Origin of the sequence: Pedobacter sp. UBA5917 (assembly GCF_002432345.1) — a bacterium.
Taxonomy (GTDB): Bacteria; Bacteroidota; Bacteroidia; order Sphingobacteriales; family Sphingobacteriaceae; genus Pedobacter.
The window spans coordinates 1-47,192 of record NZ_DJDT01000276.1; the positions used below are offsets into that span (position 1 = coordinate 1).

Sequence of the window (47,192 nt, forward strand, 5' to 3'; positions counted from 1 at the left end):
TATATATACAATTAATATGGGATGTGGAAGTTGTTCTACAGGTGGTGGTTGCACCCCTAACGGATGCAAAAGTAATGGCTCATGTGGCACCGGTGGTTGCCAAACAATGGAAGTTCACGATTGGCTGTCCAATTTGGATATGCCTTCTAATTATAAACCTTTTCAGGTTACAGAAATCAAATTTAAAGGTTCGCGCAAGGAGTTTTTCCTTAATAACGATAACATTTACCTCGAAATTGGTGAACTTGTTGCTGTTGAAGGGCCAACCGGAGGTTTTGATGTAGGCCATGTTTCGCTTACGGGCGAGCTGGTAAGGATACAGATGAAACGGCGGAAAACCGCTTTGGATCAGGTAACCAAAAAAATCTACCGTAAAGCCACAGAAGCCGATGTAGAAAAATGGGATGCTGCCAAGGGAATGGAATGGGAAACCATGCACAAAGCCCGTAAACTGGCCCTCGATCTCCGTTTGCAGATGAAAATCAGCGATGTGGATTACCAGGCTGATAAAACCAAAGCTACTTTCTTTTATACTGCCGATGGGCGTGTGGATTTCCGCGAGCTGATCAAAAAAATGGCCGAAAGTTTCCGTATCAGGATCGAAATGCGCCAGATCGGGATGCGCCAGGAAGCTGGCCGTTTGGGTGGAATTGGTTCATGCGGTCGCGAATTATGCTGTTCTACCTGGTTAACCAATTTTAAAACCGTTTCTACAGCTGCGGCCCGTTATCAAAATTTATCATTAAATACCTTAAAGCTTGCAGGCCAGTGCGGTAAATTAAAATGCTGCCTAAACTACGAGCTGGATACCTATTTGGATGCTTTGAAAGACATTCCAGATCGCATCGAAAACCTTGATACAGAAGCAGGCTACGCCCGTCATCAAAAAACCGATATTTTCAAAAAAATTATGTGGTTTAGTTACCAGGGTGATGAAAACTGGATCCCGGTTAAGGCAGCCCGTGTAAAAGAGATTATGGCGATGAATAAGGCAGGCAAAAAAGCGCCAAACCTTAAAGAAGAAGCTGTTCAGATTGCTGCACCAGTGGTGGTCGAAAAATCTTTCGACTACGAAAATGTAGTTGGTCAGGATAGTTTAACCCGTTTGGATGAGCGTTCGCGTAATAAAAATAAGAATAATAACCAGAAAAACAACCGCAACAACAACCAGAACAGACGTGACAGGGTGCCTGCAGGAGATAAAAATGCTGCACCGAATAATAGGCCGCAACAACCTCAGCAAGGTAATCAGAAGCAACAGCAGGGAGGAAAAACTCAATCGCAGGGGCAGAAACCGCAGCAAAATACAGGTCAGAAACAGCTAGTGCCCAAGCCACAGCATGTTAATGGTCCAAAACCGCAGAACAATAAGCCAAAACAACAACAGCCACAAGGACAAAAACCTGTAGCGGCAAAAGTTGAAGGTGGTGCTGCGGTTGAAGGTGTAAAACCTGAGCAAAGCAAAAACAAGAATAGAAATAACCGTAGGAAAAACAATAACCGCCGAAACAATAATAATGGCTCAGAAAATAAACCTGCTGCTGAATAAACGACAAGTATTTCTGCTTGGCCTTTTATTGATCACATCGCTATTTGTAGGCTGTACATCAAATGTAATTGATAGCAATGTAGAAATTGCCGACCGTAGGTGGACTTATCGCAACCACATTTCTACACCATTTGAAATTAAAGATAATAGTAAGGCCTATAATATTTATTTTAAGTTACGACATACTGCAGATTATAAATATGCCAATATTTATATCCTTGCCCATTTTAGGGATGGTAAAAAGATGGTAACCCGGCGTTATCAGTTCAAATTGGCCAAAAATGATGGCGAGTGGTTGGGCAGCGGTTCCGGAAACGTATTTAGCTATACTTTTCCGATGCTTACCAACTATCATTTCCCCCATAATGGCAAGTTTGAAATAGAAATTGAACAAAATATGCGCGATAATCCGCTTTTAGAAGTAAGCGATGCTGGTATTTTGGTTGATTTAGCTCAATAATCTGCCGGTTTTCTGATTTAAATCAAATCTTTGCATTTTTTTGTTATTTGTCTTTTATTATCTACAGAAAAAGCGGATTTATCTGTTATTTCGTTATGTGTCAGTTAGTTGCTGTGTGAAAATGTGTAATAAAATTGTTATTATTGTTTATAAACCTATGAACTATGATAAGAATTTTATTCAAAAACACCCTTGTTATTCTCTTTTTTCTGATGTCGGGCCAGTTATTTGCGCAAGGCTTAAAAGGTAAAGTTACCGATTCGGCCGGCATGGCCATACCAGGTGCTACTGTTCAGGTAGTTGGTTCAAAAATAGGGACATCCTCTGATGGAAACGGACTTTATACCTTAAAATTCACTTCAGCCGGGGCTTATAAAGTCCGGATTTCTTTTACCGGTTACCAGACTGCTGAAGTAGCTGTTCAGATTGATAACAGCGTAAAAACGATGGATTTTGCGTTGCAGGATGCGAAAGAACTTTTAAGCGATGTAGTGGTGATCGGATCGCGATCGGCACCGAGAACGAATATCGAAAGTGTTGTTCCGGTAGATCTGATTTCTACAAAAGATGTAAAGGTATTTGCACAAACCGATTTAACGCAGATTTTGAATTTTGTGGCGCCTTCTTTTAGCTCTAACCGGCAAACGGTTTCTGATGGAACCGATCATATCGACCCTGCATCGTTACGGGGTTTGGGCCCCGATCAGGTTTTGGTTCTGGTAAACGGAAAACGCAGGCATACCACCGCACTGGTAAACATTAACGGTACTTTTGGCCGGGGCTCGGTCGGAACGGATTTAAACTCCATCCCGGTTTCGGCAATTGAGCGCATTGAGGTATTGCGTGATGGTGCTGCGGCACAATACGGATCGGATGCCATTGCCGGCGTAATCAATATTGTGCTGAAAAAGGTAACTCCCTATAGCTTTTCAACCTCTTTTGGTCAGTCATCTTCAACAGCTTTAGGCCGCGATTTCAGTGATGGAAGAACTTTTCAGGTCGATTTCAGTAAGGGCTGGGCATTTAAGAACGATAAAGGCTTTATCAATTTTGCCGCCCAATACCTTCAGCGCGGATATACCAACCGCGGAGGTTTAGATACCCGCCCGTTATTGTATTCGGCAAGCCCAACAAAAGGACCAACAGAAACAGAAGCGGATTTTCAGGCACGTTTTGCCAGTATAAAGGCGGCTGATGATGCAAGGGCAGCCGCAAACGGTTTTGACAGGAACAACATGCGGGTAGGGAACTCCGACTCTAAAAATGGTGGCGGTTTCTTAAACGGACAGTTTAATTTTGGTAAAACTACCCAATTGTACTACGCTGCCGGCCTTACCCATAAAACCGGAAGTGCTGCAGGATTTTACCGTTTGCCTACACAAACTACGCAGATTGATTTATCCATTTATCCCAACGGATTTCTGCCTTTTATCGATACCAAAATTAACGATTATTCACTATCGGTTGGTTTGAGGGCAAAGCTATTGCACGATTGGGATTTGGACATCAGTAACACCAGTGGAGAAAATACCATCAAATTCAATATCAATAACACTGTAAATGCCTCTTTACCTACCGGAACAAGCCCCACTTCTTTTTATGCGGGGGAATTGTTGTTCCGCCAGAACACAAGTAACCTCGATTTAAACAAAAGACATACTTTTGATGGTGGTTTTTTAACTTCGTTGAATACTGCCTTTGGCGCTGAGTTCAGGATCGATAATTATCAGATTAAAGAAGGGGAATTTTTATCCTACTCAAACGGAGGAAGATTGATCGGAACATCGCCTACCGCTTCGGGTGCACAGGTTTTTCCTGGGTTTAAACCTGGCAACGCTCTGGATAAATCGCGGCATAATGTTGGTGCCTATGCCGATCTTGAAGCCGAATTTGGTAAAAGGGTAACTTTGGAAGCCGCTGGCCGTTATGAAAACTACAGCGATTTCGGTTCCAATTTTTCTTATAAGTTTACCGGTAAGGTTAAGCTTTTTGGCGATGTTGCTTTGCGTGGTGCTTATGCAACAGGTTTTAGGGCACCATCATTACATCAGCAGTATTTTAATAACGAGAGTACACAATTTGTAGGTACAAATGCAACCCAGGTTTTAACGGTAAATAATGCAAACCCTATTGTTGCCCAATTTGGCGTTGGTCCGTTAAAACCCGAAATCTCCAGATCAGGAAGTTTGGGGTTAGCGGGTAAAATTGCAAAAACCTTCACCTTTACCATTGATGCATATAATATCGATATCAGCGACCGTATTGTTTTTTCGAGTCAGTATGCCCGCGAACGGTCTGGCGGTGTTTTGGTGCCAACAGGCGTTGTAAACCAGATTCTGAATACGGTTGATCCATTGGCTCAGATTAACAGTGTACAGTTTTTTACCAATGCGATTACCACCAATACCGCAGGGATAGATGTTGTTTTAACCAACAGGTTTAATCTTGGCGCCAAAAGCAGTTTAATTTTGAGCGTTGCCGGTAATGTGAATAAAACAGTGGTAAGAAGCATTCAGGGTTCTGATAAAATTGAAAGCGACCCAACGTTAAAAGCTAAATTATTTGATAGGTTGGAACGCTCGCGTTTCGAAAGTTCTGTGCCCAAAAATAAGTTGAATATTACGGCAACCTATAATGTTGATAAATTATCATTTGTGGCCAGAACCGTGCGTTTTGGAGAGGTTACCTACCTCAATGCCATAGATCCGAACATTCCGGCAAACGGCCTGCCGGTCCAGCTGGATCAAACTTTTGCATCAAAATGGGTTACCGATTTCTCGGTAAGTTATGCAGCAGGTAAAAACTGGTCGGTTACGGTTGGTGCCAACAATATTTTTGATGTTTACCCTGATAAATTGTATATCGATCCACGCAACAATGAGCATAATTTAAGTGGTGTTTCTACCAGTAATTATTCGGGAGGATTGGATAATACATCGAACGGGAGGTTTTTATACCCAAGAGCCGTTAGTCAGTTTGGCTTTAGCGGCAGGTACGTGTATGGTAAAATTGCCTGCACCTTTTAAATAGAATCTTAAAAAAGCTGTCTTAAAAATTAATTTAAGACAGCTTTTTTTATTTAACCTGAGTTTGATTAGTATTTATACATTTTGATCAGTTTTAGGCCGCTTTTCCTAACGCGATCGTCATGCTGAATTTATTTTATTAGCTATTCTTATTGTTTTTAAAGGTCTAATAGCTACTTCGTGGTCAGCATCTTTCCTGCTAGATAGACCCTGAAATAAATTCAGGGTGACGACTATAAATTAAAAATATCGATAAGAGAACTTTAAATGATACTATAATCGAACTCAGATTGATGGACTACAAATATTGCAACAGACCTTCCAGTTTCATTCCCCTTGATCCTTTTAACAGCACCAAATGATCAAGCACCGGGTTTTCCTGTAAATAAGTGGCGGCTTCGGTCGGTGTTTCGAAAAATGTGCCTTTTACATCGTTTTTATAGTGGTAAAAGTCTTTTCCGATAAAAATGACTTCATCTAAACCGCTTACTGCTGCCTGTTTTGCAATTAACCCGTGCTGACCAGGCGATTCAGGACCTAATTCAAACATGTCGCCCAAAATCGCCATTTTTTTATCGGCCGTTAATACCGCGATATTCTTTAAAGCGGCGGCCATACTACTTGGATTTGCGTTATAGAAATCGCAGATCACCGTATTTTTTTCGGTTTTGGTTAACTGCGAACGGTTGTTTTTGGGCTGATAGTTTGATAAACCTGTGTTGATTTCTTTAGGGGCCATATCAAAAAAATCGCCGATGCAGATTGCCGCAAGTATATTTTCGAAATTGTAGCTGCCGGTTAAATTCGTTTTTACGGTTGATTCAACATCGTGATTGGTCCAGTCTACTTCGATAAAAGGATCGCTGCTTTTTAACGAACCTTTTATGGTATTGCCATTTTCTGTTCCATAATAAATCAGTTTACTTAAACCGGCAATTTCGGCCATTTCGAGTAAATTTTGATTATCTCTGTTGATAAAGGTATAACCATTGGTTGCTTTCAGGTAAGCATACAATTCTGCTTTTCCTTTTTTTACGCCCTCAAAACCTCCAAATCCATCCAAATGGGCCATACCCACGTTCGTAATTATACCATGCGTAGGTTGTGCAATGGTGCAAAGCAGTTCTATTTCCTTTTGGTGGTTGGCACCCATTTCAATTACTGCAACCTGCACATCACCGGTAATGGATAAAATCGATAGCGGAACACCGATGTGGTTATTTAAATTGCCAAAAGTGGCAAAGGTTTTATAGCGTTCGGCCAAAACAGCATTTACCAGTTCTTTACTGGTGGTTTTTCCATTGCTGCCGGTTAAGCCGATAACCGGAATATTTAATTGTTTACGGTGATGGCGTGCCAGATCCTGCAATGTAGCTAACACATCTCCTACCAATAAACATTTATCGTTGTGTGCGTGTTTTTCTTCGTCGATTACGGCATATGCGGCTCCTTTTTCTATGGCCTGGGCGGCAAATTCGTTGGCATTAAAAAGATCTCCTTTAAGCGCAAAAAAGATACAACCGGGCGTAATGTTTCTTGTATCGGTAGAAATAACAGGGTTTTCCAGGTAATAATTGTATAATTTCTCGGTTGTAATCATGCTGATCGTAAAAAATGTGATGTAAAATTAAGCTTTAGCAACAACAAAAAACAAAATTAGTACATTAGGTAAAATTATTTTAACATGAAGAGACTGTTAACGTTCTGCCTGATCTCCCTTAGCTCCGTTTTTTTTGTACAGGCCCAGCTAAAATCTCCTGATGATTTTTTGGGTTATGCGCTTGGTTCACATTTCACTCCGCACCATAAAGTGGCCGATTATTTTAGGCAAATGGCTGCGGCATCTCCTAAAAACATTAAACTGGTAGAATACGGTAAAACAAATGAGGGAAGACCGTTAATGGTTGCTTTTGTCTCTTCTGCCGAAAATATCGAAAAGCTCGAGCAGATCAGAAATAATAACCTCGCGTTAACAACAGGTAACAACACGAGTGTTGATTTAACAAAGCAGCCTACCATACTTTGGTTAAGCTATAATGTGCATGGCAACGAGGCCAATTCGACAGAAACTTCGATGAAAATGCTTTATACACTGGCATCGGGCATTAATAAGCCTGCTACCGAATGGTTAAAAAATACCGTTGTGGTAATAGATCCTTGTTTAAATCCTGATGGAAGAGACCGTTATGTAAATTATTTTAACAGTGTGGTGGGTAAAGTACCCAATTCAGACCCCTCCTCGCGTGAGCACATTGAGCCTTGGCCCGGCGGTAGACCAAACCACTACTATTTTGATTTAAACCGCGACTGGGCGTGGCAAACGCAGATCGAAAGTCAGCAGAGGCTCGCTTTATATAACCAGTGGATGCCACAGGTACATGTCGATTTTCATGAGCAGAGTTATAACGAACCTTATTATTTTGCGCCTGCGGCAGAGCCCGTGCACCAGGATATTACGCCTTGGCAAAAAAGCTTTCAGGTGGTTGTGGGTAAAAACAATGCCAAATACTTTGATGCCGAAGGCTGGCAATATTTTACCAAAGAACGTTTCGACCTGCTTTACCCCTCTTATGGCGATACCTATCCGCTGTATAACGGATCAATCGGTATGACTTACGAGCAGGGAGGCATCAGGGCCGGATTATCGGTGGTAACCAATGATGGTGATACCTTAACGCTAAAGGATCGTATTGCGCACCACTTTACAACAGGAATGTCGACGCTTGAAGTAACTTCTTTAAGCCACAATAAACTTTTGGAAGAATATAAAAAATATTTCCAGCAGGAGCTGGCCAATCCACCGGGTATTTATAAAAGTTATATCATCAAGCCTACCAATTTATCACGATTGAAGAAACTGGCAGAACTTTTAACCAAAAATAAGATCGAATTTGCCTACGGCGGCGATAAAACCGGCAGGGCTTACGATTACGACACCCAAAAAGAGGAAAACTTTACAATCGGACGCAACGATCTGATTGTAAACGTTCAGCAATCGAGGGCTGTTTTGGCAAATGTATTGCTGGAGCCGCAAACTTTCGTAACCGATTCGAATACTTACGATATCACGGCCTGGGCCCTACCTTACGTTTATGGCTTAAAAGGTTATGCCAGTAAGGAAAGCATAAAAGGCAAGTTTTCTTCGTTAGATGAACCCAAAGCCGTAAGTAATGAGGCTGATAAACCTTTGGCCTGGTTATTTAACTGGGGAACAACAGAAGATGCTCATGTTTTAATTGCGCTGCAAAAAGAAAACATCAAGGTAAGACAGGCCGATCAGCCTTTTTCGGTAAATGGTAAAGACTATCCTGCCGGAACATTGATTGTGCTGAGGGCCGAAAATGACCGGATCGTTAAAGGCGTAAAAGATAAAGTTGCTTTTATTGCCAAAATGCTCGATAAACCTATCCAGGCGGTGAGCAGTGGTTTTGTAGAAAAAGGTAAAGATTTTGGCTCAAATGTTTATCCTTTGCTTAAACAGCCAAAAATTGCCATTGTATCAGGCATAGAAGTTTCGTCTTTGGCTTTTGGCGAAGCCTGGTTTTTCCTTGAACATGATTTAAACCTTTCGCCAAGTATTATCAATGTTAAAGACATCAATAATTTAGATATCAATAAAATCAATACACTTATCCTTCCTGATGGAAGTTACTCCCCTTTTATCGGAGATGGTTTAACTGCCTGGTTAAATAAAGGAGGTAAGCTGATTTTGATGGAAGATGCCATTGAAAGTGTACTGGAGAAAAAAGGTTTCGATATTAAAAAGAAAGAAGCGGTGGTTAAGAAAGATGAAAAACCCGAAGCCAGCAAACTGCTTTTTAAGGATAAAGACAGGGATGATTTCGAAACCACCATCCCCGGAGCCATTTACAGGATTAACCTCGATGCCTCCCATCCTTTCTCTTACGGCCTGGGTAAAGCCTATTACAGTTTAAAAACCGATCGTAAAATTTACGAACCTTTTGCCAATGGCTGGAATGTTGGTTTGGTTAACGATAAAAGTTTAATTGCAGGTGTTGTAGGTAAAAAGGCACGCGAAGAATTGAAGACCGGGTTGTTGATCGGCGTTCAGGATTTTGGACGTGGAGAGGTGGTTTATCTTGCCAACGATCCCCTGTTCAGAAATTTCTGGGAAGGGGGCAAAACCCTTTTTGGGAACATTCTTTTTTGTAGTTATTAATTGCAACGTCTGTATACTGCTTTTTGCCTAATTTTTTAGTTAAAATGCTGCGATAGCAAAAAAGTTACCTGTACGAAATAGGCTCTGGCTATGATTTAAAGCCTTATTTGTTAAAAAATGTTAAAATAAATTTGTTAGAGGCGCTTACTAACTCTAATTTAGTGTATTATTTTATACATAACTAACCTATTTCTACTATGAAAAAACTTCTACAGAGTTTGTTCATTTTGCTGTTTTTTGCGGTAAATGCAATGGCACAGGATCGAACAATCACAGGAACAGTTACGTCTCAAGACGACAAATTGCCCATTCCTGGAGTAAGCGTAAAAATTCAGGGGGCCTCAGGCGGTACCTCTACCGATTCTAATGGGAGATTCTCCATTAAAATTTCATCTGATGCCAAGACCCTTGAATTTTCTTCAATCGGTTTTGCCAGTCAAACCAGATCAATCGGAAGCTCAAATGTGATCAATGTAATTCTGACTACCGATTCTAAAGCCCTGGGCGAGGTAGTTGTAACGGCATTGGGTGTTAACAAGGCTACAAAAACTTTGGGTTACTCTCAAAGCACTTTAAAATCAGCCGAGGTAAATGCTTCCGCACCAGCAAGTTTATTTGGCGGTTTGCAGGGAAAAGTAGCCGGTGTTAACATTTCTAATACTTCTGGTGCGCCGGGCGGCTCAACAAAAGTTATTTTAAGAGGGTTTTCTTCAATAACAGGCAGTAATCAGCCGCTGTACGTTGTAGATGGTGTGCCTTTAGATAACTCAACTGCAGGTTCTAGCGAAAATTACGATTTTGGTAACAATGCCAACGACATCGATCCGAACAACATCGAGAGCATCAGTATCTTAAAAGGATCTGCTGCAACTGCATTGTATGGCTCGCGCGGATCGAATGGTGTTTTAATCGTAACCACTAAAAAAGGAGCTGCCGGTAAATTAAGGGTTGATCTTTCTACATCAACTACTTTAACCAATGTGGCTTCGGTTTATAAACCGCAGGATCAGTTTGGCCAAGGTTGGGATGGAACCTATATTCCTTCAGAAAATGGTAACTGGGGGCCAAGATACGACGGGCAATTAAGAACGTGGGGAGCTGTAGTTGATAATTCTCAACTGTTAAAACCTTTCTCTTTTATTAAAAATAATGTTAGGGATGCCTTAACAACCGGTGTTGAGCTAAATAACAATATCGCTTTAAGCGGAGGAAATGAAAACAGCACGGCTTATTTCTCTTACGGTAATATTTATAGCAACGGTTATCTCCCATCTGATAACGATTCGTATAAAAGAAATAACTTTACCTTAAAAGGATCAACCAAATACGGAAAATTTTCGGCCGATGCTTCTTTAAACTATGTTGGCAAAACCACTAAGTTTATTAATCAGGGTGGTGGTGATGCAGGTATTGGTTCTTCATTTTATGAAGAGATTCTACAAATTCCGGGCGATATTCCTATTAAAGATTTACAAGACTATAAGAACAAGTTCTTTAATGTTGATAATTATTTTACTCCATATGCAGAAAACCCTTATTACGCCCTTTACGAAAATGGTAGTAGATATAAGAGCGATCGTTTGTATGGCAATATTAATTTAAACTACAAAGCAACAGATTGGTTAAGTATTCAGTTTCAGCAAGGTGCTGATGTTGATAATGCAGTTAGTAAGATCTGGCACAATAAAAATGCACCAAGTGTAGGCAGTTATAATGCCGGAGGGAATATCGAAGGATCTTCAAGAGCAGCTGATGTTGGTAACGTAATTGAGGGATCAGTTAAAACCTTCGAGTACGATACAAAATTAAATCTCCTTTTTAATAAAGAGTTAAATAACCATTTCGATCTGGATGGTTTAATTGGGGCGAATTATAACGATCGTGGATCAAGGATATTGAATACAACGATCGAAGATTTGGCAATACCAGGTTTTTATCAGATCAATAATTCGGCTAATAAGCCAACATCAACCAATGCCGAATCGCACCGTCGTTTATTTGGTGCCTATGCTTCGGCTACGCTTGGTTACAACAAATACCTGTATTTAACCTTAACCGGAAGAAACGACTGGTCTTCAACACTTCCTCAGGATAATAATAACTACTTCTACCCTGCTTCTAGTTTAGCTTTCATTGCTTCACAAGCATTAGATTTAACTAAAACGCCGATCAGTTTTTTAAAATTTAGAGCGAGTTATGGCGAAACGGGTAGTGATACCGATCCTTATCGTGTATTCAATACCGCAACACGTACTTCATCTCCTTTGGGTTTCGGAACGTTAACCTTTCCTCTTTTTGGTGTTGCAGGTTACTCCATTTCTAATCAGTTAAACAGTAACAACTTTAAGCCAGAACGCGTTAAAGAGGTTGAACTTGGTGCTGAGATCAGATTATTCAAAGATCGCATTGGTATTGATGCAACTTATTACAATAAACTAAGAAAAGATCAGATTATTCCATTGCCGATTGATCCGGCAGCTGGTTATTCGTCATATATTGTAAATTTCGGTTCGGTGCGTAATAAAGGTATAGAGCTAGCTGTTAATATCAAGCCTATTAAGACTACAGATATCGATTGGACATTGAACTATACTTTTACGAAAGAAAACAGTAAGGTAACAGAATTGCCGATTGGATTAAATAAAGTTGTTTTAAATTTTGCTTACGACGCCCAATTTGTGGCAAAAGTTGGCCAGCCTTTGGGAATCATCGAAGCGCCTACGCGTACATATAGCCCAAGCGGACAGGTTATTGTTGATGCCAATGGCTATCCTGTATATTCATCCGAAAATGTGAGCTTTGGTTCTACTGTACCTGATTTTGTTATGGGATTGAATAACCAGTTCCGTTATAAAGACTTTTCTCTTTCATTTACGTTAGATTGGCATAAAGGCGGTGTGTTTTATTCGGGAACAGCCGATTTATTGAACTTTGTAGGTGCTGATAAAAAGACAACTTATAACGATCGCAGGCCTTTTATCGTTCCAAACTCGGTTCAGAAACTGGCAGATGGCACCTATGTAGAAAATACTACGCCAATAACAGAAGCCAATACGGATGATTTTTATTACACCACATCAAACAAAGCCGATGCCTATGCAAACCGTATTTTAGATCGGTCTTTCCTTAAACTAAGAGAGGCAACATTGAGCTACAACCTTCCTAAATCTATTGTAGGTAAAGTTGGTGCACAAAAAGCGAGTGTATCTGTTTTCGGAAGAAATTTATTAACGTGGCTTGCAAAAACCAATAAAACGATCGATCCGGAGGTTTCCAATTATGGAAACGATTTAGGAAGTGAATTTGGAGAGTTTAGAACTGCTCCTCCTGTGAGGTTCTTTGGGGCATCATTAAAAGTTTCATTTTAATCTACTGCGTAATGAAAAATAATCATATCAAATATAAAATGCTGATGTTATCAGCAGTTGTGTTTCTTGCTTTTGGATGTAAGAAAACACTGGATATCAATGTTGATCCAAATAATCCTTTGTTAGAAACAACTACCCCGGAGGTATTATTCCCTTCGGCAGTAGGCTCAACCGCAGGGCGTGTTGGTGGCGAATTAACCATTATTGGCGGTATCTGGGCGCAATATTATACACAGGCAAATGCATCTAATCAATATAAAACAATTGATTCTTATGCCTTAACCCGTAACGATTTTAACGGTAATTATAACGAGCTGTTTTCTGGTGCTTTAGCCGACTATCAACTGGCCATAAAGTTAGCTGTAGCCAGAAACGATTGGCGTTATAATTTAATGGCCACGGTAATGAAAGCCTATACGTATCAGGTACTGGTTGATTTATATGATAAAGTTCCATATACCGAAGCATTAAAGGGACTTGATAATTTACAACCTAAATTTGATGATGGTTATACCATTTATGTGGGACTTCTTGCCGAAATTAATGCGGCATTAGCTAAGGATTATACCAGTGTGCCACTAAATAACGACCAGAAAAAAACGGATTTTCTTTTTGGTGGCGATATGGATCAGTGGACCAAGTTTGCCAATACCTTAAAGTTGAAAATGTATTTAAGGATGGTTAATGCAAAACCGGCAGAAGCTCAGGCTGGGATTACCAAATTATACACCGATGGAGCCAATTTTTTAACTACAGGTGCAGGTATTGCTACATTCGAAGATACGCCAAATAGCAGTAACCCTTTTTACGAATATAATGTTCGCCGTTTAAATACCACTACCAACTTAAGGGCAAGTAAAACATTTACCAGTTGGTTAGCGGTTAATAATGATCCAAGAGCTAAGTATTATTATGGAACACTTACTCCTGTGCCCATGAATCAGGGCGATTATACGGCAACAGCAGTTGAACAGCCTACTTATGCAGGAGCAACTGTTTTTGCACAAACGGCTAAAGATCCGGTGTGGTTTATTTCGGCTGCCGAATCTTACCTGATGCAGGCAGAAGCTTTAGAAAGATATTATGGTGGTGCTGGTTCTAGAGCAATGTATGAAAACGGTGTTATTGCAGCTTTTACCCAGGTAAAATTAACAAGAGATGATGTTCCGGATGACTATTTAACTAATTATGTTGAAGGTAATTTTGAGCAAAATTTGGGAAAAATTATTGTGCAGAAATGGGCTTCTTTTGCAGGTTCACATAGCTTAGAAGGTTTCTTTGAGCAAGAGCGTACTGGTTATCCAAAAATAAGTGCAGTGTACTCTACTGATGATAACTATATTCCTGGTCAATGGGTGTATTCGAAAAACGGCGTAACTTCAGGTTTGTTTCCTAAGCGTTTGGTATTTCCTGCATCATCAAGAGATAGAAACAGCAATACACCAGCAGAAGTTCCGATTACAACAAAGGTTTGGTGGGGTAAATAGTATTTATAATTGATAAAGAGATGAAAAAATATTTAGCAATAATCATATTAGGGGTTATAAGCATGACTTATAGCTCTTGCAAAAAAGAGTCGTTTGATTACCCGGAAGGTTATGTCGGTATTTCTAAAATAACGATATATCCAATAATAACGATGAAGGGTGATAAATACGTGGCTGTAGCTAAAGGAGGTACTTACACCGATGCAGGCGCTACTGCGGCGGCGGGTGCCAGTACCATCACGGTAAAGGTAACAGGCCTGCCAAATACGGCTGTAGCTGGTGTTTATTTAATTACTTATTCTGCTGAAAATAGCGATGGTTTTTCTGCAACTACAACAAGATCGGTAGTAGTTTATGATACAAAAGCAGATGCCTTAGCCAATGATTTTTCTGGCAACTACTTAAGGGCGGCTACGGGTACAATTACAAAATGGACAAAACTCGCTCCTGGGGCCTATTTGGTAAACAACCCTGGTGGAGCAGCAACCGGTACAACTGTTAATGTAATTGCCATAAATCCTACGGGCAGTGTAATCGACATTCCTCAACAAAATACCGATAGCGGGCCTTGGGGATCAAATACAGAGAGTAAAGATCTGGTTTCGGGCAATTATTCGTGGGCTGTAGAAAATCCGGGTTATGGTGGTGCAGTTAGAACCTTTGTTAAACAATAATTATAAAACGATGAAAAAATATATTTATATACTAACACTTTTTGTACTAAGCATTTCTGCTTGCAAAAAAGACGAACCCGTTGGTGGTACAGCAGTGCAAGATCTATCTGGCGAATGGTGGGTGCAGATAGATGGTACAGGAGATTACTATGGAATTTCTACTTACAATACAGCAGATAACTCGTCAACACAAATGTGGTTGAATTTGACCAACTTCTGGTCTCAATCAACAACTGAAACAGTTTTTGGTAAAGTAAATGTAAATTTGGATAGCAAAACCTTCACAGGGCAAAACGTGGCTAATGTAGGAACATATCCCGGTGGTATAACATTTACAGTAACCAATGGTAAAGTAACACCTAATGGCGCCGTTGGGCCGTCATCTAAAGCACAAACGGATGCGATATCATTGGATGTTGTCTTTTCGGATGATGATGTTCCTGGTAGAGTCTTTCACCTTAAAGGTTACCACCGGACCAAGTTTGTTGGCGACGACCATTAAGCTAGTTAACAATTTTTTACAACAAAGCCTTCCAAATTATTTTGGAGGGCTTTGTTGTTTTATCGCAAATTTATTGTTGTCATTATTCCATTAATCCCAGCACAGCTCTTAAACCCTCATTTATATTCGTTTTTATCAAGAATAACGAAGGCCAGCCGAAAGTTCTGAATGAGTTTTACATATTTTAACATTTTTTATATAAAAACCGACTGATAAGAAAAATAAATTGGCATAGTTTTTAATTCGAAATATGCCGTTATTGAGGTTCATTTTAACTATTTTGTATTAAAACTGTCCATAAAATTCATCAAACTGTAGAAAATTTACACGATACGCCTTTTTAATAAGACGCGATTATTGTCATAATAAAGTCATTATAGTCTTTCAATTTGTTAAAATTTGTTAAACTGTAGTTAATCTATTTTATATTTAGCGCTTCAAATAACTATATCATTAACTAACTTAAATTTCATGAAAAAACTTCTACAAAGTTTGTTCGTTCTTTTGTTTGTAGCGTCGGCTGCATTTGCACAGAACAGAACAATTACAGGTATGGTTACATCTGGAGACGATGGATTACCTTTGCCTGGGGTAAGTGTTAAGGCTTCTGGAGCTAAAATTGCTGCTCAAACAGGATCTGATGGTAAATTTTCTATCAGTCTACCTGGTAATATTACCACCTTAGAATTCTCGTATCTTGGTTTTATTTCTCAAAATAAAGCAATTACTGCCTCAGGTGTGGTAAACGTTGTTTTAGCAGCTGATACTAAAACATTAACAGATGTACTGGTAGTAGGTTACGGTGTTAAAGCCGTAAAAGATGTTAACGGTTCAATCGCAAAGGTAAAAGGATCTGATCTCGCAAGTCTGCCTATCGAAAGTTTTGATAAAGCACTTTCGGGTAAAGCAGCCGGTGTACAGATTTCTAGCTCTGGTGGTACTTTAGCAGATGGTGTTTCTATCCGTATCCGTGGTGTTAACTCAATCTCAACCAGTTCATTGCCTTTAGTGGTTATTGACGGTATTCCGGCCAATACACTCGAAAATTTAAACCTTTTTAATGGTGGTAACGGTACACGTTTCGATCCATTAGCTTTAATCAATCCAAATGATATCGAATCGATCGAGGTATTGAAAGATGCTGGTGCTGCGGTTTTATACGGATCGAGAGCTGCAAATGGTGTAATTTTGATTACAACTAAAAAAGGTAAAAACGGAACTACATTGCTTACTATCGATTCTAAAACGAACTTCGCTACAGCTTCGAGAGTGCCCGATTTATTAAATGGTGATCAGTTTAATTTGATCAACAATGAAAAAGCAACTAACAGATACGGTGCTGCTGTAGGCGTTATTGCAAAAGATAGTGATATTGATGGCGACGGTGTGCCTGATAGAACAGACTGGATGAAACAAATTTTCAGAACAGGTAAAACTTTCGACAATACTATGTCTATTTCAGGTGGTACTGATAAAGCTACCTATTATGGTTCTGTTAGATATGCTGATCAAGAAGGTATTCTTTATGGAAACAAATTAAAAACAGGATCTGTTAGGGCTAATATTGATGTTAGACCAAAAAAATGGTTAAGATCTGGAGTTGAAATCTCTTATACAAAAAGTATCAACTACGGTGTGTTAACCGATAATTATTTAGCCGGAGCATCTATTTCTGGTTATAACGCTGCACCTACTGTAGCTGCATTTAATCCAAACGGACCAAAAGGTTATAACTTAACTACTGTTTCGCCGGTAGGTTACTTAGGTTTAGGAAATAACGTTACTTCTTACTTAGGAACAAGTTTTATCGGTAACCGTGTTTATAACCCACTTGCAGCAGTTGATTTACAAAGAAATCAGAATACACCACAAAATTTTGTTGGAAACGCGTATGTTGAAATTCAACCAATCAGCGGTTTAAAATTTACTTCAAAATTTGGTGTTGACTATCAAAGCAATTTTGAAGATCAGTATTCTAACCCACTTATTGCTGGTTTAGGTCTTTCGTACTTAGGTTTGGTTCAGGATTATATTTTAACCAGAAACCAATGGGTTTGGCAAAACTTTGCAACATATGATAAAACAATTGCTCAAAAACACCGTATTAGCTTAACAGCAGGTGCCGAATATCAATATACTAAACAACAGCAAATTTATGCTTCGGCTAACAACTTTGCTGATCCATTCTTCCAGAACATCATCGATGGTGCTTATACAGGTGCCGATCCTTCTTCAGGTAGCGTATTACTTGCTTCTGGTGGTAGTTTGTTCTCAAACGGTTTAGAGTCGTATTTTGGTAGAGCAGGTTATACTTATGATGACAAATACTTTATCGAAGGTGCGATTAGAGCAGATGCTTTCTCTGGTTTTGGAGCGGCTTACCGTTGGGGTAAATTCCCAAGTGTATCAGCAGGCTGGATTGCTTCTCAAGAAAGTTTCTTAAAAGAAAACAAAATCATTAACTACTTAAAAATTAGAGGTAGTTATGGTTTAGTAGGTAACTCTAGGGGTGTAGGTTCGTACGCTGCCAGAACACTTTATTCAGGTGGAAGTTATACTACTGTTAATGGTTTTTCAAGCAGCCAGTTAGGTAATGCTGATTTAAGATGGGAAGCTTCGAAAAAATTCAACATTGGATTTGATGCAAACATCCTTAACAGCAGAATTGGTATTACTTTAGATTATTTCAATACCAATGTATCTGATTTGATCTTAAACGCTCCTGTTCTTTATACTGTTGGTGTACCTAATTCATCTATTACAACCAATATTGGTTCGATGAAAAATGCAGGTATTGAGGTAACTTTAAATACTAAAAACATCCAGACGAAAGATTTTAACTGGACTTCATCATTCAACTTTACAAGAATTAAAAACAGAGTAACAAGTTTAGTTGCTTCTAATAACAATGCTGATATCGCTTCAGCAAGTACTGTTGCAAGTGTTGGCCGTGCATTAGGAACTTATAAACTAATCCAATGGGCTGGTGTAGATCCGGCTACTGGTTATCCAACTTGGTATGCAGCTGATGGTGTAACCAAAAAAATCTGGAATCAGGCAAGTCAAAAATACACATTGGCTGATGGAACAACTACTTCTTTAACTGCAGCAGATCAGGTATATTTAGAAGGCAAAACCGGAGCACCTAAATGGTATGGTGGTTTTGACAACACATTTACTTATAAAGATTTTGATTTCAATATTTCATTGGTTTATCAAGGTGGTAATTATATCTATAACTCAACTTTATCAGGTTTATTGGTAAATACTTTCCAGAACAATGATGCAAGAATTTTAGATCGTTGGACAACTCCTGGCCAGATCACTGATATTCCAAGATTGAATATGTTGGATCAAACAGCTAACCAGGCTTCAACTAGATTCCTAGAAAAAGGTGATTTCTTAAGAGCAAGAGCAATTTCATTAGGTTATAAATTAAATGGCCAATACCTTCAGAAATTGGGCTTAACCAATTTAAGAGTGTCTGCGCAAGTTTATAATGCTTTTCTTATTACAGGGTATAGCGGTGTAGATCCTGAGGTTAACAGTAATAGAAATAACACAAATATTGCTGTTGGTTATGATAACAGGGCGATTCCTCAGCCAAGAACATATACAATCGGTTTAACAGCAACTTTCTAAGAAAAATATCATGAAAATAAATTATAAATTCAGAAATATAAAAACTGCGCTATTTGTAGTATCGATTTTGACATTGTCTTCATGTCAAAAAGATATCTTCGAAGAGCCTTTAATCAGTCTTTCTCCAGGTTCAGCTTTCGAAACAGCTGAACGTGTTGAAAAAGCTTCTGTAGGTATGTATGATCAATTACAGAATGCCGAGTATTTTGGCGGACGTGTTTTGATTTATGCAGACGTACGTGGTACAGATGTGAACCCTTCATCTTTTTTTAATCCGCTTCCACAGTTTACAACAGTAAACTCTAATAGCGCTTATATTGGTACCGCTTGGCAAGGTGCTTACAGATCTATTGGTGAAGTAAATTTGTTCCTTAAAAATTTAGCAGCTTCAGGCAATATCGTTTCTGGCGCTAAAGCAAGCCAATACACTGGTGAAGCTAAGTATATCCGTTCTTTATGCTATTTTTATTTGGTTAATCTATACGCACAACCTTATAAGTTTACAGCTTCTGCAACGCATCCTGGTGTGCCTTTGGTTTTAACTAGTTCTGATGCACCTTTCTCTGATGCCAATCAGGTTTCGAGAGCAAGCGTAGCTGATGTTTACAATCAAATGGAAGCTGATTTGCTTGATGCTGAAACTAAACTTCCGGTTGATTACGGAGACCCTACCTTATTAAATGTTGCAAGAGCAACTAAAGGTGCTGCACAAGCTTTATTAGCAAGATTATACCTTTACAAAGGAGATTATACTAAAGCGAATACTTACGCTGATAAAATCATTTCTTCAGGTAAATATGGTTTAAATGCTGATCCACTAACTGCTTTCAGAACGTATACTACAAAAGAAAGTATCTTTTCTGTAGCCATGAACGGTGGTGATAACCCTAATACTAACTTTGCCTTAGGCCAACACTATGCTCCATCAAAAAGAGGTGATATTACGGTAAGTAATGATTATGTAGCTTTAATGGACCAAACTAAAGACTTAAGATTTAAAAACTTAATTATCCAGCAAGCTGGTTCTTATTGGACTACTAAATATCTGGGCGTTACAGACTGGGTTCCGGTTTCGAGATATTCTGAGATCTTGTTAATTAAAGCAGAAGCTTTAGCAAACTTGGCCACTACTGTTGATGCAACTGCCTTAGGCTTGGTAAATCAGGTAAGGGCTAGATCATTAGCCGATCCTGTTGTAGCAGTTACAAAAGCAGATTTAATTACTGCAATTTTGACTGAAAGAAGAATAGAGCTTGCGTTTGAAGGACAAGGAGAATTTGATTATTTACGTACCGGACGTGGAATCCCTGCGCACAGTGTAGTTGCCGCACAGGCATACGGATCTAATTATGTGATTTTCCCAATCCCATTCTACGATACTCAAAAGAATCCAAATCTGGCTCAGAACCCAGGTTACTAAAAAAAATAATGAAAAGGCTAGGTTAATCACCTAGCCTTTTTTATTTTTATGTTATGAAAAAAATTAAATTAATCCTTTCTCTCTTCGCAATTGTATTTCTTCCTTTTTTTGCCATTGCGCAGGATGAAATTTTTATGGCAAGCGGTGTGGGCGGAAATATTCCGCTAAAGTCTGTCCATTATACAGAAATGAATGGTTCGCCATTTTTGAATGAATTGTGGATGGGAGGTGTTGTAAAGCTGGCAAATGGCAAGTTTTATAAAGATGTTAATTTAAAGTATGACCAGATTTTAGACGAAGTATATTTTTTGGGAGAAAAAGATCAGGCTATGCTTTTTAATATTCCGGTTTTGGAATTTAAAATCCAGATGGTTAATGTAAACGGAAGTTTTGAGGAGTGTTACTTTGTAAATGGATATTCGCCAATTGATGGTGCAACCGAAAAATCGTATTACCAAAAATTAATGTATACCGGTAATCCTAAAACGCAGCTGGTAAAAAGAACAGTAAAAAAGATTTATGAATCAAGAGTATACAATTCGGCAGTAACCAGCAAAACAGTAGAAGCTACCGTGTTTTATTACTTAAGCGATGAAAAAAAGAAATTGAGAAAAGTGAAGCTTGATGCTAAATCCATAATTGCTGGTTTGGGCGATAAACAAACAGACCTTGTTAAATATATTGAAGCGAATAAGTTAAATCTTAAGAAGGAAGAAGATGCAATTAAATTAGTATCTTACTATAACAGTATTTAATAATATGTTGAAATGATTTTTTAAGGGATGCCAGATGGCATCCTTTTTTTTTAAAGCTAAAATTTAAATTCTTTAATCTCGAAGCGGCTTATTTTACAGCAATTCTTCTTATAATGATCGCTGATAGTATTTTTAAGAGTAGCTTTTTTAGTTTTTATAATTTTTTTTAGGTTTTATTCGCTTTTTGTCTGTTTTAAGAGACTTTTTTTTAGGGTGTTTTGGTTTTTAATCTCGTGTAAGGGATCTTTTTTAAAGATTGTATCTGTTTTTTTTAATTTACGGTGTGGATGTGTTTGTTTTTTGCACAAATTATTTGGTTTAAATAATGATTTCATGTATATTGTATTTATTAACCGAAACTAGACTAACTTTTATGAAAAAATTCGCGTAGAGTTTGTTCGTATTGCTGCTTATTGCAACCGGAGCAATAACCCAAACCGAACAATCGGAAGCGCCTCAATGGTCAATAAAGACCGTAATTGCCATCCAGTAAATATTAAAACTAAAATTTCAGCTACGGGAACCACGGTGGTTGTTTGTTTTTAAATTTATTGAGGCGGAGGTTGCTCAGTGTTTCTAATAATCAGTTATTTAGCAGAGTTTAAGCAGGAGAAATAAAAAATAAGTATTTTTTATTGTAAAATTTGTATTACAAAATACTAAATCCTATATTGTATTATTATTAACTAAACTAAACTTTTTTATGAAAAAACTTCTACAAAGTTTGTTCATATTGCTGTTTATTGCCACCTCCGCAATAGCGCAAGATCGAACAATCACAGGAACAGTTACGGCCAGTGAAGATGGATTGCCACTTCCGGGTGTAAGTGTTAAAATCAAAGGTGCAACCGGTGGAACCACAACGGGAGCAGATGGAAAATACTCGCTTAAAGTATCCCGGAGCGTAACATCAATTGAATTTTCTTCTATTGGATTTATATCAGTAACCAAAAATATTGGTTCTTCAAATACACTAAATATAGCATTAGAGAGCGATTCGAAAACATTAACGGATGTTGTGGTGGTGGGCTATGGTACCCAAAAGCGTGGCGAAACTACAGGAAGTACTGCATCTGTAAGCGGCTCAGCTATTGCTCAGAAACCTATTCAGAGCTTAGAAGCGGGTTTGGCTGGTAGGGCTTCGGGTGTGCAGATAACTGTTCCTGCCGGAGTATTAAATACACCGCCCGTATTCAGGATTAGGGGTACAAACTCTATTTCACTAAGTTCACAGCCATTATTTGTAATAGATGGGGTAGTGGCAACCACCGGCGATCAGGGTTTAACAGCCTCAGCTGCTAACCCATTGTCGAGTATTAATCCAAATGATATTGAGAGTATCGATATCGCCAAAGACGCTGCTTCAACTGCTATTTATGGTAGCCGTGCTGCTAATGGTGTTGTATTTGTTACTACTAAAAGAGGTAAAACAGGTTTACCAAAAGTAAATTACGATTTTTGGGTGGGATGGTCTGAAGCTTACCGCTTACCAAAATTGCTTGATGCTTTCCAGTATACAGATTATAAAAACGAAGCCATTGCCAATGCAAATGCGATCCGCCCTGGAAGTGTAAACGTAACTTTTAACGGTGTTTCGCAGCTTCAGAAATTTGTTTTGACAAATGGTCCTGACGGCCAGCCCATCAATACCAATTGGTACGATTATGCTTACCGTACAGGTGTTTCACAGAATCATAATGTAAACGTTTCTGGCGGAACTGAAAATACCAAGTATTATATGGGCTTTGGATACACCAATCAACAGGGTATCTACCAGAAGAATGATTTTAAAAGATTAAATGGATTATTCAATATAGATAGTAAATTGAATAAATTCATCACCATTGGTGGTAAGTTATCTTACTCTAATGAGAAAAATTTAGCTGCAATTTCTTCAGGTTCTTTAAATGGGGAAGCTTATGGTACATCAGGTTTAGCCAGAACAGCGTTGGTAAATTCGCCAAACGTATCGCCGTATAATAATGATGGCAGCTTTAATCTTGGTGCTACATTTGTTGGTCCAATGAACAATATTGTAACAGGTAATCAAGTCGGTTTTTACAATTTTGCCCAGGTACTTTCTCTAAACAGGGAAAATAACGAATTGGACCACATGCAATCTAATGCATATTTACAGGTTAGTCCTTTCAAATGGTTAAATTTGAAATCGATGTACGGTATCGATTACATCAATAGCGATAACGATATTTTCTATAATCCGATTCATGGACCAGGCCAGGGTGTGAGTGGTGAAGCCATTGGGGCCTTCAGAAAAAGAAAAAACTGGACCTGGACCAATACCGCTCAGGCTGATTACGAAATTTCTAAACACAGTTTCAATTTATTGGTTGGACAAGAGCAACAAAGAAATACAGTTACTGGTTATGGTATCGATCGCCAAGGGTTAACAGATCCGGCTTATGATGTAGTACAAGCAGGTTTTACTTTAAACAACTCTACAGGTGCAGCTTATGGAGAAAATTACTTGCTTTCTTATTTTGGTCGTTTAAATTATAACTACGATGGCAAATATTTCTTGAGCGGTAATTTAAGGCAGGATGAATATTCTGCATTAGGAATTAAAAAAGGAACTTTCTGGGGTGCATCTGCGGGATGGGAAATCACGAAAGAGAATTTCTGGGCAAGTGCAGGTTTAGATAAAGTATTTAGCAGTTTTAAAATTAAAGGAAGTTACGGTAAAGTGGGTAATATTTCGGGCATTGGAGATTATGCTACTTTTTCTACTTATGGTTCTGCTTTATATGGTGGTATTCCATCATCTATTTACAGTGCTGCCGGCAATAAGGAACTTACCTGGGAAACCAGTAAAAAAACAGATATCGGTATCAACTTTGGTATCTTAAAAGGTAGAATCGATTTTGAAATTGACTATTACAAAAATAATATCGATGGTTTGATCCTTAACGTATCGCAATCGCCATCAACTGGTGTTCCATCAACTGTTGCTACCAATATTGGCTCCATGTACAATAAGGGCTGGGAGTTTAATGTGAATGCTTCGCCACTTAAGTCTACGGATTTTTCATGGAACAGCAGCTTCAATATCGCTTATAACAAGAACGAGGTTACCGCACTAGCACCAGGCTTAACTGAAATTATAACTCCAACGGGCTCTACTACTACAGGAGAAAATGTTAACCGGTCTATTCCGGGTTATTCTATCGGTTATCTTTATGTGGTGCGTACAGGTGGTGTAGATCCGGCAACTGGAAGAAGAATATTTTATAATAAGGCGGGTAGAGCAGTTACTTATCAGCACATCGTACCTACTGGTCAGGCAAACTGGACTTATCTTGATAATGGTGCTACTGCTCCAGCCATCACTCAAAGTGCTGATGCTGAGATGTATAAAAATACTGCGCCTAAGTTTTACGGAGGTTTTGATAATACGTTCCGTTACAAAAACTTTGACTTAAACGTAATGCTAACCTATCAATTGGGTTTCTGGGTATCTTACGGAACCAATGCAGGTTTGCACGATCAGAGGTATTGGAACAATGCAGTTGATGTGTTGAACCGTTGGCAAAAACCTGGTGATATTACTGATTTTCCGAGAGCTGTATATACTGATAACGTTTCTTATGGTAATACTATTCCATTGGATATAAATGTTTTCAAAGGAGATTTTGTTAAATTAAGAAATCTAAGCCTTGGTTATACTATTCCGCAAACTGCATTCGGAAAATCGGGAATTAACCGCCTCCGTGTTTATGTAGCAGGTCAAAACCTTGCGATTATAACTAAGTACCCTGGTCCAGATCCGGAAGTTTCTTCAAATGGGTCAAGCTCTTCTGGTCAGGGTTCAGATAGAAACTCTGGTCCAAACGCAAGAACTTACACCATGGGACTTAGCTTAGGGTTTTAAAATATAAAGGAAAAAATCATGAACAAAAGAAATTTATACATAGCAATATTGTGTTCGGCTGTCATATTTACAAGTTCTTGCAAAAGAGAATTTTTAGACCCCGCACTTAAAACATCTGTAGCTGCAGAAAATGCTTTCGATACACAGTTCCGTATCGAAAGTCAGGCAAATTCATTATATGGTTCGTTAAAAAATGGATCTTTTTATGGAGGTAGATATTTGGTTTACGGGAGCATAAGAGGAGAAGATTTTATAAACGAGACCGGAAACCTGGTAACTGCTTCCGATGTTTGGAGCATGAACCTTGCAAACAGTGCAACTTCTGTTAAAACACTGTGGTCTCAGGCCTATGTTACCATTAACCGTTGTAATGTTTTTATCGATGGGATGGCCTCGAAAGGTAATTCAGTTGTGGGCGATGCCTTGGGTGCCAAATACACTGCCGAAGCAAGATTAATTAGGGCTTTATCTTATTATAGTTTATTGCAGGTTTTTGCAAGGCCTTATGCCGATGGAAATGGAAGTAAACCTGGACTGCCACTTCGTTTAACAGGAATTACAGGTCCAGGCTTTTCTGATTTGGCAAGAAGCACGGTAGATCAGGTTTATACCCAAATTATTGCTGATTTAAATTATGCAGAAGCAAATCTTCCAGCTACAAATGCAACAGCTTTGCTTAACACAACAAGGGCGCATAAAAATACTGCAATAGCATTAAAAACGAGGGTTTATTTGACGATGGGAAAATGGACCGATGTAATTACAGAAGCAAATAAACTGGTGCCTGCAGTTGCTCCATTTAAAGCAAAGGCAAATGTAGCAAACGATCTGGTTTCGGATATTACTACTGTGTTTAAAACACCATATACTACAGCCGAATCTGTATTTTCATTGCCAATGACGACTTCAGCTAGTCCGTTGGATTATCCTGGGACGCAAAACTCTTTGGCTTCGTATTTCTATTTTACAAATGCCACACCTGGTACAACAGAATTTTCTTTGAATCCAATTGGTGTTATAGCTAATACAGGGTGGAAATCTACAGATAAAAGACGGTCGTTAATTTTTACTTCGGCGGCCTCAAAACAGTTTGTTGCTAAGTTTACCACTGCAAGCCCATACACAGATTATGTTCCGGTAATAAGGTGGGCCGAAGTATTGTTAAACTTGGCCGAGGCCAGAGTACGTAGTACTAATACAGTTGATGCGCAAGCATTACTGTTGTTGAATGCTGTTCGTCAACGGTCGGATGCAACTACAGTACTCGCGCCTGCTACTGTTAGTGATTTTACAGATGCTTTATTATTAGAAAGAAGAATAGAATTTTTGGGTGAAGGTTTAAGAGCCCCGGATTTAACCCGTTTATTGCTAACTATTCCATTAAAGGGAAGTGCGCCTGCTAAATCGCCAACCGAAAATGGCTATATCTGGCCAATATCTTCAGAGGAGTTATCATTGAACAGATTAATGACAGATAATTAAAATAAAAAGGGGATTGTAAATTTACAATCCCCTTTCTTTTACATTGTTATTTTTTACTTCTTATCCACACTGTATTTCCCCGGGCCGATAAAAATCAGGGCAAAAAATACAATGCCCAATTCAATGGCATGGCTGGCACCCTGTAACCCGTCTCCTTTGCCAAAATGAACCAAAGAAGCGATAATCATTGTAAAAATTAATAAAATCAGGGCCGGTCTAAAAAATAAACCTACAATTAAAAGAAAACCACCAAAGGTTTCGGTTGCTGCAGCCATAAATCCCCAGAATATAGGTAGAAAATCTACTCCGATCACTTTCATGCTTCCACCCAGGCTTGTCCAGCTATTGGGCCCGCCGGCCAACTTCGGGAAGCCATGGATGATAAACATTACACCTACACCTAAGCGCAACAGCAATAAACCTGTATTACGGTATTTTCCTAAATTATCTAAAATCGCCATCTATAAATATTTAAATTGAACGTTATTGGTTTCTACTTCTAAAGCTACTTCTGCACCTAAAGTCATACACAGGTTATTTTCAATATGCCCTGTCGGGAAATTAAAGCAAACTGGGTAATCATACTCTTTTACGATATCCCAGATCACTTCATCCACTGTTTGTCCAAAAGAAATTTTTTCTTCTGCTATTTCGTTAAAAGCACCAACAATCAGGCCTTTTAATTTTGCCAGCTTACCTGCTCTTTTTAGCATACGCAGCATACGGTCTATACTGTATTCGTGCTCGCCAACATCTTCCAGAAATAGAATTTTATCTATAAAATCCATTTCCGAAACCGAACCCTGCATCATAGCCAATAAAGTCAGGTTTCCGCCTATTAAAATGCCATTGGCATCTCCTACCCTATTTTTAAATGTACTTCGGTAATTATACTCCTGTTTTTCGCCAAATAAAGCCTTTTGCAGAGAGGTTAATGCCTCTTCGGTAGATTCATCAAAAGTATAGGGCATTTGTGCATGTAGGCATTGTGTATGGCTTTGTGCAATAAGATGCGAAAGCAGCACCGTAATATCGCTAAAACCTACAAACCATTTTGGATTTTGGTTAAATGCTGTAAAATCGAGCTGATCAATAATGCGGATGGTGCCATAGCCCCCACGACCTGAAATAATGGCTTTTATAGATGGATCATCCAGAAAACGTTGGATATCTTTTGTTCTTAAACTGTCGCTTCCGGCAAACTGGTGGTGGCTTGCGTATACGCTATCGCCTAAAATAACCTCTAACCCCCAGCTGTTTAATATTTCAATGGCTTGGTCTATAGGTTTGGGTAATTTTTTTGCCGGACAAACCAGGGCAATTTTATCTCCTTTTTTTAAATACGGGGGCTGCTTAATCATCTTCAAAACACTTATCTTTGCCAAATTAATAAAAATTGTTTTGGATAATAGTAAAATAAAAAGATATACCGTAACTGCGGCGCTTCCATATACCAATGGACCGGTTCATATTGGGCACCTTGCCGGTGTTTATATCCCTGCAGATATTTATGCCCGTTACCTGAGATCAAAAAAACGAGATGTTAAATTCATCTGTGGGTCTGACGAAAACGGCGTTCCGATTACTTTGAAAGCCAAAAGAGAAGGAATTACCCCTCAGGAAGTGGTAGATAAGTACCATAAAATCATTGGCGATTCTTTTAAAGAATTTGGGGTTTCTTTTGATATCTATCACCGAACATCTTCACTAACCCACCACCAAACAGCGGCGGATTTCTTCGAAACCCTGTACGAAAAAGGTGTTTTTACAGAAGAAATTACCGAACAGTACTACGATCCTTCTGCTAAACAATTTTTGGCCGATCGTTACATTACCGGTACCTGCCCTAAATGTGGTAACGAAAATGCCTACGGCGATCAGTGCGAAAACTGCGGTTCAACACTTAATGCTACTGATTTAATTAATCCAAAATCGACCCTATCGGGCGACAAACCGATTTTAAAAGAGACTAAAAACTGGTTTTTACCACTCGATAAATACGAAGACCGTTTAAGAACTTACATCGAAAGCCATAAAGAATGGCGCCCGAATGTTTACGGGCAATGTCAAAGCTGGTTAAATGCAGGTTTACAGCCAAGGGCAATGACCAGGGATTTAGAATGGGGTGTTCGAGTACCGCTCCGCGATGCAGAAGGTAAAGTGCTTTATGTATGGTTTGATGCCCCTATTGGCTATATTTCTGCTACTAAAGAACTTTGCAATTATGCAAAACTTGATGTATGGAATCCAAAAGCAGAAGAATATTATATCAGCAGTTACGAAAACGATAAGTGTGGTTGGGAAGAATACTGGAAAAGCGACGAAACCAAACTGGTTCACTTTATCGGTAAAGATAATATTGTTTTCCATTGCATTATTTTCCCTGCCATGTTAATGGCGCATGGGGGATATACTTTAGCAGATAATGTTCCGGCAAATGAATTTTTAAATCTCGAAGGTCAGAAAATATCGACTTCTAAAAACTGGGCAGTTTGGCTGAACGAATATTTAAGGGAATTTGAAGGCAAGCAGGATGTATTGCGTTATGTATTAACGGCAACTGCTCCCGAAACCAAGGATAACGATTTTACCTGGAAAGATTTTCAGGCAAGAAACAATAATGAGTTAGTAGCCATCCTGGGTAACTTCGTAAACCGTGTAGTGGTGCTTACGCATAAATATTTCGGCGGTTCGGTACCAACCTGTATGGAAATTACAGAAGTTGATCAGGCCGTTATTGATGAACTGGCCAGTTATCCTGAAAAAATTTCGGCTTCTATCGAAAATTACCGTTTCAGGGAAGCTTTATCTGAGGTAATGAATGTTGCCCGTTTGGGTAATAAATACCTTGCCGAAACTGAACCGTGGAAACTGATTAAAACCGACGAAGACCGTGTAAGGACCATATTGCATATTTCACTTCAGATCGCTGCCAACATCCAGATTCTGATCGAACCTTTCTTGCCTTTTACAGCAGAAAAACTAATGAAAATGCTTAAAAACGGCGGACATGATTGGGATAATGCTGGTACAGTTAATTTATTAAAACGTGGCCACGAAATTGGTGAAGCTGTGCTTTTATTCGAAAAAATAGAAGATGCCGAAATTGATTTCCAGATCAATAAATTAAACCAGAGCAAAGCCAGTAATGCTGCAGCTACAGCAACGCCCGTTCCTGCTAAAGAAAATATCCAGTTTGATGATTTTTCTGCCATGGATATCCGTGTGGCTACCATTGTTGCTGCGGAGAAAGTAGAAAAGACTAAAAAACTATTACAGTTGACCGTAAACACCGGTATTGACGAAAGAACCGTGGTTTCTGGTATCGCCGAATATTACAAACCAGAAGATATTGTTGGTAAACAGGTAAGTATGATCGTAAACCTGGCCCCGAGAGAAATTAAAGGGATTTTATCACAGGGAATGATCCTAATGGCCGAAAACGCAGAAGGAAAACTTACTTTTGTAGCTCCTGCAGAGAAGTTTCAGGAAGGTAGTGTAATTAGATAAATCCTACCGGTTAAAATCAAAAAAGCCATTTGGTCGAACTGATCAAATGGCTTTTGCTTTTCGAATAAAATTAAGGATTCATCCGGTTAAAATATTCGCTTATCGTATCGTTGTTTGCTTTTGCCCTGTCTGCGCTTGTGCCAAAGGTTAATTCAGTTTCCCCTTCTTTCATTTGCTCAAATACAGATGTTACAAAATCGCTCACGGCAGGGTGGGCATCATGGATACCCTTACCCCCCAAATCGGTATTTAAGGCCGGAGGGATCATTTCGATCACTTCTATGCTCGAATCTTTAAGGCTATGACGTAAAGAAAGTGTAAACGATCGCATAAAGGCCTTGGTTCCGCAATAAACAGGTATTTGCGAAAAAGGTACAAAAGCTAAACCAGAAGTTACATTAATAATGGTATCTAGCGCATTTAATTTGGTAAAAAGTTTAGTTAAATGGATGGGAGCCAAAACGTTGGTTGCGATTTCATCATTTGCTTTTTCGTAGAAATCTTCATCCCCGATTTTCATCCAGTTCTGGATTCCGGCGTTGTTTACCAATACATTTAAATCGCTATGATTTTCGGCAATCCAATTGTACAATTCAATTCTGCCTGCCTCATCTGATAAATCAGACACTTTGGTAATTACCGAGGGCAATTTTTCTGCTGCTTCCTGCAGGGCAGATTCACGGCGGCCACAGATAATTACGGTATTGTTTTCTTGTATAAACCTTTCGGCCAATCCGAGGCCAATACCTGTTGCACCACCGGTAATCAGGATTTTATTATTTGCTAATTTCATATTCTAATAAATTGATAACCAAAGATCAGGCTATTGAAAAGATTTTTTATGGTGAGTAGTACAGTTTTTTAAGATGGACGATCTGTAGCAGATTTTTTTGTAAAAAAGAGTAATTTTGATAGTTAGGAAGTAGCTTACCGCGGTTTTTGTTTCTTTTAATTGACAATTTTCATTTTATAAAATGCTTTTTAAAATGGCTTCGCTGCATCAAAACTTTTATTATATTTGCCCTGCTCAAATAAAATGGTCCCGTAGTTCAACGGATAGAATAGAAGTTTCCTAAACTTTAGATATGAGTTCGATTCTCGTCGGGACCACTTAAAAAAAATGATCTTCACATAAAACGGCTTTTCTCTAACAGAAAGCCGTTTTTGTTTTTACTGATCTTTCTAATTAATCTATTTTCGCAACCTGTTACACTTTTATCCTGCCAGGTACGAAAGGTTGTTAGAAACATATTTAAGTTTATTTAATGTTTCCATTAACCAATTTTGCATTCAATGAATAGAAAAGATTTAGAAAACTTATTAGTTGATTCCGTTTGGTAACTGCCCCTGCGGGATTTTTATAATCTTTTCCGAATGAATAAGATAAAGCAATGCTATTTGAAAATTTGTAGGCAATATCCAATCCATACTTATTGTCCCAGGTGTTTTTTGCAGCGGTATAGGTAATGTTGTTTACTACGATATTCGGTAGATCGTTTGATTTATTCCTAAGTACAGCCCAAGCCGAAACGGTAAATTTTTGGGCAGTTCCGAGTGCAAAATTGAGTTTGTAAATCAAGTCGAAATTGCTCGAAGAAGTAACAGAGTCTGTAGCAAAGGTTCGTACATACCGTAATGCCGCCGTTCCGTCTATCGGGCTATTTTTTCCAAATTTCGAAGTATAATCAATCCAAACTGCAGCCTGAGAAAACTTGGAATAATCGAATTGATTAGTTGGAAAGGCCAGTGCAAGCGCTCCGCTTAACTGAAAATTACCTGTTTCATTCAGTGCCTCTTTTATTTTTTCGCTCATTGCAGCTGCCGGAGCTTCATTATAATTGTTGATATATTCGCCAACAATGGAAATCACGGCTAGTTTTTTAGCTGCATCCAGTGTATCAGTAGCCATTGATGACAGTGCTTTTGATAACGTATCAGTAAGCATGGCCTGTATTTGACTTCTGTCCGCCCACAACGTATTTCCTGTTGCAGGGGTTTTAATCTTGCTTTCAATATCATTTTTGAGGTCTTCAACAGTTGAACCATTAAAGTCGTTGATGTATAAAATAAAATTGGGCTGCCATGTAATCTTTTTTTTCAGTGCATTTGATTCTGCAATTAAAGCCTGACTCAAGGCCTGTCTTTTTTTATTTGCGAAAGTGATGGGTAACCGAAATCCAAAACCCAGACTTTGCGCCGTATCTTTGTTATAAGGTACTTTAGCAGATGCTATAGATAAAGATAAATTTCTTAAGCTAAAACCCTCTTTTTCCAAATAGTCTTTATAACTAAAATTCTTATGGTCGCTTAGCCAATACGGCTTAAATTCCATCGCAAAGTTTTTTGGTGCCGCGCCATCATTACCGGTTAGGTTTTGATACAATGAAGCCTGAAATTTATTCCAGTTGCTAGGCTTGGCTATTTCGGTAGGGCTGATTCCGAGTACGGTAAATGCTGGGGCAGAGGTAGATGAAACACTTGAAACGTCTGTCTGTTGTGCATAAAGGCCGTTGGCAACAAACATCACGATTAATAGAATGTAAACTCTTTTCATCTTAAATAAAATTTAAGGTGGTAAGGAAAATTCCTGTTGAATTGGTTTGAACAGTCATACTTGAAATCCCAATGGGAATTAAGTTTTTAAGCTCTTCGCCCGTTTTGGGCGCATTGGTTAAATAGTATGTTACAATCAGGTTATCGGTATCCGGATTGACATCAATCACAACAGAAACCACTGTAGACGATTTGCCCTTAATCGAAGAACCCTTTCCTACAGGTGCGTTTAAAACATCAGGTGAAAACTGCACATTGTTAAAATTTTTAAAAGTAGTGGTTCCCGTCTGACCATTTCCTATCACAACGTTTAGAAAATAAGAATCAGTGCCCTTTACGGGAAAGTTGATTTGTTTATTTGAAATTTGAGAGCTCATTGTGTTTGTTTAAGTTATTGCAATATAGGTATTTATGGTTATTTAATTGCTTTGATTTCATTTTTTAAGGAACATATGTCAATGTTGTTTTAAATGATACGGATTTCAGGCACAGCCAAATTTTATCCATAAGAATTGGTTTGTATAAAATTTCACATCGTGTTGGGCAAAATGTATTTTTTATTTAGCTATCGCATTATCCATATCTTAATATAGCTGGTAAGGATTATTCTTAAAAGGTCTTTATTAAATCCAGATTTTGAAGATTATCTAAAAGAAACTTATAGAAAGTGTCAAAATCTTTCTTCTGCTGCATCATTAGGGCATATACCACACCGGTAATGGTTCCGCCAGATACAGTTGAAATCATTTTTACATTTTCGAGCAAAGGTTTATTTTTTAATGTAACCTTATTCAAATAAAACATAGATTCTAAATGAAATGAAGCCGCAAGGTAACCACCGCCCGATAAACTGAGCGCAATGTGGTTTAAGGGGTTTTCCGGTACTTTTATCTCGTTTATAATAGTTGTTTTGGGAGGTTTAAAATTTAAAAGTGGCGTATTAATGTAATCTGTTAAATGTTCATTATTTACAATTTTGGGGTAGATTGGGTCCTCACCCATTTGGTCTGCTAAAAAGAGAATATTTTCGGATAGGCTGGGTAATTTTTTCAGCAATCACGTTCAAAAGAAATAGAATTATGATTACAGCAATTGATGAATCCAGAATATTTTGTTCTTCAGGCATGGTTAAGCGCGCTTAATTATGTAGTTGTTTCTTGTCCGTTAATTAAAATTACGTATAGCCAAATCATTGAACAATACTTACTAAAGGGTATTTTAGCGCTAGCTGTTTTTTGTGATATATTTTAATGCAATGTATTTTTCTGCTCCTATCAAAGTGGTAAAATAGAAATACAGATAATGATGTTGGATGAGGGGATATCTTAGATTTAAAAACCAATTGGCTCAAATCTTTTTGCATTAAAAGGATGATAGACCAAATTGATTATTCGGTAGGTGCTTTCCCGAACTTCTTCTTAAATGATCTCGAAAAATGTGATAAACTTTCAAATCCCAGTTCAAGATAAATTGAGGATGGTTTTCTGTTCTTACTTTCGATGAGGTGCCTTGCCTCCAGCAATCTTTTATCCTGTAACCAATGCCTCGGGGCCATGTTAAATGTTTTTTGAAAATCGCGTTTAAAACCGGCAAGGCTTCTGCCCGTTAGCTGTGCAAACTTTTCTACAGGAACATTAAAATGGAAGTTGTTGAGCATAAATTTTTCCAGGTCTATTTTATAAGGCTCAGAAAAATCAAATAAGAAAGTTTTTAGTTCGGGCATGGCATGTAATAACAACTGCACGGCCTCTTTTACCTTTAACATCCCTACGGCATTGGTAATGCTTTCATCAGGATGGTGCACATAAGGGATAATAGACTGGAAAAAGCCCCTCAAAAATTCATTGGTAGGAATTAGAATATTATTGGGACCAGTATATTTTTTATCAATACTGATCTGTTCTTCCAAAGCAATCTGCCGGAGTAGATCTTCTTTTAAACAGATAATAATGGTCTGGTAATTCTCACCATTTAAAGGAGTTTTGGTCAGCTCTGCCAATTGGTTCTTGCGGATCAACAACATTTGTTCTTTTTCCATGGCTATCTTCTCGCTGGTTGTTTCAATTTCAAAACGCCCTGCAACCTGAAGCACTAAGGTATTGTGTGCCAAAAAGGCCACCTTTTCTTTCCTTTTATGCGAGAAATAAGAATAAAAGATTACACCTGGAATAATTTCGGTTGGGTTTACCATAATATAAAGATATAAAAAGGTAGGGCTAATGTAAGCCCCACCGTTTATCGCTGTAAATAGGTTCCGCCCAGTATGGCACCCGGAGAAAATTGTGTATTCAATGTGTTTATTTCATCGGCCGTGAAACTGATCTGCATGGCAGCTATGTTTTCTGGCAGGCGCGATCTTTTGCTCATGCTTACCAATGGCATAATATGGCTGCCCTGGGCATTTACCCACGCTATGGCCAATTGTGTAGGTGTATAACCTTTTTCTTCTGCCATATTTTTCAATATTTCTACTTTTTCCAGATTCTTGATCAGGTTTTCGCCCTGAAATCTCGAAAAGTGATTTTGGTAATCGCTGGCAGCCAAAGGCGCTTTCATGTTGCCGGTAAGCAGACCTTCGGCTGTATTTGCAAAAGCCACTACACCAATTCCCAGCTCTTTTGCAGTTGGCAATAAATCTTTTTCAATCTGACGGTCGGCGAGTGAATAGCCGATTTCCAACGCAGAAACAGGATGTATGTCGTTCGCCTTGCGGAGCTGATCGGCAGTAATCTCCGAAACACCCAAATGGCGTACTTTTCCTTCTTTGATCAGGTCGGCGATTGTTCCAACTACATCTTCCAAAGGTACACTGCCATCTAACCTGCAGGGTTGATAAAGATCGATGGTATCAATTCCTAACCGCACCAAAGAATAGTTGATGAAATTTTTAATGGCCATTGGGCGGAGATCAAGTCCTAACCATTGCCCGTTGTAAAATATTGCCCCAAATTTAACGCTGATAAACGCATCATCCCTTCGGCCTTTAATGGCCCTGCCAATAAGCATTTCGTTATGGCCTGCGCCATAAAAATCGCCCGTATTGATGAAATTGATGCCATTATCCAAAGCTGCCTGAATGGTTGCGATGCTTTCTGTTTCATCATTTACCGGGCTACCCCAAACAGACGACATGCGCATGCAGCCTAATCCCAATTTGGAAACAAGCGGTCCGTTTTTACCAAGATTTATTTTTGTTATATTTTCCATTGCTGATTTATATCTATTTATAAAACAAAGATCAACACTTTTATGTGCCGTATATTTTCTCTATGGCTCAATTTACTTGACTGTTCGGCTCAATTCAATTGCTATTTCCTTTATTACTACTATATTCTTTTACTTTTAAAACCTTTTTTTGTGTTAATGGTTTTATCTCACGGTACCAAACCAAATTTTACCATCAATTGGCCTAACCATTTAAATTAATCGGCTTGGAAACACAGGAAAAACATACAAAGGAGCGGAAGTCTTTTCTTCCTAAACTGCTGCTTATACTGGCACTTGCCCTGTTGCTTGGTGCCGAGGGCTATTTTGGTTTTCGGTTGCATGAGCTTTCCGGTCAACAGGAGCAGATCAAGGAAGATTATTCCGATATCAATAACATCACTTATGGGCTTTTCTCTGTACAGCAGTGGAAAGATAATGTATCCAGGATCGTGCATCATCAGGTACGTAACCTAAAAATGACTAAAAAACAGAAAAAGGTTTTACAAACAGAAGTAGAACAGGTATTGCTTGCGCTCATCAATAAAGCGGAAGGATTGGTTAATAAACCTAAAAAAACCATCAGGGGAAAAATACAGAAATTCGCCATCAAAAATTTTGTAAACTCCGACAGCATTAAAGCACAGGTGCCTGCTTTTGCCAGAAAAATAATTGCAGAGGTAGATAATCCTAAAAACAAGAAACAGTTGAGTAAAATGGCCATCGGCGAGTTTAACGAGCTTGCTGATGAAGAGAAGCTCGATAGTGCTTTCGTTGCAAACGCTACATCCGTAAAGGCGATGTACAAAAGATATCAGGTATCGTCTACCGATGCCCTGAATAAGAAATTAACCACATCTCTTGTTCAGATCCGGAGCAAAACCTATGCTTATTCTTTAGGTATGCTGGCCTGTGTGGTGGTTGTGCTTGGTTTTTGGTGGGGCCTGCGTAAACGTAAAGACCTGCATGTGGTACTTTTTGTAATGTCGTTGTTTTTTGCCTTTATTCTTTTGGCTGTAGGATTAACCGCTTCGATGATCGAGGTAGATGCGCGGATCCGTTCGCTCGATTTTGTACTGTTGGGCGAACATGTAATATTTAAAGATCAGGTACTGTTTTTTCAGAGTAAAAGTATTATGGATGTGGTTAAGGTGCTGCTTGGGCAAGACGGTATCGATTCGATACTGGTAGGCGTACTGATTCTGGCCTTTAGTATCCTTTTTCCTGTAGTGAAACTAACATCAACGGGTATCCACCTTTTGGGGAATAAAAAATTGGCCGAAAATGGCATTATTAAATACTTTGCTTTTCAATCGGGCAAGTGGAGTATGGCCGATGTAATTGTAATTGCCATCCTGATGGCCTACATCGGGCTAAATGGTTTGTTAGAGGGGCAGCTTCAGGCACTGAACATTAAAAACGATTCGCTCACGATTTTAACCACCAACAATACGGCGCTGCAGCCAGGGTATATCATATTTATCAGTTTTGTGCTTTACGGACTCATTCTTTCTACGATATTGAAGTTCATCACACCGCATGATACCCATTAAAACATTTATTTCAGCTGTTCGATAATTATTATGGAAACGATAACAACCCAGGATACACCTAAAAAAAAGAGCAGAATTGCTCCTGTTTTGCTAATTGCGGCATTGAGTATCCTTTTATTTGGAGAGGTTTATTTCGGATACCGCTTCCACCAGCTTTCGGTTGAGCAAAAACATATCAAAGAAGATTATAGTTTATCAAACAATATTACTTTTGGCATATTCTCGGTAGACCGCTGGGGTGAGAAGATTTCTGCAGTTGTTGATCGTAGGGTGAAAGGCTTCAAACTTACAGGCCAACAGAAAACGGAAATGCGCAAAGAAGTTGAAAAGGAGCTGCATGGATTGGTAAATAAGGCCGTGGCAGAAGTAACAAAACCGCAAAAAAGCCTAGGAGGAAAGCTTAAAAAACTGGCATTTAAAACTTTTGTAGATGTAGATGAAATTCATGCACAGGTACCATCATTCGCTAAAACCATTGTAACGAAAATTACCAGCCCCACCAGTTTGAAGCGGTTAAAGGGCATTGCCACCAGTAAAATGGATGAGCTCGAAGCGCAGACTTACGACAGTACAGATACCACTATAACTACTGTTGAACGAAACATTTATAGGAAGTACCATGTTGCAAATGCAAAGGCTTACGACCGTTTGGTGAATTCGAGATTGGCAGAGATTAAGAAAGATAGTTTTCAATCTGCATTGAGTATGTTAGGCTGTGTGGTTATTGCACTTACTTTATGGCTGTTTTTAAGAAAACGTGTGCAATTACATGTTCCCCTTTTCATTATGTCGCTGTTGTTTGCATTTATTCTGCTCGCTGTTGGTGTTACTTCGCCGATTATAGAGGTTGATGCCCGCCTCCAAACACTCGAATTTGCTTTTTTGGGCGATAAAATTGCCTTTACCAACCAGGTACTCTTTTTCCAGAGTAAAAGTATATTGGGAATTATAGGCACATTGATTGAGCAACCAAAACCTGATGCGGTATTGGTGGGTGTATTATTGCTCGTTTTTGTTGTGGTACTTCCCTTACTGCGCATTATTGCCCGCGGTGTGCATGTATCGTGCGGACACCTTTTCGGAAGCCAAAAGGCGCTGCGGTTTTTGGCGTTCGATCTTGGTAAGTGGGATATGGCCGATGTAATGGTGGTAGGTATCGGAATGACCTATATTGGTCTTAATGGTATCCTAAAAAGCCAACTTTCAGGACTTAATATGAAAAATGATACTTTAAAAACCGTGACGGTGAATAATTCTGCCCTACAGCTTGGCTTTTTTGTATTCGTAACCTATGTGGCGTATACGATCGTTTTATCTTATATTCTTAAAAGGATCGACCAACAAAACGGACCTTGCTAGTCAGATGTATAGGTGCGGATTTATTTTCATTCCTTTTTAGGAATCCAAAAACTTAGTTTCATTGGTTGCCTTACAATATAACCACTCTGCTTTCCGGGAATCCATTTTTTGATATTTTTTAATGTACTGATGACCTCTTCGGCCATTAACTGATTAAAACAATCAAGGATTGCGAATGAATATAAGGTGCCGTCCCGATCTACAATAAAACTAATTTTTATCTTTCCAGATAGATTTTTGGCTATTTGTTCGGGATATTTAAACTCATTTTTGAAATCAGCATTTAAGGCAGCATAATTCCCTGGATAAGCAGCCATTCTGGCTTTTTCCGAGTGATAAATAAGCTTTCTGCCCTCAGCAATTACAGTATCATCACCCATAATAATTCTCAGGCTATCTGCTTTGGCTGTTGATACCCATGATGCGAAGCCAACACTATCAACCTTTTGAGCAAAGGCATAATTAGTAATGATTGTTAAAATGAATAAGCGGATTAAAAAAGACATTAAGCAAGTTACATATTAAAAAGGAGTTTATTTGAAGTAGGGAGTGTTGATTTTTTTTAAACAAAAAACCCTGAAGCAAGTTCAGGGTTTCTGTTTTATTTAATTTCTTCGTAGTCAACGAAATCACCGAGTTTGTCGGTTTTACTTTGATCGGGTTTTGGAGGCATATAATCTATCGAAATAGAACCTTCGGGTTTCTGCCTTCTCTGTTGCTGCTGTCCTGTTGCCTGACTCTGCATTTTGCTTGCCAGATTATTAAACAGCATGGGTAAGATCAGCCTGATCAGCATTCTGATGAGCCAAAGTACCAATATTGTGATAAAAATGAATTTTACTAATGCCATTCTTTAAATTACTGTTGTTACAAATATAGACGTCGAAACATTTATTTTGTTACTTTTTTAGCCTTTAATTGCAATGTTATTACAATATAATACGTAAAACGGACGATAAAAGTTTTAATGGAGCATTTTATTAGTCTTCAACTATTTCTGCCACACGACCAACCTGGCCATCTTCGAGCCGCACTTTTATTCCCCTTGAATGAAATGCCGATGAAGTAAGCAGGTCTTTAACTACTCCGTAAGTGATGTTGCCCGATCGCTGATCTTTCTTCAGGATAATCCCGACTTCTAATCCTGGATAAATGTCCTTTCTGTTTTGCCCGTCCATTGTGCTGTATTATTTTTTGGTGAAGCTTCAAAATTCCATAATTATTTTGAATGTTATGGCAATTTGCTAAAATCTATTTCTGGTTTTTTGCCCGCAGAGGTTCTGGTGAATATTTTTTTTGGTGTAGTATAATCATTAAAAAAACCACCATTTTTTAAATAAAATGCACCATGATCAACTCCTCCCTGATAATCCATCCTGTAACCTTTCGCTCCGGTATTATCAGTAGTGAAACGTGCTGATTTTAACTGTAGCCAGGTGCCTTTATCATCGCAGATCCATTGATTATCGAACAGCACTTTTCTTGATAAATCGCCCTGTACCGGCGAGAAATTCTCTAAAAATGAATGGAAACGTTTTAGATAGGTTTTAGTCTGGGGCCTGGTAAAACTGGCGATTAACTGCCATTTATTGATTTCAGGAGCGAAAAAATAGGCGGTGTAAGTGGTAATGCTATCTTTTCCCGGTATACCGTGAAGCAAAAACCTGTATGTATTTCCGGCTTTCCACATATAATTTAGGTAGCTCTGTCCGCCTGAGCCTTCATTGCCGAATTCTCCAGTATGTACGGCTTCGCCTTTCTTCAACATTTTAATTTTGTGCGATTCGGGGATACTTTTTGGGTCATCGGTATTAAAGGGGCTCCATACCGAAAATAGGATGTGTCTTTCGGTCGGACTGTTAACCTGCATGCCAAAATAACCTTCGCCAAAACCGTTGGCCATAAAGTAAGAACCCAGAATATCTTCGCCTTTTGGCACGGTTACTTCATTATAATACCATTCTGCATTTACATTTTCGGGCTGTTGGTAGTTTAAATGTACAGATGGTCCTCGCCTGCCCCAATGGAAAAAATTGCCTTCGTTGTTTTTAACATAGGCTGTTTTACCTTCGGTAGCGGTTCCACTAATGGTTAAGCTTTGGATGGAAGGAAATTTAGTGCCGCTTTTGTTCAGCCCTTTAATGCTGATGGCTATATAACCGGTATCTTTAACCGCCCATTCGCCAATTTTACCTTCTAAAGGTTTGGTTTCGTCGAAATCTACCTTTTTTGGCTGATTGTTAATGGAAAACTCCAAGGTAGATTTCCCATCCAGAATCGGTTTTTCGCCCAATGAAATGACAATTGTTCCAGGTTTTGAAATCCTGAAATAAGCAGTAAAGTATTCTTTTGGATTGCTCCAGTTTACAATCCCCTTATTGGATAAGGTTTTCTCCGAATCCTGGTGTAAGGAACTGTATGCATTGCCTGCAAGCGGCAAAGTTATTGCCGCAGAATTTTGGGCCTGACTTTTCAGACCGATAGCGCCGAGTACGATCAGCGTTACGAGTTTAAAAGATTTCATTTAAATGGTTTTTAGATAACTTATTGAACTGCAATTGTAATTCAAATTTGTCAGAAAACCATTCTTTAATCTAAATCGTTACTTAGCAAACTTTTCGTTGAACATTTTCTCGAGGGCAAACATTTCATCACGGAGTTTTGCAGCCTGTAAAAAGTCCATATCTTTTGCTGCTTTCTGCATATCCTTACGGGTATTATCAATTGCCCTTTGCAGTTCTGCTTTACCCATATATTGTACAATAGGATCGGCAGCGATGCTGATTTCGGCATTTTCAATATAGGCCCTGGCTTTGTTATCGCTAGCTTTTTGTGAGAAATCGAGTACAGCAGTCTGCTCTAAAATGGCCTCTCTCGACTTTCCAACCGTTTTTGGTGTAATTCCATTCTCAAGGTTATAGGCAATCTGTATATCCCTGCGCCTGTTGGTTTCCGAAATGGTTTTTTCCATGCTATCGGTAATGCCATCGGCATACATAATTACACGCCCTCTATCGTTACGTGCAGCACGGCCAATGGTTTGGATCAGCGATTTTTCAGAACGGAGGAAACCTTCTTTATCGGCATCCAAAATGGCCACCAAAGTTACTTCGGGTAAATCTAAACCCTCCCGCAAGAGGTTAATTCCTACCAAAACATCAAATTCTCCCAAACGTAAACCACGGAGGATTTCTACACGCTCCAAAGTTTTAATTTCAGAGTGGATATACCTGGTTTTAATGTTTAAACGGTCAAGATATTTGGTCAATTCTTCGGCCATGCGTTTGGTTAAAGTGGTTACCAATACCCTGCCGCCATCTTTTATGGTAATATCAATTTCATCCAAGAGATCATCAACCTGGTTTATCGCCGGTCTGATTTCGATCACGGGATCCAATAAACCGGTTGGCCTGATTACCTGTTCTACCACTACACCTTCTGATTTTTCTAATTCGTATTCGGCCGGTGTAGCGCTTACATAAATGGTCTGCGGGGCAAGTGCTTCGAACTCGTTAAAGTTTAATGGTCTATTGTCTAGCGCAGCAGGTAAGCGGAAGCCGTACTCAACCAACGATAATTTACGCGATCTATCACCACCATACATGGCCCTGATCTGCGGAACGGTAACGTGACTTTCGTCTATCACCATTAAATAATCATCAGGGAAATAATCCAGCAAGCAGAAAGGGCGCATGCCCGGCTGTCTGCCATCAAAGAAACGCGAATAATTTTCGATACCAGAACAATAGCCGAGTTCTTTCATCATTTCGATATCGAAATTAGTCCTTTCCTCGAGCCTTTTGGCCTCCAATAAATGCCTGTCGGCAATCAGTTGGTTTTTACGTACTTCTAATTCTTCCTGAATACCCCAGATGGATTGATTAAAACGTTCTTTCGGTGTAACGAAAAGATTGGCAGGATAAATGGCCATATCTTCCAGTTTCTCCAAAGTTTTACCCGAAACGGGATCAATAGCCGAAAGTTCTTCAATATCATCACCAAAAAAAGAAATCCGGTAAGCATGGTCCAGATAGGCGGGGAAAATATCTACAGTATCGCCTTTAACCCTAAAAGTTCCGCGTTTAAATTCTGTTGTGGTACGCGAATATAAAATCTCGACCAAACTATGTAAAAATGCATTTCTTGAAATCCTTAATCCAACGCCGAAACGGAAAACCATTTTAGAGAAATCTTCAGGATTACCCATACCGTAAATACAGGAGATGGATGATACCACGATAATATCGCGCCTACCGCTCATTAACGATGATGTAGTACGTAAACGTAGTTTCTCAATCTCTTCGTTAATACTCAGGTCCTTTTCAATATAAGTATTGCTCGAAGCGATAAAAGCCTCAGGCTGATAATAATCGTAATAGGAAACAAAATAATTAACCGAATTTTCGGGGAAGAAATTTTTAAACTCGCCATAAAGCTGTGCCGCCAGGGTTTTATTGTGGCTTAAAATCAAGGTTGGCTTTTGGGTCTGCTCGATCACATTGGCTACAGTAAACGTTTTTCCCGATCCGGTAACACCCAACAGGGTTTGGTAGTGTTCGTTAGAATTTACCCCATCAACCAGTTGTTTAATGGCACTTGGCTGATCTCCGGTAGGCTTATATTCTGAGGTGATTTTAAATTTCATGAGTATATCAAATATAGGGATTAGGCCGCAAAGAGTAAAACAGGCAAAAGTCAGGAAAGTTGGAGATTGATTGATTTATAATAGACTTGATATTACAACGATGAATTTATCAGAAAAATACAATGTCTGTTTAAAGCGAATAAACGGGCGTTAACCTAGTAAATCAAAAGTTTAACTTTCGATTTACTAGGTTAATTAATATATTTGTATATGTTGATTATTCGGACTCTTACAAAACAATTAAGAAATAGGCTAAAAAAATCGCCTGCCGTTGCTATTCTTGGACCGCGGCAGGTGGGTAAAACTACTTTGGCAAAAAGTTTAAGCGATGATTATATCTATCTTGATATGGAAAATCCAAGGGATGTTGCCAAACTACAGGATGCTTATACTTTTTTAGAAAGCCTTCAGGATCATACGGTAATTGTTGATGAGGTACAATTATTACCGGCATTGTTTTCTTTATTACGCCCTCTAATTGATGCAAAAAGAACTCCTGGTAGATTTATCCTGTTAGGATCTGCCTCACCTGAACTGGTTAAGGGCGTTTCTGAAACATTGGCAGGAAGAATTTCCTATAATGAATTATGCCCTGTTGGATTAACTGAGCTGCCGAACGAAGTAAGCTTTGAAGAACATTGGTTCCGTGGTGGATTTCCAGAATCCCTGTTATCAGAAAATGATTTATTGAGTAAGGAATGGATAGATGATTTTATTGTAAGTTATGTAGAAAAAGACTTGGCAAAGATGTTTAGTGTAGATTTAGCACCAACATTGCTGAGAAACTTTTGGAGTATGCTTGCTCATTTAAATGGCAATTTGTTTAATGCAGAATCTTTTGCAAGATCGTTAGGGGTAAGCGCACCAACCGTAAACCGATATTTGGATTTTTTAGAAGGCGGTTTTTTGATCAGGCGTTTACAGCCATGGTTTGTTAATGCTAAAAAGCGTTTAATTAAATCGCCCAAAACATACATCAGGGATACGGGGATTCTTCACCGGTTACTAAATATACCAGGTTATAGCGATCTTTTTGGACATCCCGCGGTAGGCGGGTCGTGGGAAGGCTACGTAATCGAACAGATTTATCAGATAAAAGCAAAACAAACCGATCTTTTTTTCTACAGAACACAAACAGGGGCAGAATGCGATCTGATTCTCGTACAGGGTATTACACCGCTGGCGTGTATTGAAATTAAACTCTCCAATGCACCAACGGTATCTAAAGGGTTTGTTAGCTGCATCAAGGATCTTGAGCCGAAATATAGGTACATTATCACACCAAAAAGCGAAACTTACCTATCGTCAAATGATGTGACGGTAACGAACCTGAAAAATTTCCTGTTGAATATTTTACCACAGATTCAATAGATAATCCCCGATGAATTTTCTTCAAGGGGGATTACAAGGGATATCGTCATCCTGAATTTATTTCAGGGTCTTTATGCGCATGAAATAAGCAAATCCTTCGACAGGTTCAGGATGACGATAGGATTATTACTTTCCTGCAGCTGCCTGCATCGGGTTTTTACCAACCGATTGGCCTCTTACAGCTCCACCGGCTTTCATTTTGTATACTTTAAACTTACTTTCTTTTGCTTTACCGCCCCAACTGTTGTTCGTGGTATCGATATCTGCAGTTTCGCGTAACGGATCTACCAGAATAGAAGCTACTTCTTTGTCCTTAACATAAAATTTAGAAGTTTTCAGTTCATTATGTCTCCAGATCTGCGCCGGGATGCGATCGATTTCTTTAGTACCATCTTTATAGGTAAATTCAACAATAACCGGCATTACTAATCCGCCTTTGTTGCTGAAGCTCAATTCGTACAAAAACTTGTTGTTGTATTTACTTTGATCGGCATCGGCAACAACTTCTAGCGGAGCCGAAGCATCCGTTTTGGTTGCTACTGTAGTATCAACGGTAACCATTCCTCTATCGTATTTATAATAAAAATCCTGTGCAGCTGTGTTTTTGTCTACATAGAAACTGATTTTTTTATCCTCGCGGTTTCTGATTTTTGAAACATCCTCAAAAGCATTTACAGCAGGTTTGTCGATTTTTACCATTCTAGATCTTGCGGCAGGAACTTCTTTCGGAAAATCGGCTTTGGCAAATTTTACACTATCCAACGAAATGTCACAAGGGTCGGTTCCGTAAAACCAGCCTCTCCAAAACCAGTCTAAATCTTCACCGCTGGCATCTTCCATGGTACGGAATAGATCGGCAGGCTCAGGGTGTTTAAATGCCCATCTTCTGGCGTATTCTTTAAAAGCATAGTCGAAAAGTTCCCTGCCCATAATGGTTTCGCGAAGAATGTTTAAACCCGTAGCCGGTTTAGAATAGGCATTGGGACCAAAACGTGCAATGTTTTCAGAATTGCTCATAATCGGCTCCAACTCATCTTTTGGCAGTTTCATGTAATCAACAATGGTATAAGCCGGACCTTTTTTACTTGGGAATTTATTGTCCCAAAGTTCTTCCGTTAAATACTCTACAAAAGAGTTTAAACCCTCATCCATCCAGGTCCACTGGCGTTCATCACTGTTTACGATCATTGGGAAAAAGTTGTGCCCAACCTCGTGGATAATCACACCCAGCATCCCGTTTTTGGTACTTTCGCTATAGGTTCCATCGGCATCGGTACGGCCATAATTGAAACAGATCATCGGATATTCCATTCCGTTGGCCGCTTCAATACTCTGCGCAACCGGATATGGATAAGGAATAGTAAAATCAGAATAGGTTTTAATGGTATGCGCTACCGCACGGGTAGAAAATTTGCTATACAGGTTATAGGCTTCTTTACCATAAAAACTCATACACATTACGGTATTGTTATTGGCCTGTATTTTTTGCGGCATGGCATCCCAGATAAATTTACGGGAGGAGGTCCATGCAAAATCGCGTACATTATTGGCGTTAAAAACCCAGGTTTTTTTAGCCGTTGATTTTTTCGTTTCAGCTGTTTTAGCTTCTGCCAAAGTCTGGATTTCTACAGGAGCGGCTGCGGTTTTTGCCGAGTTGTACCTGCTTAACTGTGTTGGGTTCAATACTGCGCTATAGTTGATGCATTCTCCGGTTCCACCAACCAAATGATCGGCAGGAACAGTCATCTGCACTTTAAAATCGCCAAAAGTTAAGGCAAACTCGCCCCTGCCGGTAAACTGGTGGTTCTGCCAGCCCTGAAAATCGCTGTACACGCATAAACGCGGATACCACTGCGTCATGGTGAACAGGTAATTGCCGTCAGCTGGGAAAAATTCGTAACCACCACGGCCGCCAACACTCATCCTATCGGTAATTTTATAGTTCCAGTCGATATTGAAGATCAATTTCTGTCCTGTTCTTAAAGCTGCGGGCAGATCAATCCTCATCATGGTTTTGTTAACCGTATATTTTAGGTTTTTGCCTGTCGCATCTGTTAATTTGGTAATATTTATCCCATTACCATTATTTGCAGTTGCACTTAACTGATCAAGGTTTTTGGTTGTGCCTGTAGGAGGCATTTTGGTGGCATCCTGATAGTTTGCATTTTTATCGGTGCTGTGTTCGTTCTCATCAAGCTGTAACCAGATGTAAGTTAATGGATCAGGAGAATTGTTGGTATAGGTTACCGTTTCAGATCCGGTTAAAACCAGGTTTTTTTCATCCAGCTCACATTTAATATTATAATCGGCACGCTGTTGCCAGTATTTAACACCTGGCGCCCCACTTGCCGTGCGCTGCTCGTTTGGCGTAGGTAAAATAGTACCCAATTGTTCGAACTTATTACCGTGGTTGCTGCCGGGATTGTTCAAAATGTTTTGGGCCATGGCCAAAGTACCCGTAAAGAGTAAAAGGCCGGTTAAAGTAAACAGTTTATTCATGTTATGTTGTGTTAAAAGGGAATTCTTTCTAAAGCCATTTTTAAAGCCAGGCTAAATACGGCTGGCG

General features: G+C 39.0%; 32 protein-coding genes and 1 tRNA gene. 18 read left to right on the forward strand and 15 right to left on the reverse strand.

Going from position 1 to position 47,192, the window contains the following annotated elements; translation table 11 throughout:
* From B2V92_RS18675 to B2V92_RS18685, 3 genes are all read left to right on the forward strand, one after another.
* The coding region (locus B2V92_RS18675) for a PSP1 domain-containing protein (RefSeq protein ID WP_414691898.1) at positions 1-1,549 on the forward strand (1,549 nt) is incomplete at its 5' end.
* Positions 1,518-2,009, forward strand: a complete 492-nt coding sequence (locus tag B2V92_RS18680; RefSeq protein ID WP_293311036.1) for a gliding motility lipoprotein GldH — start codon at positions 1,518-1,520, stop codon at positions 2,007-2,009. The genes B2V92_RS18675 and B2V92_RS18680, both read left to right, overlap by 32 nt.
* A 164-nt stretch (positions 2,010-2,173) precedes the next feature.
* On the forward strand, positions 2,174-5,035 hold the full coding sequence (locus B2V92_RS18685; RefSeq protein WP_293311038.1) for a TonB-dependent receptor: 2,862 nt from the start codon (positions 2,174-2,176) through the stop codon (positions 5,033-5,035).
* Positions 5,036-5,333: 298 nt separating this feature from the next.
* Here the strand turns inward: B2V92_RS18685 and B2V92_RS18690 are convergent, their stop codons facing one another.
* Positions 5,334-6,635: a UDP-N-acetylmuramoyl-tripeptide--D-alanyl-D-alanine ligase gene (locus B2V92_RS18690; protein WP_293311040.1), complete on the reverse strand. Its 1,302-nt coding sequence runs from the start codon at positions 6,633-6,635 to the stop codon at positions 5,334-5,336.
* An 84-nt stretch (positions 6,636-6,719) separates the two neighbouring features.
* Here B2V92_RS18690 and B2V92_RS18695 point away from each other — a divergent pair, with 84 nt between their 5' ends.
* The 10 genes from B2V92_RS18695 (at position 6,720) to B2V92_RS18740 (ending at position 26,431) form a co-directional block, all read left to right on the forward strand.
* Positions 6,720-9,215: a M14 family metallopeptidase gene (locus B2V92_RS18695; protein ID WP_293311042.1), complete on the forward strand. Its 2,496-nt coding sequence runs from the start codon at positions 6,720-6,722 to the stop codon at positions 9,213-9,215.
* A 197-nt stretch (positions 9,216-9,412) separates the two neighbouring features.
* Positions 9,413-12,583 carry a SusC/RagA family TonB-linked outer membrane protein gene (locus B2V92_RS18700; protein WP_293311044.1) on the forward strand — a complete coding sequence of 1,057 codons (3,171 nt, stop codon included), beginning with the start codon at positions 9,413-9,415 and terminating at the stop codon, positions 12,581-12,583.
* A gap of 11 nt (positions 12,584-12,594) precedes the next feature.
* Complete coding sequence (locus B2V92_RS18705; RefSeq protein ID WP_293311046.1) at positions 12,595-14,070, forward strand: SusD/RagB family nutrient-binding outer membrane lipoprotein; 1,476 nt, start codon at positions 12,595-12,597, stop codon at positions 14,068-14,070.
* A 152-nt stretch (positions 14,071-14,222) separates the two neighbouring features.
* Positions 14,223-14,744, forward strand: a complete 522-nt coding sequence (locus B2V92_RS18710) for an immunoglobulin-like domain-containing protein (protein ID WP_293311048.1) — start codon at positions 14,223-14,225, stop codon at positions 14,742-14,744.
* Positions 14,745-14,754: 10 nt separating this feature from the next.
* Positions 14,755-15,246 carry a lipid-binding protein gene (locus B2V92_RS18715; protein WP_293311050.1) on the forward strand — a complete coding sequence of 164 codons (492 nt, stop codon included), beginning with the start codon at positions 14,755-14,757 and terminating at the stop codon, positions 15,244-15,246.
* A 471-nt stretch (positions 15,247-15,717) separates the two neighbouring features.
* Positions 15,718-18,888: a SusC/RagA family TonB-linked outer membrane protein gene (locus tag B2V92_RS18720; RefSeq protein ID WP_293311052.1), complete on the forward strand. Its 3,171-nt coding sequence runs from the start codon at positions 15,718-15,720 to the stop codon at positions 18,886-18,888.
* Between the two features lie 10 nt (positions 18,889-18,898).
* Positions 18,899-20,308 carry a RagB/SusD family nutrient uptake outer membrane protein gene (locus B2V92_RS18725; protein ID WP_293311054.1) on the forward strand — a complete coding sequence of 470 codons (1,410 nt, stop codon included), beginning with the start codon at positions 18,899-18,901 and terminating at the stop codon, positions 20,306-20,308.
* A 53-nt stretch (positions 20,309-20,361) separates the two neighbouring features.
* On the forward strand, positions 20,362-21,063 hold the full coding sequence (locus tag B2V92_RS18730) for a hypothetical protein (protein WP_293311056.1): 702 nt from the start codon (positions 20,362-20,364) through the stop codon (positions 21,061-21,063).
* A 703-nt stretch (positions 21,064-21,766) separates the two neighbouring features.
* On the forward strand, positions 21,767-24,949 hold the full coding sequence (locus tag B2V92_RS18735; protein ID WP_293311058.1) for a SusC/RagA family TonB-linked outer membrane protein: 3,183 nt from the start codon (positions 21,767-21,769) through the stop codon (positions 24,947-24,949).
* 18 nt (positions 24,950-24,967) lie between these two features.
* Positions 24,968-26,431, forward strand: coding sequence for a RagB/SusD family nutrient uptake outer membrane protein (locus tag B2V92_RS18740; RefSeq protein ID WP_293311060.1), 1,464 nt, complete (start codon positions 24,968-24,970; stop codon positions 26,429-26,431).
* Positions 26,432-26,484: 53 nt separating this feature from the next.
* Here the strand turns inward: B2V92_RS18740 and B2V92_RS18745 are convergent, their stop codons facing one another.
* Both B2V92_RS18745 and B2V92_RS18750 read right to left on the reverse strand, forming a co-directional pair.
* Positions 26,485-26,892, reverse strand: a complete 408-nt coding sequence (locus B2V92_RS18745) for a DoxX family protein (protein WP_293311062.1) — start codon at positions 26,890-26,892, stop codon at positions 26,485-26,487.
* Entirely contained in the window at positions 26,893-27,792 is a 900-nt protein-coding gene (locus B2V92_RS18750) for a S66 peptidase family protein (protein ID WP_293311064.1), read from the reverse strand. It abuts the gene before it with no gap.
* Between the two features lie 40 nt (positions 27,793-27,832).
* Between B2V92_RS18750 and metG the strand changes: the two genes are divergently transcribed.
* Complete coding sequence (gene metG / locus B2V92_RS18755) at positions 27,833-29,941, forward strand: methionine--tRNA ligase (RefSeq protein ID WP_293311066.1); 2,109 nt, start codon at positions 27,833-27,835, stop codon at positions 29,939-29,941.
* Between the two features lie 70 nt (positions 29,942-30,011).
* On the opposite strand, the gene B2V92_RS18760 is transcribed toward metG, so the two are convergent.
* A complete protein-coding gene (locus B2V92_RS18760) occupies positions 30,012-30,734 on the reverse strand; it encodes an SDR family oxidoreductase (RefSeq protein ID WP_293311068.1) in 723 nt (240 codons plus the stop codon).
* 245 nt (positions 30,735-30,979) lie between these two features.
* Here B2V92_RS18760 and B2V92_RS18765 point away from each other — a divergent pair.
* A tRNA-Arg gene (locus B2V92_RS18765) sits at positions 30,980-31,051 on the forward strand.
* A 148-nt stretch (positions 31,052-31,199) separates the two neighbouring features.
* Here B2V92_RS18765 and B2V92_RS18770 read toward each other — a convergent pair.
* The 5 genes from B2V92_RS18770 to B2V92_RS18790 all read right to left on the reverse strand — a co-directional run bounded on the left by B2V92_RS18770 (position 31,200) and on the right by B2V92_RS18790 (position 35,701).
* Positions 31,200-32,495 carry a hypothetical protein gene (locus B2V92_RS18770; RefSeq protein ID WP_293311070.1) on the reverse strand — a complete coding sequence of 432 codons (1,296 nt, stop codon included), beginning with the start codon at positions 32,493-32,495 and terminating at the stop codon, positions 31,200-31,202.
* Between the two features lies 1 nt (position 32,496).
* A complete protein-coding gene (locus tag B2V92_RS18775) occupies positions 32,497-32,871 on the reverse strand; it encodes a hypothetical protein (RefSeq protein WP_293311072.1) in 375 nt (124 codons plus the stop codon).
* A 232-nt stretch (positions 32,872-33,103) separates the two neighbouring features.
* On the reverse strand, positions 33,104-33,496 hold the full coding sequence (locus tag B2V92_RS18780) for a patatin-like phospholipase family protein (protein ID WP_293311074.1): 393 nt from the start codon (positions 33,494-33,496) through the stop codon (positions 33,104-33,106).
* Positions 33,497-33,881: 385 nt separating this feature from the next.
* Positions 33,882-34,685, reverse strand: coding sequence for a helix-turn-helix domain-containing protein (locus B2V92_RS18785; RefSeq protein ID WP_293311076.1), 804 nt, complete (start codon positions 34,683-34,685; stop codon positions 33,882-33,884).
* A gap of 44 nt (positions 34,686-34,729) precedes the next feature.
* The gene (locus B2V92_RS18790; protein ID WP_293311078.1) at positions 34,730-35,701 is read right to left on the reverse strand and encodes an aldo/keto reductase; all 972 of its coding nucleotides are present in this window, start codon (positions 35,699-35,701) and stop codon (positions 34,730-34,732) included.
* 224 nt (positions 35,702-35,925) lie between these two features.
* On the opposite strand from B2V92_RS18790, the gene B2V92_RS18795 reads away from it, so the two are divergent.
* Both B2V92_RS18795 and B2V92_RS18800 read left to right on the forward strand, forming a co-directional pair.
* A complete protein-coding gene (locus tag B2V92_RS18795; protein ID WP_293311080.1) occupies positions 35,926-37,251 on the forward strand; it encodes a paraquat-inducible protein A in 1,326 nt (441 codons plus the stop codon).
* A 30-nt stretch (positions 37,252-37,281) separates the two neighbouring features.
* Positions 37,282-38,610, forward strand: coding sequence for a paraquat-inducible protein A (locus tag B2V92_RS18800; protein WP_293311082.1), 1,329 nt, complete (start codon positions 37,282-37,284; stop codon positions 38,608-38,610).
* Between the two features lie 26 nt (positions 38,611-38,636).
* Here the strand turns inward: B2V92_RS18800 and B2V92_RS18805 are convergent, their stop codons facing one another.
* The 5 genes from B2V92_RS18805 to uvrB all read right to left on the reverse strand — a co-directional run bounded on the left by B2V92_RS18805 (position 38,637) and on the right by uvrB (position 43,255).
* Complete coding sequence (locus B2V92_RS18805; protein ID WP_293311084.1) at positions 38,637-39,116, reverse strand: energy transducer TonB; 480 nt, start codon at positions 39,114-39,116, stop codon at positions 38,637-38,639.
* 95 nt (positions 39,117-39,211) lie between these two features.
* Positions 39,212-39,460, reverse strand: a complete 249-nt coding sequence (locus B2V92_RS18810) for a DUF4834 family protein (protein ID WP_293311086.1) — start codon at positions 39,458-39,460, stop codon at positions 39,212-39,214.
* Between the two features lie 130 nt (positions 39,461-39,590).
* The gene (locus B2V92_RS18815) at positions 39,591-39,788 is read right to left on the reverse strand and encodes a YwbE family protein (RefSeq protein ID WP_090497912.1); all 198 of its coding nucleotides are present in this window, start codon (positions 39,786-39,788) and stop codon (positions 39,591-39,593) included.
* Between the two features lie 53 nt (positions 39,789-39,841).
* On the reverse strand, positions 39,842-41,134 hold the full coding sequence (locus tag B2V92_RS18820) for a DUF3472 domain-containing protein (protein WP_293311093.1): 1,293 nt from the start codon (positions 41,132-41,134) through the stop codon (positions 39,842-39,844).
* A 78-nt stretch (positions 41,135-41,212) separates the two neighbouring features.
* On the reverse strand, positions 41,213-43,255 hold the full coding sequence (gene uvrB, locus B2V92_RS18825; RefSeq protein ID WP_293311095.1) for an excinuclease ABC subunit UvrB: 2,043 nt from the start codon (positions 43,253-43,255) through the stop codon (positions 41,213-41,215).
* A 210-nt stretch (positions 43,256-43,465) separates the two neighbouring features.
* On the opposite strand from uvrB, the gene B2V92_RS18830 reads away from it, so the two are divergent.
* On the forward strand, positions 43,466-44,626 hold the full coding sequence (locus B2V92_RS18830) for an ATP-binding protein (RefSeq protein ID WP_293311097.1): 1,161 nt from the start codon (positions 43,466-43,468) through the stop codon (positions 44,624-44,626).
* Between the two features lie 126 nt (positions 44,627-44,752).
* Here the strand turns inward: B2V92_RS18830 and B2V92_RS18835 are convergent, their stop codons facing one another.
* Entirely contained in the window at positions 44,753-47,125 is a 2,373-nt protein-coding gene (locus B2V92_RS18835; RefSeq protein ID WP_293311099.1) for a M1 family metallopeptidase, read from the reverse strand.
* Between the last annotated feature and the right edge of the window lie 67 nt (positions 47,126-47,192).

Bases quoted from the DNA above. Each gene is read 5' to 3' on its own strand.
- B2V92_RS18680 (WP_293311036.1), top strand. From the start codon at position 1,518: ATGGCTCAGAAAATAAACCTGCTGCTGAATAAACGACAAGTATTTCTG.
- B2V92_RS18685 (WP_293311038.1), top strand. From the start codon at position 2,174: ATGATAAGAATTTTATTCAAAAACACCCTTGTTATTCTCTTTTTTCTG.
- B2V92_RS18690 (WP_293311040.1), bottom strand. From the start codon at position 6,635: ATGATTACAACCGAGAAATTATACAATTATTACCTGGAAAACCCTGTT.
- B2V92_RS18695 (WP_293311042.1), top strand. From the start codon at position 6,720: ATGAAGAGACTGTTAACGTTCTGCCTGATCTCCCTTAGCTCCGTTTTT.
- B2V92_RS18700 (WP_293311044.1), top strand. From the start codon at position 9,413: ATGAAAAAACTTCTACAGAGTTTGTTCATTTTGCTGTTTTTTGCGGTA.
- B2V92_RS18705 (WP_293311046.1), top strand. From the start codon at position 12,595: ATGAAAAATAATCATATCAAATATAAAATGCTGATGTTATCAGCAGTT.
- B2V92_RS18710 (WP_293311048.1), top strand. From the start codon at position 14,223: ATGAAGGGTGATAAATACGTGGCTGTAGCTAAAGGAGGTACTTACACC.
- B2V92_RS18715 (WP_293311050.1), top strand. From the start codon at position 14,755: ATGAAAAAATATATTTATATACTAACACTTTTTGTACTAAGCATTTCT.
- B2V92_RS18720 (WP_293311052.1), top strand. From the start codon at position 15,718: ATGAAAAAACTTCTACAAAGTTTGTTCGTTCTTTTGTTTGTAGCGTCG.
- B2V92_RS18725 (WP_293311054.1), top strand. From the start codon at position 18,899: ATGAAAATAAATTATAAATTCAGAAATATAAAAACTGCGCTATTTGTA.
- B2V92_RS18730 (WP_293311056.1), top strand. From the start codon at position 20,362: ATGAAAAAAATTAAATTAATCCTTTCTCTCTTCGCAATTGTATTTCTT.
- B2V92_RS18735 (WP_293311058.1), top strand. From the start codon at position 21,767: ATGAAAAAACTTCTACAAAGTTTGTTCATATTGCTGTTTATTGCCACC.
- B2V92_RS18740 (WP_293311060.1), top strand. From the start codon at position 24,968: ATGAACAAAAGAAATTTATACATAGCAATATTGTGTTCGGCTGTCATA.
- B2V92_RS18745 (WP_293311062.1), bottom strand. From the start codon at position 26,892: ATGGCGATTTTAGATAATTTAGGAAAATACCGTAATACAGGTTTATTG.
- B2V92_RS18750 (WP_293311064.1), bottom strand. From the start codon at position 27,792: ATGATTAAGCAGCCCCCGTATTTAAAAAAAGGAGATAAAATTGCCCTG.
- B2V92_RS18760 (WP_293311068.1), bottom strand. From the start codon at position 30,734: ATGAAATTAGCAAATAATAAAATCCTGATTACCGGTGGTGCAACAGGT.
- B2V92_RS18770 (WP_293311070.1), bottom strand. From the start codon at position 32,495: ATGAAAAGAGTTTACATTCTATTAATCGTGATGTTTGTTGCCAACGGC.
- B2V92_RS18775 (WP_293311072.1), bottom strand. From the start codon at position 32,871: ATGAGCTCTCAAATTTCAAATAAACAAATCAACTTTCCCGTAAAGGGC.
- B2V92_RS18780 (WP_293311074.1), bottom strand. From the start codon at position 33,496: ATGGGTGAGGACCCAATCTACCCCAAAATTGTAAATAATGAACATTTA.
- B2V92_RS18785 (WP_293311076.1), bottom strand. From the start codon at position 34,685: ATGGTAAACCCAACCGAAATTATTCCAGGTGTAATCTTTTATTCTTAT.
- B2V92_RS18790 (WP_293311078.1), bottom strand. From the start codon at position 35,701: ATGGAAAATATAACAAAAATAAATCTTGGTAAAAACGGACCGCTTGTT.
- B2V92_RS18800 (WP_293311082.1), top strand. From the start codon at position 37,282: ATGGAAACGATAACAACCCAGGATACACCTAAAAAAAAGAGCAGAATT.
- B2V92_RS18805 (WP_293311084.1), bottom strand. From the start codon at position 39,116: ATGTCTTTTTTAATCCGCTTATTCATTTTAACAATCATTACTAATTAT.
- B2V92_RS18810 (WP_293311086.1), bottom strand. From the start codon at position 39,460: ATGGCATTAGTAAAATTCATTTTTATCACAATATTGGTACTTTGGCTC.
- B2V92_RS18815 (WP_090497912.1), bottom strand. From the start codon at position 39,788: ATGGACGGGCAAAACAGAAAGGACATTTATCCAGGATTAGAAGTCGGG.
- B2V92_RS18820 (WP_293311093.1), bottom strand. From the start codon at position 41,134: ATGAAATCTTTTAAACTCGTAACGCTGATCGTACTCGGCGCTATCGGT.
- uvrB (WP_293311095.1), bottom strand. From the start codon at position 43,255: ATGAAATTTAAAATCACCTCAGAATATAAGCCTACCGGAGATCAGCCA.
- B2V92_RS18830 (WP_293311097.1), top strand. From the start codon at position 43,466: ATGTTGATTATTCGGACTCTTACAAAACAATTAAGAAATAGGCTAAAA.
- B2V92_RS18835 (WP_293311099.1), bottom strand. From the start codon at position 47,125: ATGAATAAACTGTTTACTTTAACCGGCCTTTTACTCTTTACGGGTACT.